The sequence below is a fragment of the Microbulbifer maximicatervae (SeqCode) genome, from assembly GCF_056232625.1.
Genome location: NZ_CP174324.1, coordinates 3864214 through 3921884 on the forward strand (window position 1 = coordinate 3864214; position 57671 = coordinate 3921884).

A 57671-nucleotide genomic window follows, 5' to 3' on the forward strand; every position below is an offset into this window, starting at 1 on the left:
GTGTTATAAATTGGATTTTGTAAGATTCACGTTATCCAATTAAGCAGCAGACGATAACACCTCAATCCTGAATAAATTGATCTGCCAACGGCCTGGTTGGCAAAACTTGTGGAGGTGGCTCTTTGAAACTGATAATAGTCGGTGGCGATGGCTTTTGTGGATGGCCAACCTCATTACATCTGAGTAATTTAGGTCATGAAGTTATTATTATTGACAATTTTTCTAGAAGAAAAATTGATAGTGAGCTCAATGTAGAATCATTAACACCGATTCGAGAACTGAAAGAGCGTATTGATACCTGGTTTGAATTAACGGGAAAGGTTATTCGCTTTGTCGAGTTGGATGTTTCCCAGAAATTTAACGATCTTGTAAATCTCCTAGAGGAGGAAAAGCCAGACAGTATAGTTCATTTTGGTGAGCAGCGCGCTGCGCCCTATTCGATGAAAAGCAGCACTACAAAAAATTATACGATCGCTAATAATATTTGTGGTACTCATAATATTCTCAATGCGATTGTAGAGACGCAGCTTGATATTCACTTGGTTCACCTCGGTACCATGGGAGTGTATGGTTACGGCCATGAGGAGCCCATACCAATACCTGAAGGTTACTTGGATGTAAAAATAGAGACAGTTGATAATCGTCAAATTTCAGACTCTATCGTTTATCCGCCTAATCCCGGCTCCATTTACCATATGACTAAGACGATGGATTCGCAGATGTTTCAGTATTATGCGAAAAATGACAGGCTTCGTATTACTGACCTTCACCAGGGAATTGTTTGGGGAACGCAGACTGAACTCTCTAGTTTAGATGAGCGTCTGATAAATCGTTTTGATTATGACGGGGACTACGGCACAGTCCTAAATAGATTTCTAATGCAAGCGACTGTCGGTTTCCCACTGACTGTTCATGGCACAGGTGGTCAAACTCGCGCATTTATCCATATCTCTGATACTTGCAAATGTATTGAGCAGGCACTTTTACATCCACCGGAGCTCGGTGAACGGCCACTGATTCTCAATCAGATGGCGGAAACGCAAACACTTTCCGATCTTGCACAATTAGTTCAATCACTGACAGACTGTGAAATAAGTTATCTGCCAAACCCTAGGAAGGAGGCAGAGAGAAATGATCTCAATGTAAAAAATGATTTACTTCGTTCATTTGGATGGCAGCCGATTCTTATTAAAGATAGCCTTCTGCAAGAAATTACAGATATAACAATGCAATATCAAGATCGGGCTGATCATACAAAAATACCTTGCGTTTCTTATTGGACAAAAGGTAATAAACTTGCCGATATTTCCTATCGGGAAAAAACTAGTGAAGTTACTGAAACCATTTCCTAGTGGGTAGCTTTAGCTATGTCTACGCGAATCCTTATTACTGGTGGATGTGGATTTATAGGTTCAAATTTAGTCAAATATCTCAGTACTTTGAGTTTATATGACGAAATTTTAGTTTTAGATAATGAGGTCACTGGCACTACCGCAGCATTAGCCGGAATACCTCACCAATTTATTAGAGGAGATGTTAGAAATCAACGGGATGTAGATGAAGCTGTAAAGCAAGCTGATGCTATTATACATTTAGCTGCAGATACACGTGTTATTAATTCAATAAATAACCCTGTCTATAATTTTGAAGTAAATGTACAGGGGACTGTCAATCTTCTGGAAGCAATGCGAAGGTATGAGGTTAGACATCTCATTAATGCTTCTACAGGTGGGGCGATCATTGGAGAAGCTGATCCACCAGTACACGAATTAATGCCAGTGAATCCCGCATCGGCTTATGGTGCGTCTAAGGCTGCAGCAGAGGCCTACTGTTCTGCATATTCTCAAAGTTATGGATTATCAATAACTTCTTTACGATTCTCTAATGTTTATGGTCCGCTTTCCTTTCACAAAGGAAGTGTGATAGCAGCCTTTATTAAAAATATTCTGAAAGGACAGGTCTGTGATGTCTACGGAGATGGCTATCAGACTAGAGACTTTATTTTTGTAGGCGATCTCTGCCAGGGAATAATTAGGGCTCTGGAAAAGAGAGAAAATGGGGTATTTCAGCTGGGTAGCGGCCAGCCGACGTCAATTAACGAAGTAATTAGTTTACTAAGGGATGTCTCGGGCTGCCATGAAGATCTTGAAATAGCTAACCACCCTTTCAGGGCAGGTGAAGTGCGCCATAACTATACGGATATTACTAAAGCAAAACAGTACTTGGGCTTTAGGCCGGAGGTATCATTAAGAGACGGTATTCAAATTACATGGGATTACTTTGTCAATAAGGAGGATGTTCTGAAGCCTAGCCTCTCGCAGAGGGCCCTACAGAATGCAGATTGACAAATTTTCAGTAGAATCATTCCCTGATTTAAATACTTATGCAGGTTTTGAGTCGGACCAGAAGCTCAGAGTTTGTATAGCCACAGAAGAAATCCTAGGTCCGGTGAGAAATGGAGGGATTGCTTCAACCTACTATCACCTAGCGAAAGGACTGGCAGCACATGGGCACGAAGTACATGTGCTCTACTTAAAAGGTGAAACAGTTGAGAATGAAACACCTGAGTATTGGGTTGAGGAATATTCCAATTTTGGTGTTTCACTGCACTACTTGGTGCACACGGATGAAACAATAATCGGCCCCTCACAGAGTTGGCAGCGACGATATAGTGCGGCATACCGCTGGTTAATTGAACAGAGACGTTTTGATGTTATCCACACTTCCGAATGGCGAGGTGGATTAATTTATGCGTTAATGGTTAAGAAGTTGGGTTTGGCGTTTAAAGATACTTTATTTATTGTAAAGACATCGTCCCCGCACCTCTGGAATCGTCATTATCAAATGCAGCCATTGGTAAAAAGGGAGCTGTTACCAGCGAGTTTTGCTGAGCAGAAATGTGTTGAATTTTCCGATATGGTAATTGGTGGTAGCGCACACCTACTTTGCTTTATGCGCTATGTCGGCTATAAGCTGCCAACATCAACTTATGTTCAGCCAAATATTCTCGATTTTTCTGAAGTTCCCGTTGATGATAAACGCATTAATCGACAGCCTGGTGATGTAGTTCGCACTAACGAATTGACCTTCTTTGGTCGTTTGGAAATGCGGAAAGGATTGGAGCTCTTTTGTACCGCTCTGGATTTACTTGAGCGGACGGGGAATTGTCCTACCAGAGTTAATTTCCTAGGTAAATATGGTGAAGCCTTACCTAATCAAAACAATGAGAAGGTTGCGGACTATATTGAGCGAAAAGCATCTACTTGGAGTTTTGAAGTCAATTGCATCACAGATTATAACCAGCCGGAAGCTCTCTCTTTTTTATGTTCCAGGGATATGATAGCGGTAATGCCCTCCCTGATTGAAAACTCCACCATGGCAGTATATGAAACACTAGAGAATAATATTCCTTTTATTGCAACGCGAGTAGGGGGAACTCCAGAACTTATCGCAAAAGAAGACCATGAAAGTTGTCTTATCGCACCCTACGCATTTGAGCTTGCGAAAAGGCTAGAAGAGGTACTGAAGAATGGGCATAGGATTGCGCATTCCAGTTTTGATAACAATTATAACCTTCAAGTTTGGTATGGTTTTCATGCCTACTTAGCAGATCTTTTTAAGCAGTATAGTGGCGCTGAAGCGATCACCAAGATTACAGGCTTGCCCACCTTAACAGCTTCTAATGAGATGGAGCTACCGACCCTAGAAGTGGTTGTTCTATTGCGGGATACTGAGAGTGTTATGGAGTTTTCTGAGGCACTTTTAGTTGATAGACCCGACTCCATCAAGTTTTTATTAATTGATCCCTATCTTGAAAATATTGCTGAGAGAGCTTCTAACTTTCTATTGGAAGCCGGTCTCAATTGTAGTTTGGTGGATTTCATTGGATTTCCAGCAGGGATTGCACTGGCAAAAAGTCTTTCTGAAAGTACTCTAGATGCTTGCATTCTCTGTGATGGTACATCCTCTCGGTTAGGTGGAAAATTTTGTGGTGAGTTACGCAAAACTCTTCAAATAAATCATGAATTCATAATCACTAGCTTTTTATCTCTACCTGAAAACAAGGTGGTAATGCCGATAGGTGTAGATATCGTCTCTGAGATCAGCTTTGGAAATGCTATAGGCACAAATATTATTTGTATTCCAAAACTGGTATCAAGCAAGGTGGGGTCAATACTCCCTTATGATATTCGCTACGGTTTGGTACAAGAATATATTTTAAGGGCGAACAAAGAATTTGGGTTTGAATTGATGGTTATTCCTGAGTGCCATCTTCGGAGCGATTACTATTTAGAAGAACTGGAAGAATCTCGAAATAACGCTAACTCAGTCTATCTTCGCTCAATGTCGTTGATTGAAAATGATAATATTGCCTATCGTAAACTAGCCCTTCTTCCTTCAGCTCAGCCTATTGGAGCTAAATTAAGACCAGCACTTTATCGGGATAAGAATCGTTTGGATGAGGAACCCGTGTGGCTTTTACATGCCGACCGGCCTCGTAAAATGAAAAACCGTAATCCGAGGGTGGTTGTAGGTTTGGACGAGAGAAATTCCCATTTGCTCTGTGTAGCCAAAGGTCCGGGAAATAGGCAATTAATTGTTAATGGTGAGCACCAGCCAATTTCTTTGGAGCTACAAGATAATGAACTTACTTTACATAGATTCCCAATTCCAGATAAATGGGAAGAGGGTGAAAAATTTAATATTAAGTTTCTGTTAGAAGATCAAGAAATGACTTACACCCGTTTTATACGGGTTATAAAACTATCTAAAAATGTATTTGCAGCTATCTCTGGAAGTCCAATACTTAATGAGGTAGCTGTTGAGGAGATATTTAACCAAAAATATACCTGGAGTTTCTTCTCTAAATCAGAAAATAACACACCTGAAAACATTCAAGGGATAGATACTGAAGATACCACTTTATATGGGCAAGATAACGCAGAGGTAGGAGAGTTTGTAGACAAGGATTATACAGTAGAAGGTAAGGATGAGCCTGAACATGATATTGCAAAAATTATCCATGAGCAGGGAAAAATCAATGAAACTGAATTTAAACCCAAGTTTAGTTTTCAGGCTGTGATTCAAAAATCAGGTACTACCTTGCAACGTATATTTAAGGGATATACTGGCTCACCTATTAAGGGGTCAATTCCACCACGAGAGCTTTTTGCACTCGATCCACGGGTTCTTGAGGGATGGGCATGGGATAGAAGCAATATAGCTAAAAATTTAGTGATTGTCTTAGAGGTAAACGGAAACATTGTAGCTGAAGCCACGGCGAATCGTTATGTGGAACGTTTCGGTACTCGAAACCCGAAACTAGCTTGGTATGGATTCCGGTTCTCATTAACCCCTGAAATAAAGCAGGAAAACTCAGAGATTACCATACGTGTTAAGGAAAATGGACTTGTCTTACGAAATGGCCGATTGCGTTATCTTAAACAAATGCTAGTTGCGATCTAAGGTGGCTTGAATAATGAAAGAGCTTCACGAGGATTTACGCCTTGAAGCTGTTCAGAAACCTAAACGTATATGCATCCTAACGGAGGATATGTTTGGTCCAATAAAAAATGGTGGCATTGGAACGGCTTACTTTCATTTGGCTGTTTTTCTACAGAGATCTGGCCACAAAGTCACCATCTGTTTCGTTAATGGTTTAGCAAAAAATCCTGTGAAAATGAAAATCACAAAAAATTTTTTTGCAAAACTTAATGTTGAATTTCATGGTGTTGCACCGCAGGCACTAGCTAAAACGACAATGGCTCGCACTATGGCAATGCCCTATGCAGCCTATGAGTGGCTCAAGAGAAATGATCGCTTTGATATTGTCCATGTTTCAGAATGGCGTGGAATGGGTTATATAGCATTACTTGCCAAGAGTCTTGGTATTGCATTCCAAGATATACATTTTGCTGTTAAAGGTTCTTCCCCAACACTCTGGTCTGCCGAAGGTAATCAACAATTCCTTAAAGAGGAACGGCAATTGGGGTGGGTATTTATGGAGCGTAGAAGTGCTGAGATGGCAGATACTCTGATCTGTGGGAGTCAGCATTTAGTCTGCTGGATGAAAAATAATAAATACCGCCTGCCTGAGCGCAGTTACTATTGGCCAAATGTATTTTTGGACGATCTATTACCTGATAATGAAGCCATAAAAAATAGTAACTTAGAGACAAAAGAATGGGTGTTTTTCGGGCGTCTTGAGCCTCGTAAGGGGATTATTCTTTTTGTGAATGCATTAAACACTCTTGCTAAAAGAGGAGTTAGATTACCATCGATTACTTTTTTGGGAGGGTACTCTTATCGATTTGATGCTCGAAAATTCATAGAGGAAAACCAGAAGCATTGGAGTACAGATGTCTCCTTTATAAGTAATTGTAATGCTATACAGGCTGTAGAGTATTTGAGTGGAGAAGGACGTTTGGCTGTGATCCCAGCTTTGTTAGAGAATTCTCCGATTTCTGTCTACGAATGCCTTGCAACTAAAGTACCATTTATTGTTGCTGATACTGGTGGTACTCGAGAATTACTTGATGACGAAAATGGAAAAAAAATCCTCTTCAAGCCAAATCATATTGCTTTAGCGAGAAAGTTAGAATTACATGCAAAGAAACTGCCTGCGCCGGGTATAAAACACCAGAGGCTTAAGAAGTCGTTAGATGTGTGGAATAAATGGCATGGCCAAGAGCATTCAATTATTAAAAACGCCCGATCTTCCAATAGACATGATCCCTTGGTTTCTATATGCGTAACTCATTTTGAGCGTCCAGACTTTCTCTATCAAGCGTTAAAAAGCATTGAAGATCAGACTTATAAGAGCATAGAAGTTATTGTGGTTGATGATGGTAGCCATTCACAAGAAGCGCTACACGCGCTGGAAATTTTAGAAAGTCACTATCAGAAGAATGGCTGGCAGTTTGTATACCAGGAAAACCGATATGTAGGGGCTGCTAGAAATACTGCAGCACAAAATGCAAGCGGAGATTATCTACTTTTTTTTGACGATGACAATGTCATGATGCCGGAAATGGTAGATAAGTTGGTTAGCGCGGCAACTTTTGCAGATATTGATTGCCTGACTTGTAGCTCTATCCGATTCAGCGGCAGGGGCGCACCTAATACTCCAGAAGGTAAGCTCGGAACTCAAATTCGTTTTATGGGGCCAGCTAGAGCTTGGGCAACGAAAGTAAATATAGTCGGCGATGCGACGTGTCTGATAAAAGCTACTAAGTTTAGAGATCACGGAGGTTATACAGAGAGATATAGAACAGGTAAGGATGATATTGAATTCTATAGCAAGCTAATTTTAGCAAAGGAAAATGTATCCTATTATCCTGATCCTTTATATTACTATCGCACCGGTGACAACTCTATGAAATCCAGAAATCACCTTCAAGAAGAAGGAGATTTCAGGCAAATAAGTCCTTACCTTGAAGGGCTCGACTCGGAAGAGAAAAGCCTCTTACTACTAAGAAAACAGCAAAAAGAAGCCAAAAAAAATAAAGGGGGAAAATATAAGCCAGGGTTTTTAAAGCGAACGATTCGAAGGCTGCGTAAATTCGCTAGGGTGAAAGTTTGAAAGTAGTTAAGTACATTGAAAGTGCTAGTGAAACACGCTTCCCCCTTATTTGTATCTTCCGTGATGAATTGGATATTCTCCCGGCTTTTCTCGACCACTACCGGTCTTTAGGTGTGACATGTTTCCACCTGGTGGATACGGGAAGTAGCGATAACTCGGTAAGCTATCTACTGAAGCAGAATGATGTCCAGCTATACGAAGTTGATTGTGGCTACCCCCAGGCTAACGCAGGTGTAGATTGGGTTAACAGAGTTGCCTGGGACTACTGTCAGGGAAAATGGACTCTTGTGGTAGATGCTGATGAATTTCTCTGGTTACCTGAAATTTCAGGTAAAGCTTCACTGAAGGACACGACTCAACTTATGCAGAGTGAATTAGCTTTTGCTCTATATACTCCACTAATAGATTTCTTTAGTGACAACCTTCAAGGGAATACATATGACATAAGAAATCTTTCTGAATTAATGGAATCAACGCCTAACTATGTATCTTATAAAAACTTTAAGAAAAAAAGCATATTAGCTTTTCCTTTTTTTGAAATTCGCTCCAAAGCCAGAGCGCAAATATCTGGTATTTCTGATTACTTTGTTAAATCCTATAAAATTCCGCTGGTTTATTGGCGGACGGGTTTTCAATATTTACGTTCAACCCACTCATGTACGCCGGTTCCTCTCAGTAAAAATTTCGCTCATCTTCTCCATTTCAAATTCCGGTCCGGCTTTCAGCAAAGGCTTAGTCGGGAATTGCAGAACCCTGACCGGATGAATGCTGATGTATATCGCATTTCCAAGGCCATCATTAAAAATCAGATAACTATCCCTCAGTACACATCGGATTTGCGCAAGATAGATGGATTCGGGGAAAGCGATTGGCTAACAAAGATGGATTTTGATACTGATTGGCAGAATGAAAATAAGTCCAAAAGCCACTATTTCGAATTGCTCACACAGCAAAAGATAGCCTCGGAGAGCTTTCTCGCCGATAACTTAAACCGTATAACCAAGTCTTTTAGTTGGCGACTGAGCCGGCCTTTACGCAGATTTCTATTTCATCGGGGCATATTGCGACACGATCACTATCCAGAAAGGCTCGACCAGGATCATCCATTAGTGGATCAGACGATTGCCATCTATGAGTCATTTTGGTGGCTGGTTACGGGAATCTTTAGACTGCCTGTCGCAATCTATCGCGCCATTCTCTGGCATAAGCTGGGAGGGCGTCGCCGGACCAGGTAGGGCTTTATACAAAAAAGGCCGGGGAGGTTTGTCCCCGGCCTTTTGTTTGCATCTCAGTTTGTGCCTGAGGTTAGTGTACCCAGTGGTGGCGTTCCATCTTCTCCTGTACCGCTTCTGCCGTAGGAGCGGGCATAGCGCTGATAGGCAGGCGTTCGTGGAAGAATGCCAAGCGTTCGCCAGCCCCTACTTCGTTCATGGTTTCCGCCTCAAACACACGGCCATTAATTACCGTGTAGGTAATGTTCTCTGACAGGCGCAGGTTATCCAAGGGGTTGCCGTCAACCACGATCAGGTCAGCCAGCTTACCAGCCTCAATGCTGCCGATATCACCGTCCATACCCAAGTAGCGGGCACCATCGATGGTACCGGCGCGGAAGGCTTCCCAGGGAGTAAAGCCGCCCTGCTCCATCATCCACATTTCCCAGTGGGCTCCAAGCCCTTCGCGCTGGCCGTGGGCGCCGATATGTACGGTGACACCTTCGTCGCGGAGCTGCTTGGCCTGACGGGCCACATTAAAGTGGTTGTAGTGGGCATCCGGTGCAGTGGGGCGACGGATAGAGCGGGGGTTAACAATAAAGTCCGGAGTAAAGCGGGTCAGGCGCTCGTTTTTCCACACTTCGGTACGGTCATACCAGTACTCTTCACCCCAGAGACCGCCGTAGGCCACGACGAAGGTCGGTGTATAACCCACTTGGGTTTGGCTCCACAGCTGCTCCACATCGCCGTAGACATTGGCGATCGGCAGTGAGTGCTCGATACCGGTGTGCCCGTCCACAATCATGTTCATATTGTGCTGGTACTTACCGCCGCCCTCGGGCACTACCATAATGCCGGCTTCGCGGGCTGCCTGCAGCACTTGCTGGCGCTGGTCGCGGCGGGGCTGGTTGTAGCTCTTCACCGAGATGGCGCCCATTTCCTTGAGGCGGTTCACGTGGAACTGAGCGTCCTCCAGGGAGTTGATCTTGGCTTTGTAGCCTGGACCTTTGGCGCCATAGAGGATGGTGCCGGTGGAGAAAATACGCGGCCCAGTAATCAGGCCGGCCTTTTGCATTTCAGCGGCAGAGAAGATCTCGCTGCTGTCATTGGAGGGGTCGTGAATAGTAGTCACTCCAAATGCCAGGCTGGAGAACAGGTTCCAGTTCTGCTGCGGGATAATTTCTTCGCGACCCTGAGCACCGTGGGCATGAGCGTCAATAAGCCCCGGTAAAACGGTTTTGCCGGTGATATCGATACGCTTCGCTTCGGTGGGAATCTCCACTTCCGCTGCGGGTCCCACGGCGACAATGCGGTTGCCCCGGAACAGAACCACACCATTGTCGATAATTTCACGGGTGTTTTCCGCATCACGCATAGTGACAACCTTGCCGCCGGTGAGGGCAACGAGGCCTGCGCGATTGTCGAAGGACTGTTCAAAGCTCAGGTCGATGCCTTCAGAAACTGGCTCTGGCAGTTCCTCCGGAGCGCCGGCGACAAATTCGAAGGCGTCCTTCAGTTCACGCTCGAACAGTTTGGGGCCGTGTGCCCAGCCCAAAGTGTCGCTATCGGCAGACCAATGCAGGTTTTCACCGGCGCGCTTGGATACCTGGGTGACTTTGACTGCTTTGCTATCGGGGCCGATAACCTCGGATTTGCCAGTATGCATAAAGGGCGCGACAAAGGCTTTGAAGTCCTGGGTGAAGGCAACCCACTTGCCGTCTGGAGACAGGCGGAAGGAAGTAATCTCAGCGCCGTGCAGGTGCTCGCGCTCATCCTTGCCTTCCAGGTTGGTGCTCTTCAGCACGCGCTTTCCGCCGTCTGCGTTTTGGTACTCGGAGAAGTAGATACGATCTTCGCTGGCGCCGAAATGAGGCTCATAGCCAGACTTTACGACCCGGCGTTGCCAGTCGCCGTCGGCGTCTGCCAGGTAAATGCCCGGTTCCAGGGAGTACTCAGGGCTGAGCAGATAGCCACCGGTAAAGCGACGGTAGGCCACTGCGTCACCACTTGGAGAAAAGCTTGGTTCAACGTACAGGCCCGGCTGCTTGGTGATATTTTTACCGCGACCGTTGCGAGCGGAAACTACCCTCACATGGCCCAGGTTTTGGTCATCCCAAGAGACATAGGTGATCTCGCGACCATCGCGGGACCAGCTGGGATAGAACTCAAAGTGGTCGTCCTGGCGGGTCAGACGACGACGCTCACCACTGGCGACATCCTGAATATAAATCTTGCCCAATGCCTGGAAAGCGACCTGCTTGCCGTTGGGGGATTTCTGCGCCCAGCGAATCATCTTCACATCAAAGGTTTCCGGCGCTACGTCTACCGGGAAGCGCACCGCATCCGCTACCTGTTTCTCAACTTTCACATGGGCCGCAATCGGTGCAACGCTGTCGCCGTTGATGGAGATGCGCAGGAATTTACCGCCAGTCCAAACGACCAATGATTCACCATCGGGCATCCAGTCGTATTGAACGTAGTTGCCATGGGGGCCAAAGATTTCCTGCAGGTCGCGTTCGAGGCCGGAGTAAACCGGTGTTTCCAGTCCTGTATCCAAATCTTTCAGGAAGAGGGAGGTCTGGTTGTCCTGGCGGCGAATGAAGGCCAGTTTACTGCCATCCGGGGATGGTACAGGTGCCACTGCGCCACCGGGACCGGAGACAAAGGTCTCCTCTTCACCATCCTGGAGGTCATAGCGGTTGATGGCAAAAATTTCCTGGGTGGAGTTTTTGTTGTACTTCCACACGGTGCCGGGGGTGGTATCGATGGAGTAATAGACATAGCGTCCATCTGGAGAGAAAGCTGGATCGGCAATATTTTTCTGGGCGATATCGCCACCGATGCGCTCTTTCAGTTGGCGACCTTCACCCCCACCGTAGTGGTACATCCAGATTTCACCGGCGGGGATACTGCGGCCAGACATAAAGCCTTTACGCGCTACCAGGTACTGGCCATCGGGGCTCCAGTTAGGTGAGTGCAGCAAGTTTTCCTTCTCTGTCGTGAGCTGGCGAAGGTTGTCGCCATTGCGATCCATCAACCAGATGTTGTCGGCGCCGTCACGGTCGCTGATAAACACGATGGTCTTGCCATCCGGGCTGAAGCGCGGCTGCATATTCCAGGCGATTTCATTGGTCAGGGCTACCGCCTCGCCGCCTGCTACCGGCACTGTGTAGATATCGCCGAGCATATCGAACAGGATGGTTTTGCCATCTGGGCTGATATCCAGGTTGCTCCAGGTGGTCTCGCGGGTGTCTAACTGGATCGGTTTGAATTCGTAGGGTGGCTTGTTGATATCCCAGGATTGGGCTTCCGCCTTTTCTACTTCCTTTTCTTTGGTAGCTTCGAGAGCGCTTTCGGCTTCTGCCACAGCACCCATCGGCAGGGTCAGTGCCAGGACAGCCAGAGCCAACAAATGGTGGCGCGGCTTGTTCTGCTTGGTGGTGTTCATTGAAATATCCCTCCGCCCGATTCTGTGTTTGGCGGCTATATTTGTTTTGTTGGGTTGAGTAACCGGTTGATTTCACAGGGGGTAAATTACCGGGATCAAAGCGGCGCAGCAATCTTAATGCGTTGAATACCAGGGCCCCGGGGCGAACTGTTGTTCGCTTGAGTAAACCGGGTCTAGTGGCCACAATGCACTCAAATTTTGTAGACGATTGGAATATCGACCCGTTATGACTATCGATGTTGTGATTTTGGCCGCTGGAAAAGGCACCCGCATGCACTCTGACCTGCCTAAAGTGCTGCATCCTATTGGCGGTATTCCCATGCTTGAGCGGGTAATTGATACCGCCATGTTGTTGGGAGAGGTACAGATTACCGTGGTAATCGGGCATGGCGCAGACCTGATACGTGACCGCTTTGCTGATCGTGGTGTCAGGTTTGTGGAGCAGGAACAGCAATTGGGTACCGGGCATGCCGTGGCCCAGGCGGTGCCCTATTTCCGCGAAGGAGCCACCGTTTTGGTGCTCTATGGTGATGTGCCTCTGGTCAGGGCCGGCAGTTTGCAATCACTGCTATCGGCAGCGGATCACGGACCTGCCCTGCTGTCAGTTGAAATGGCAAATCCCGCCGGTTACGGGCGCATCGTGAGGGATAACAGCGGCTGTGTGCAGTCGATCGTTGAGGAAAAGGATGCCGATGCGGATACCCTGGCTATCCGTGAGGTCAATACCGGCATTTTGGCGACTCCTGGAGCACTGTTGGCTCGCTGGTTACCGGAGTTGTCCTGTGACAATGCTCAAGGTGAATACTACCTGACCGATATTATCGGTCGTTCGGTCAGTGAGGGGATTCCTGTAACGGGCGTAATTGCCAGTGATCCGCTGGAAGTAGCGGGAGTAAATAGCCGTGCGCAGCAGGCGCAGATGGAGCGCGCATTGCAGCATAACCATGCGACCAGTCTAATGAATGCGGGGGTGACTTTATTGGACCCCATGCGTATAGATGTTCGCGGCAGCCTGGAGTGCGATACCGATGTCTCTATCGATATTAACTGCATTTTCGAAGGGACAGTTTCACTGGGTAAGGGGGTACAAATTGGACCTAATTGTCTGCTAAAAAACTGTCGCCTGGCAGATGGCACCAAGGTAGAGGCCAATTCCATCATCGAAGGCGCTGAGATTGGTGAGGCTTGCACTATCGGTCCCTTTGCACGTTTGCGTCCGGGCACAGAGCTGGCCACCGGTGCCAAGGTGGGTAACTTTGTCGAAACCAAAAAAGCCAAAATTGGTGAGGGCAGTAAGGTTAATCATCTCTCTTATGTCGGTGATGCCCTGGTGGGCGAAGCGGTCAATATTGGTGCTGGCACCATTACCTGTAATTACGACGGTGTGAACAAGTCCCTGACCGAGATCGGCGATAAAGCTTTCATTGGCTCTAACACGGCTCTGGTAGCCCCGGTAACTGTGGGCGCCGGAGCCACAGTGGGTGCTGGCTCCACCATTACCCAGGCTGTGGGGAGCGAAGAGTTGGCGGTAGCGCGCAGCAAGCAGCGCAATATTACCGGCTGGCAACGTCCGAGTAAGAAAAGCTAAATAACCCTTACCGTAATTGGGTTGCCCCTCGGAAACTATAATTCCGGCGGGCCTTCCCTCTCCACGCCTGTTGATAGCCACCCTATCCATTAAACTTGCGCTTCGGGAACAAAAGGAATGGCCCGATGCACAAGCCCAGATTACAGCTGCTTGCCAGTTTTGATATTGCTTCGCTGCAATATTTGGATGAACAGGGACAGACGACCCAAGCCCTACCGGAATTTGCCACCCCGGATACCCTGATTGCTTACTACCGCCAGATGACGTTGGCTCGTATGGTGGATGATCGCGCGGTAAAAATGCAGCGTACCGGTCAACTTGGCACCTATCCCTCCAGCCTCGGCCAGGAAGCTATTGGTGTTGGTCTCGCAGCCGCCATGGCCAAAGAGGATATCTACTGCCCCAATTACCGGGAGACAGGCGCTCTTCTGGAGCGGGGCGTTACTATCGAGGAGATCTACGCAATCTGGGGGGGCGATGAGCGGGGGCAGAACTTTCGCCATAGCCGCGAAGATTTGCCCTTGAGTGTGCCTATAGCCACCCAGATGTTGCACGGTGCCGGTGTAGCCTTTGCCCTGAAATATAAACATGAGCATTTCGGTGAACCCATGCGCGTCGCTGTTTCGACCGGCGGCGATGGATCTACTTCGCGGGGAGACTTTTACGAGGCGATAAACCTGGCTGGGGATTGGCACCTGCCTTTGGTGATCGTTATCAACAACAATCAATGGGCTATTTCCCTACCGCGAGATGAGCAAACTGCCTGTAAGACCTTGGCACAGAAGGCTGTTGCCGCCGGAATACCTGGCTTGCAGGTAGACGGCAACGATGTGATTGCCGTTCGTGAGGCGGTGGGTGATGCCGTGGAGCGGGCGCGCAGTGGTGCTGGCCCAGCTCTGATCGAAGCGATCAGCTATCGCCTGTGTGACCACACCACCGCCGATGATGCCAGTCGCTACCAGCCCAAAAAAGATGTCAGTGAAGCCTGGTCCCGAGAGCCTCTGCGGCGCCTGCGATCCTACCTGGAAAACTGCGGTGCCTGGGATGATGCGCAGGAAGAAGAGCTGCAAAGGGAGCTGACCCAGAAGCTGGAGAGAGCGGTCCATATCTACCGGGAAACCCCCAGAGATGCCGCCACGGCAATATTCGATCACCTCTATGCAAAGTTGCCGGAGCCTTTTCTGGAGCAGTATCAACAGTTGCAGGGAGATAGCTAATGGCTGAGATAACTTTGGTCGAAGCTGTCACCCAGGCTCTGGCTTACGAGATGCAAGCAGACCCGATGGTGGTTCTATTTGGTGAAGATGTTGGTCTGAACGGTGGCGTATTTCGCTCTACCGAGGGGTTGCAGGCCAGGTTTGGCCGGGACCGGGTGATGGATACCCCCTTAGCCGAGACCATGATTGCCGGAATGGCTGTCGGTATGGCGGTGCAGGGCCTGCGACCGGTGGCCGAATTCCAGTTTATGGGTTTTATCTATCCCGGTCTCGATCAGATCCTTAGCCACGCCTCGCGCTATCGCAATCGCACTCGCGGCCGCCTCTCCTGTCCGATTGTCTACCGGGCCCCCTATGGAGGTGGAATCCATGCACCGGAGCATCACTCTGAGAGCACCGAGGCCCTGTTCGCCCATATTCCAGGTCTGCGCCTTGTGGTGCCCTCCTCTCCTGCACGGGCCTACGGTTTACTATTGGCGGCGATTAGAGACCCGGACCCGGTAATTTTCCTGGAGCCTAAACGTATTTACCGAGCAGTTCGTCAGGAAGTGCCCGACTCTGGTGAAGCTCTACCGCTGGATCGCGCCTTTGTGTTGCGGGAGGGCTGCGATATTACGCTTATTGCCTGGGGCGCTTCCCTCAAAGAGACCCTGCAAGCCGCAGAGCAGCTCGCAGAGGAAGGGGTAGAGGCTGAGGTTATCGACCCGGCCACTCTGAAACCCCTGGATATCCACACGGTAATAGACTCCCTGGAGAAAACCGGGTGCTGTGTCGTTGTGCACGAGGCGGCCAGGTTCTGTGGCCTGGGTGCCGAGTTGGTCGCACAGATTAATGAGTATGCCTTCGATCTTTTAAAGGCACCGGTACAGAGGGTGACCGGTTTCGATACGGTGATGCCCTACTATCAACTGGAGGATGAGTATCTACCCGGAGTGCCGCGTATTTTGTCGGCCGTACAGGAAGTGCTGGACTACGCCAACGGAGGGCCACAATGAAGACTTTTACCCTTCCGGATCTCGGCGAAGGTCTGCCCGATGCGGTAGTGCGGGAGTGGCATGTCAAAGAGGGAGACACCATAGCCGCCCATGAAACTCTGGTGACAGTGGAAACCGCTAAGGCCTTGGTGGAAGTGCCGGCTCCTTGGGGCGGCACTATTGAGAAGCTATTTGCGGCAGTGGATGAGACTGTGAATGTTGGCGATCCCCTGGTGGGATTTATGGCCGAGGGAGAAGTCGCAGTTGAAAGCCCGCCCACTAAAGCTGAAGAATCGGAACAAGAGATTAGTCCTCGGGCCGACAGCGGCACGGTGGTGGGAAAAATAGAGCAAGGGCAAGGTGTGTTGGGGGCTGAGCGGGGGCCGGAGGTGGGCTTGAAGCGACTGGCCACCCCGAGAGTACGGGCCCTGGCCAGGCGTTTGGGGGTAGATTTACAGTCAATATCACCTGCGGGTGCACTGGTAACGGAAGCTCAGGTACGCACTGGGGCGGGGCCGGGAGCAAAGGCCAAAACTGTGGCGAAGGGGCAGCATCCATCACCTGCCCGCGCTTCTGCCGAACAAACTACAGCCGTTGCACCCCAATTCGATTCTGAGTCTGAAGTCATGACGCCTGCACGTCGCGCAATGGGTTTGTCCATGAGCCGAGCGCGGGATGAGGTAAAGCAGATAACGCTGTGTGACGATGCGGATATTTCCAACTGGTGGGGTAGTGCTCCGGCGCTGCTGCGATTGATTCGTGCAGTACAGGAAGCTTGTGAGGCGGAACCTACCCTCAATGCCCTGTATCAGGATGATAAGCTGGCGCCGCAGGGCAGTATCAATATTGGCTTGGCAGTGGACTCTCCGCGAGGGCTCTATGTGCCGGTACTCAGGGATGTCGCCCAGCGTACTGATGAAGATCTGCTCCAGCAGGTGGCGGACTTTAAACACCAGGCCCGCGAGACTGGGATCGCCCAGCGAGACCTCCAGGGGGCAAGCATACTTCTCTCCAACTTCGGCTCCATAGCCGGTCGTTATGCCACTCCGGTAGTCATGCCGCCCACTGTTGCCATTGTCGGTGCCGGGCGGGTGTGCCAGGGAGTTGTGGTGGTCAATCGATGGCCCGCACTTCGCCCCCTACTCCCTCTCTCTATCAGTGCCGATCACCGGGCCGTTACCGGTGGAGAGTTGGCGCGCTTTCTTCAGACAATGTTGGAAACTTTGTCTCTCTAGCAGACAGTCTGAGTGGGTCCTATACCGGTATCTAATCTGTTGAGTAGTGGTTGTTGATAAAAGTTGTGGGAACTTTAGTTTCGTTTTGCTATCTTTAAGTTTCGAAATGAAACTTATCTACCTATGTCCAAACGCAACACCCAACAGCGCCGCCACGGTATTCTCCACTTGCTAAATGAAGTAGGAGAGACCACTGTCGAGCAATTGGCGCGGCAGTTCGAAACTTCGGAAGTTACGATTCGAAAGGATCTGACGGCAATGGAAAATCACGGCTTGTTGCTGCGCCGCCACGGTGGTGCTATCCCAGTGCCGAGGGAGTTGGTCCATGAAGAAGGGCCCTCAGGGAGCAAGCGGGCCATTGGCCGAGCCGCTGCTGAGCTGATACCGGATCACCACCGGATTGTGATCGATTACGGTCGTACCACGGCGGCAATGATTCCAGAGCTTGAAAGCAAACGGGGTCTGGTGGTGATGACTAACTCGCTGCATGTGGCCAATGCACTGCGCGAACTTGAAAACGAACCGACGCTGTTGATGACCGGAGGCACCTGGGACCCACACTTTGAGGCCTTCCAGGGGCAGGTTGCAGAACAGGTACTGAGAGGATACGACTTCGATCGCGCTTTTATTGGTGCCGATGGAATCGATTTGCAACGCGGTACCTGTACGTTTAATGAACAAATTGGCCTCTCCCGTGTAATGGCGGAAGTTGCGCGGGAAGTGGTTGTACTGGCGGAGTCCAGTAAAGTAGGGAAGCGGATTCCCAATCTGGAATTGTCCTGGGAGCAGGTCGATATCCTAGTAACTGATGATGGCCTGGCAGATGCCGTGGGCCAAAAACTGGAGCAGCTGGGTATCCAGCTCATTTGTGCCGCTGAAGATAGGAGCAGAGGCGCTCAGCCTGAAATTTTAATGGGCGGCGAGACTCCCGGGTTAATGAGGAAATAATTATGTGCGGAATCGTAGGTGCGCTGGCACAGCGCAATGTGACGGGGATTCTTCTGGAAGGGCTGCGCCGCTTGGAGTACCGCGGTTACGACTCAGCCGGAGTCTGCTTAAGCAGTGGAGATGGCCAGCTGCAATTGCGCAAAAGCCTGGGCAAGGTCGCAGATTTGGAGGCCAAATTAAGTGAGGAGAGCGCCGAGGGCCATATTGGCATTGCCCATACGCGTTGGGCTACCCACGGTGTTCCCTCCGATGAAAATGCCCATCCCCATCTGTCAGGCCATATCGCTCTGGTTCACAACGGCATTATCGAAAACCATCAGGAATTGCGTTCAGAGCTTCAGGGAAAAGGTTATGAGTTTGAGTCTGAAACCGATACTGAAGTTGTGGTTCACCTTATTCACTCATTAAGTTCTGAGGGCCGCAGCCTGGTCGACTCTGTGACTGAAGCCACGCATATACTGGAAGGTGCCTACGCCCTCGCGGTTGTTAGTCATGAAGAGCCGGAAGTTTTGGCCTGTGCCCGCTCTGGTAGTCCGCTGGTCCTGGGAGTGGGTATTGAAGAGAACTTTATTGCCTCTGACCCTATGGCCCTGCGGCAGGTGACTGATCGCTTTATATTCCTCGAAGAGGGCGATGTGGCGGAAGTGCGTCGCGGTAGCATCGCAGTTCGAGACAAGTTGGGAGAGGAAGTCAGTCGCCCGGTGCACAAGTTGACCGGCGGTCATGAAGCTACCGATAAAGGGCGCTACCGCCACTTTATGCAGAAAGAGATTTTCGAGCAGCCCCAGGTGGTCGCAGCCACTCTGGCGGGCCGTATCGGTGAGCGCTCGGTGTTGGCCCAGGCCCTTGGTGCCCGCGCCCAGGAGATTTTGCCCAAGGTGCAGCAGGTACAGATAGTAGCCTGTGGCACCAGTTACCATGCGGGAATGGTAGCCCGCTATTGGCTGGAGGACTGGGCCGGTATTCCCTGCTCGGTGGAGGTGGCCAGTGAACTGCGCTACCGCAAGAAAGTGGTGCGCCCGGGAACCCTGTTTGTGAGTATTTCCCAATCCGGGGAAACGGCCGATACCCTCGCCGCCCTGCGCCAGGGCAAGGACCTGGGCTATCTGGCCTCCATGACCATCTGCAATGTGCCCAATAGCTCATTGGTGCGAGAATCTGAGCTATCGCTAATGACTGAGGCGGGCCCCGAGATTGGTGTGGCCTCGACCAAGGCCTTTACGACCCAATTGGTAGCATTACAACTGTTCTGTATCGCCCTCGCCAAGGTCAACGGCCTGTCGGCGGAGCGTGAAGCTGAGCTGGTCAGCGCCTTGCACCAGTTACCTGAGCTAATGGAGAGTTTTACCGGTCTGGATAAGGTGGTTAAAAACACCAGCAAGGCCTTTGCAGAGAAGAACCACGCGCTTTTCTTGGGGCGTGGTGTCGAATTCCCCATTGCTCTGGAAGGTGCTCTAAAACTGAAGGAAATTTCCTATATCCACGCAGAGGCCTATCCTGCCGGTGAATTGAAGCACGGCCCCCTGGCACTGGTGGACGGCGATATGCCCGTGGTTGTCGTTGCCCCCAATGATGAGCTGCTGGAAAAACTCAAATCCAATTTGCAGGAAGTGCGTGCGCGGGGTGGGCAACTGTTTGTTTTCGCCAGCCCCAAGGCCGGATTTACCAGTGAAGAAGGTGTTACCGTGGTGGAAGTTCCAGATTCCCCAGAGAGTCTGGCGCCGATTCTCTACACCGTGCCGCTGCAGCTATTGAGTTACCATGTGGCGTTGCTGAAAGGTACTGATGTGGATCAACCCAGAAACCTGGCTAAATCAGTCACGGTTGAATAACCGTTTACCTGCCGCAAAAGGTTTATGCACAAGCGAGTAAAGCTGTGTGAATTTACTACCTCTGATAGCGTCACCCTGCGCTATCTAGAGGCCGGCAGCGGCCCCATATTGTTGATGCTACACGGCTGGTCCCAGGGGGCGGTGTTGTATAAACATCAGCTCGCTGGGCTCAGCGATCAGTTTCGTGTGATCGCGCTGGATATGCGTGGTCATGGTCAGTCTGACAAGCCCAATCATGGCTATCGAATTTCCCGCCTCGCCAAGGACTTGCAAGAGCTGATCTCAAGTCTGCAACAGGAACCCCTTCATTTGCTCGGCCACTCCGCCGGCTGCTCGGTGATATGGAGCTACCTGGAAATGTTTGGTGGGGATAGGGTCAGTGCACTAGTGCTAATCGATGAACCCCCCTGTCTACTGGCAGATCCCGCCTGGAGTGAAGCGGAGCGATTGGCAGCTGGAGGCATACTGACCCCGGAGAGCCTCTTCCAGTTTGTGGATAACTTGGTTGGAAAACAAGGTGTTGAGGCCACCCGCCAAATTCTTATGTCTATGGTCACGCCTTTAATGGGGAAAACCCAACGGGATGAGCTGGTTGCGGTTAATCTGCAGTGTCCCCGTCGCTTGGCTGCAAAGCTTTTTGTGGATAACGTAACAAAGGATTGGCGGGATTTTATCCCCAGGATTGATAAGCCGACGCTAGTGGCTTTCGGTCGTGCCAGTCCACACCCAATAGAGTGCCAGCAGTGGATTCACCAGCAAGTTGCGGGTTCCAGGCTTGAGATCTTTGATGTGGCGGAAGGAGGAAGCCATTTCCTGTTTCTGGAAGCAGCACAAAGATTTAATGCCCTGGTGAGTAAATTTCTTCTCAAGTTTTCCACAGATAGCCATTTCCCCTTGCCCTAGTTCAGCTTTGTGGATAACTGTGGATAGAGTTATCCATAGTTATTAGAATTTAAAAAAAATAATTGAAACAGCTTCTACGAGAAGGCAGTTTTTCCTGTGGATATTCCTTTTTAAGATACCTCCACACCTGTTACCCCATTGGAAAAGGATAAAACTGATGATGAAGGCCGTCGGTTATCAACAGTCTCTGCCAAGCAGTGATAAAGAAGCGCTACAGGATATAACCCTCCCCATACCGCAAGTCTCCGGCCGGGATCTGCTGGTAGAAGTACAGGCCGTTTCGGTTAACCCGGTAGATACTAAAGTGAGGCAGCGGGCTAGCCCGGACACCGGTCAGTGGAAGGTACTTGGCTGGGATGCTGTGGGCATAGTGAAGGCGGTAGGCCCGGAAGCGGGACTCTTTAAGGTTGGCGATCGGGTTTGGTATGCGGGCGATATCTCCCGTTCGGGCAGCAATGCCCAGTACCAGCTGGTGGATGAGAGAATCGTTGGTACTGCCCCCAAGACGGTTGGCTGTGCCGAGGCGGCGGCGCTGCCTCTCACTGCGATTACCGCTTGGGAAATGCTATTTGACCGCCTGCAAGTTGCGGTGGGTAAAGGGGCAAACAACAAGTCACTGCTGATCATTGGTGCCGCTGGTGGCGTGGGTTCGATCATGGTCCAGTTGGCCCGTCGTCTGACCAATTTGACTGTGATAGGCACTGCCTCCCGCCCCGAAACCAAAAGCTGGCTTGAAGAGCTTGGAAGCCACCATGTGATCAATCATCGGCAGTCTCTTAGCGAACAGTTAAGTCGCGAGGGTATCGATGGCGTCGACTATGTTGTTAGCCTCACTAATACCGAAGAGCACTTGGCGGAAATTATCAAAAGTATCAGACCTCAAGGCAAGTTTGGTTTGATTGACGACCCCACCTCCTTGGATGTTATGGCACTGAAGCAGAAGAGTCTGTCCCTGCACTGGGAGTTTATGTTTACTCGCCCGCTGTTTTCTACCGAGGATATGGTTGCCCAGCATGTTCTGTTGAATGAACTTGCGGAATTAATTGACCAGGGATTAATTAAAACCACTATGGGGCAGAATTTTGGGAAAATAAATGCAAATAACCTTTTAAAAGCACATCAGCTTATCGAATCCCAGGCTGCAAAAGGAAAGATAGTCCTGGAAGGTTTTTGATAGAGTAAACTCTCTCCTACTCAGAGTCATATCTATGACATCTGGGTGGGAATTTACTTTGAGTAAACAGTCCTAATTATTCAGTAAAAAAACTAAGTGCAAGATACTAAATTTTCATTATTTGGCAGTAAATTTTTGCTTATATTTCTACCGCGCGAAAATAAACTGATAGAAAAGACATCAAAGTCACTTTTATATTTTTCCGCATTAAGCAGTCACCATTTTATTAAGTTATTAATCCTCGCATAGAAAATAAAAGTCATGCTATAACCATGCATCGGCATTTTCCAAAGATGAGAGGGCCGCTAGGTGGCTACAACAGAAAAAAATAAATCAAAACCCGGTATTGATGCCGCTGTTATGAATGGCGACATCAATATGTTGCTTGGCGAGCCAACCCAGCCGCCAGAACAAGTTCGTGAAGAGCGCAAGAGGAAGCTGACGGCGGCTTTTCGGCTGTTTGGAAAATTTGGTTTTGATGAAGGCGTAGCCGGTCATATCACTGTCCGTGACCCGGAATATGACGATCATTTTTGGGTCAACCCCATGGGGGTTTCCTTTAAACAGATGACGATGTCACAACTGTTGCTGGTCAATCATCAAGGAGAGGTGGTTGAGGGGGATGGTTACCTTAATGGCGCAGCCTTTACTATTCATTCTCACATCCATAAAACCCGCCCAGATGTGGTAGCCGCTGCGCACGCTCATTCCCTTTATGGGAAAAGTTGGTCTACTCTCGGGCGTCTTCTAGATCCCATTACCCAGGATGCTTGTGCCTTTTATCAGGACCACGGTTTGTTGGATACTTTTTCCGGCGTGGTATTGGAAATGGGAGAAGGTGCGGCCCTTGCTAAAGCCTTGGGTAACCACAAAGCACTGATATTGCAGAATCACGGCTTACTGACGGTGGGTAAATCCGTCGATGAAGCTGCCTGGTGGTATATCACTATGGAAAAAAGCTGCCAGGCTCAGTTACTGGCGGAAGCAGCTGGGCAGCCTATTTTGATCGATCCAGAAGTGGCAATACGAACCCGGGCGGTTGTGGGAACTGAACTGGCGGGATTATTTAGCTTTCAGCCTCTTTACAATGTAATTGCAAAAGAACAGCCGGATATGTTTGAGTAAAGAAACTCCAAAAACTCTGTCAAATTTTCAGAGTAATTTTTTGGAGTGCTGAAAAGCGCCGGCACTTTTTCTCAGAATTTATTCCCTGTTTTCTATTCTCGCATAAACTTCCTGATATTGAGTGAACAGCAATAGTTGCTCGATAGAGATCTATTTCAATAAGGCGTCACAGGAAACTGTAGCGAGTAATGCACTATCTGGTTATTGCGCTGGTGCTGTTGTTAGTTGTGGCCATTACCCTGGTTATTGCACGCCTGTTGCCTCTACCTATTCCACTGCCTCTATTGCAAATTGCTGCGGGAGCAATACTGGGTAGCTTTTTGGGAATAGAAATACCCTTAGAGCCAGAAATTTTTTTCCTGCTGTTTGTTCCGCCCTTATTGTTTATTGCCGGTTGGCGAATACCGAAAGGCGCCTTGTTTCGAGATATCGGTGCCATTGTTACCTTGGCTATTGGATTGGTGCTTTTTACCGTTGTGGGCATGGGGTATTTTATTTCCTGGTTGGTGCCTGTCATGCCACTGGCGGTGGCTTTTGCAGTAGCGGCAATTTTGGCACCGACCGATCCCGTGGCGGTATCGGTGGTCCACGGTGGAACGTCTATGCCACCACGGCTGGAGCATATCCTTGCCGGAGAGTCCCTGTTTAATGATGCCTCGGGATTGGATATTTTCCGTTTTGCAGTGATTGCCGCCCTCACCGGGACCTTTTCATTTCCCCACGCACTGGCTGGTTTTTTCTGGGTCGCTATCGGCGGTGTGGTTATTGGCGCTGGAGCGGCATTTGCCTGTGGATATATTTTGCGCCTGCTGGTCAGAATTGGCGGTGAGGACACTACTGTACAAGTTCTAGTGAGCTTATTAGTGCCCTTTGCGGCTTATATCGCCGCCCATACTTTACAGGTATCGGGTATTTTGGCGGCTGCCAGTGCTGGAATTGCGACTCACTATACCACCTTACACGGCGCGGAAATGTCGACTACACGGATGGACCGCCGTGCAGTATGGAAAACAGTACAAGCAGTTCTTGACGGTATTATTTTTGTTCTGTTGGGAGAGCAATTGGTTCGAATTACTGGAGCGGATTTCTCCGGTGCGCGCCACACTGGTGACTTAACAATTATTTTTTATGTCCTGGCAATATTTGTTGTACTACTTCTCCTGAGATTTGTGTGGGTATGGGTCTCCCTATATCTCTCACGTTTTGGGCAGAAAGTAGAATCTTTTGGTACCCATTTTTTATTGGTTAGCGTGTTGACCATCGCCGGGGTAAGAGGGGCGATTACATTGGCGGGAGCCTTTTCCCTTCCCCTCGCTATGACAGATGGAAAGCCGTTGCCCGGCCGTGATTTAGCCCTGATTATTGCAATGGGCGTTATCTTGCTTTCCTTATTGCTGGCAAGTTTTTTATTGCCTGTTCTACTGCGCCGTTTACCCGAAGCCCCCAATTTTGCCGCTATTGGTGATGAAAAAGGTGCGCGAATATCTGCTGCCACAGCGGCAGTGAATCAGCTGATGAATATGCGTCATGATATTGATCGAGGCGAAAAAGATCGCGATCTTGCTTTTGAGGCGGTGGATCACCTTTTGGCGATTTATCGGCGGCGCATAACCCTAGGAGAAGATGAAAGCGAGGATATTATCTGGATGCGTTCCAGGGTTGAGCGTCATTACCACCTTGCCGCACTTTCTGCTGAGCGCGAACAACTGTTGGAATTGCGTGTCTCCAGGAAGATTGATGATGAACTCCACCGCAAATTGGTTTTGGAGGTCGATCTGGTAGAGGCGAGCTTAATTAACAAAGAATAAATTTTCTCTTGTAATAGACACGCTTAAATTGGTGAAAACTTGATATGGAGTTTGTAGAGCTGTGTTCAGTTAATGGGGTTTCCCGTTTTCAGAAAAGAAAAATAGACAGTCCCCAGCGCGAGCCCCTGGGTAATTACTCAATCCCCTATCCCGCCAAGCAGGTGCAGTTCCGGGAGTTTAGTGAGGGACAGCGTTTTGATTGGCACTGTGCCCCGCAGGCGCAGTTTATTCTTTATCTTGAAGGCAGGGTGAAGCTCACAACCAGCTCCGGTGAACAATATACCTTTGCTCCCGGAGATATCTTATTAGCCAATGATTTGCACGGAGAGGGACATATCAGCGAGAGTCTGAGTCCTGGCAGGGCTGCCATTGTCGTGCTTAATGACAACCCCTAGGGCCAATAACCGGCTTACTGTTTTTCCATCTCGGGCTTGGCTTCTTCCCAGTAGTGATCCAGATGCAGGTCCTTGTCGCGGCGGTCTTGTTGTAACGCCTGCAAAAGCTGCTCGCGATAGATTCGGCTTTGCGCAATATGCTGGGACTCATCGCGCCAGTAGGGGAAAAGTGCCTCCAGCATACGCTGGTCGTGCTGCTTGAATTTCAAGGCGGCGCGGCGCGCCTGTATGGGACTGAGTCCCAATAGTTCCAGCGCCTTTTCGCCGATGGTCAGGGCCGAGTCCACGGTCTCGCGGAAGATATAGCGGACCCCGGCTTCCATCAAAGCATATTGGTGCATACGGTTGCGGGCCCGGGCGAGGATGGTCACATTGGGGAAGTGTTTTTGCAGCTGGGCCACAATTTCCAAACAGGCGGCCTGGTCGCTCAGGGTCAGGATAACCAGCTTTGCATTTTGGGCTCCGGCGGCGCGCAGCAGATCCTCTCGCGAGGCATCCCCGTAGTAAGCCTTGATACCATAGCGGCGCACCAGATCCAGTTGTTCTGCATTGCGTTCGAGTAAAGTGGTATTGAAACCGCAGGCATTTAGAAGTCGCCCGGCGATCTGCCCGAAGCGCCCGTAGCCAATAATGATTACCGGTGAGCCGGAATCCACAGGCGGTGATGTATCTATGTTGGCGGGAACCTCTGGGCCGGTGACAAACCGCGGCTGGATAAACTGTTCGTAGATCAGCAGCAGCACTGGTGTCAGGGCCATGGTCAGAGCAATTTGAGCTACTAACAGATTGCCGATGTCCGCACTCAGGACCTGAAGCTGGGTAGAGAACGCTACCAATACAAAACCGAATTCACCGGCTTGCGCCAATGACAGAGCGAACAACCAATCCTCGCCCTTTGACATTCGCAAGGTGCGCGCCAGGGCAAACAGCACGGTAAATTTTACCAGCACCAACGCCAATGCTAATCCGATTAGCACCAGCGGGTTGTCCGCGATCAGGGAGAAATTCAGGCTGGCACCCACGGCGATAAAGAAGAGACCCAACAGCAGGCCCTTAAAAGGCTGTATATCCGCTTCCAGCTCATGGCGGAACTCGCTCTCGGCCAGCAGTACCCCGGCGAGGAAAGTACCCAGTGCCGGCGATAGGTCCAGCCAGGTCATTACCGCAGCTGCGGCAAATACGATCAGTAGCGCGCTCACGGTAAACAGTTCGCGAACTTGGCTGCCTGCCATTAGACGCAGTAAGGGACCGAGCAGGTAACGTCCGGCGAAAATAAAAGCCAGCATGGTGCCGATAACCGCCGATGCGTAATACCAACCACTCAAGCCACTTTCATGGGAGCTGGCAGCGGTACCTGCCAGCAGTGGCAATAGCGCGAGGATGGGAATAACAGCGATATCCTGGAACAAAAGTACCGCAAATGCAGCGCGCCCGCCCTGGCTTTTCAGCAGGCCCTTTTCACTGAGGGATTGCAATACAATCGCAGTTGAGGATAGTGCCAGGATCAGCCCAATAGCTACCGATGAGCGCCAATCCATCTCAGAAAAGGCGAGAACCAATCCAGCGATGGCCGCAGCGGAAAACAGTAGTTGGGCACTGCCGGTGCCGAGGATAGCACCGCGCATTTTCCACAATTTCTTCGGCTGCAGCTCCAGGCCGATCAGGAACAGCATGAGTGCAACACCAAACTCGGCAACGTGCATTTCATCGCTGGCATCGCCGACCAGGCCTAGGGCACTTGGGCCAATGGCCACACCGGCGAGTAAGTAACCGAGGACTGAGCCCAGGCCCAGGCGTGTGGCAATGGGTACCGCAATCACTGCGGCAGCCATGAAAATTACTGCCTCAATAAGGAAGCCGGAGTGTTCCATTTAATCGTTATCGCTATTTGGCTGTCGGTTGCTGGGGCTCGTCGCGTTCGGGCTCAGAAAACTCCCGGCTGCGACGAATCAATGGCGCTATGGTAGAGCCCTGTACGACGATAGAAAAGAGCACCACGCCATAGGTCATGACCACCCACAGGTAGCGAAGGTCCTGTCCCTGGACGAAGGCACTGCCGGCGGGAATAGACATCGCCAGCGCCAATGCCAGACCACCTTTCAGCCCTCCCCAGATCAAAATCCGGTTGGTATAGGGGTGGTACTTGCGGCGACTTTTTAAATACAGGAAGGGTATGCCGACAGCGAAAACCCGGGCGGTAAGAACAATGACAATGCCCACTGCCATCAGCAGGTAGTCGGAAGGGCGCAGGTCGATTGTAATCAGGAACAGGCCCACCAGCAGGAAGAGCAAACCGTTGAGGAAGTCCTCGGTGATGCTCCAGAAATTATCCAGCTCGTGTTGGCTCACCCGGGAAAAGCCGCGCTCTCGGGTAAAGTTGCCAATAATAATACCACTCACCACCATTGCCAGGGCGCCGGAGACCCCGAGTACATTGGCCAGGGAAAAACCGGCAGTGGGAATAACCATGGTCAGCATCAATTCCAGGCTGTGATCATTGGTACAACAAATAGCCCAGTGGAAAACGCCACCAATGATCAGTCCCAGCAATATGCCCCCCAGTGCCTCGATGGCGAATAGCTCAGCCACTGCCGGTACCGTAGGTTGGCCGCCTTCGAAAGCGAGTGCGTAAATCACCGCGAAGATCACGATACCGAAGCCATCGTTGAACAGGGACTCACCTTCCACCTGAATGGAAACCTGCTCCGGGGCCTTCAGGTTTTTCATAATTGCCAGTACGGCGATAGGGTCGGTGGGAGAGATCAATGCACCAAATAACAGGCAGTAAACAAAAGCCACCGGCATATTGATCAGCATCAGGAACCAGTAAAGAAGGGCCCCGACCACAAAGGTGGAAATGAGGGTACCGACAATGGCGAGAAGACCGATCTCCAGTTTCTGGTTGCGCAGCTCCAACAGATCGATATGCAAACTGCCGGCAAAAAGCAGAAACCCGAGCATTCCCTTGAGCAGAATATCCTCAAGGTTGAGCAGCGGCAGAAGCTGATCTGCCCAGGTGCGCAACTCCACCACCCCCAACTTGCCCAGGGCGGTGACCAATAGTGATAGGGCCAGGGCACCGGCGGTAATAGCGATCGTGGTTTGGGCGCGCAATACGTATTGGTTCAAGAAGCCCAGAAAAACTGATACGGCGGCAAGAAAACAAAAGGTGTAATAAACTTCCATGCCGTGTGTGGACTCCAGCGCTGAAATATTCTCGGATGGTTTAATGCCATTTTGGGGAGCGCCCCGGCGGCAATTTATATGATGGTGAGTGTGCCGTTATTGTAGTCGTGCAGAGGCTGCTCGATTTCCCTTGGAGTGGATCTAGGGCAACAGGATTACACCGGGGCGGGCCGCGCAGGCACAAGCGGCCAACTCCCTTTTATATGGGCGCGCAATTGTAGCGGCTCTAGGGCGCCACACAACTGCATTTTTCAGTTTTGCGCTCAAACGGATCGACTTCCCCTACCCACTAAAATTCATTAATGCCTTAGCTTTTTAAACATTACGTCATTACTTTCTAACTGCCAATTAGTAGATTCCTACTGACTATTGAAAATAAAAAGGATGATTATCACGCCAATCTAGTGGTTTTTATCCCTCCTGAGTAAAGGCAGCTACCGACTATCTCATGAATTTTCACGACAGTGTCTACACTGGTTGATAGTCCATACCCATAAATGCGCAATTGAGGAAGTAGTAGTGAAGCATTCGATGTTGTGCGACACCTCAAAGCTGATCGGTCGGGTACTGATGTCGCTGATCTTTATATTTGCCGGCTGGAATAAAATTGGCGGCTACGAAATGACAGAGGCCTTTATGGTTTCCATGGGGATACCCGGCTTCATTTTGCCCCTGGTCATCGTTATAGAGTTGGTGGGAGGACTCGCGGTGTTACTGGGGATATTCACCCGGATTTCTGCTTTTGTCCTTTTCCTGTTCTGTCTCGCTTCGGCCTTCCTGGTACACCTGTCCCCTGGTGATGCAACAGAAATGACCAGCTTTATGAAAAATATCACGATTGCCGGTGGTTTCCTGATTCTTACCTGTGCCGGTGCCGGTCGCTTTAGCCTGGACCATTGGATACGCGGTAAGTAGATTTCAGCAACAGTTGTATAGAGGAATTCAAGCCAGTTTCAATCGTGCTTCATTGGCGAGAAATAAGCCGGGCCTATACTGCCTGGATATAGGTAATGACTCTACAGGATTACCATGAAGCTTTTTTATGCACCGGGTGTTTGCTCTCTATCACCTCATATTGTCGCTTGTGAAGCAGGGATCAATCTGGGCCTGCAAAAGGTCAATCTAAAAACCCACGAGCTGGAAAACGGCGACGACTTTACAAGGATTAGTCCTAAAGGGTACGTGCCGGCACTGCAACTGGAAGGCGGAGAAGTACTGACAGAAGGTCCGGCAATCGTCCAGTTTTTGGCGGAGCAAAAGCCCGACGCGCAACTGGCGCCACCAGTGGGCACCCTGGCCCATTACCGGCTTCTCGAATGGCTCAATTTCCTCAGTGCTGAAGTCCACAAGCTATTCAAACCACTGTTCTGGCATGGTACAGAAGAAGAGCAGGAGGATTCCCGGGTTAGGCTTATCCGTTGGTTTGACTATATCGAAGGGCAGCTTGATAAGGACTACTTAATGGGAGACGGTTTCACGGTTGCCGATGCCTACCTGTATGTTCTCTCTCGCTGGCTGAAACATCAGCAGTTTGATATGCCCCGGTGGCCCAGGCTTCAAGCATTCCAAAAGAGAATGGAAGAAAGGCCCGCAGTGCAGCGGGCGCTTCAGGAGGAAAGTTTAGAGCCGGTGTAAAGAGCTGCCATTAACGCGGGGTAAAGCGCCGGGTCGCAGGGATATCGGACTCGATCGGTTGGCGAACCTTCGCGATAAATAGTGCAGAGAGTAGTGCCACAAAAGCACAGCCCGCCATAGATCCTGCAATAGGTGTCAGGGTCCCGGTGTGCAGGCTGCTCGCCAGTCCACCCAGTATCCCCCCGGTTATAAATAGAGCGGCGCCGTATAGCGCGTTGGCACTACCGCTGATTTTGGGGAAGAACTCCAAATAACAGGCGGCGGCATTGGGGCCGGTAATACCGATACAACTCATCACCAGTACCAGGGGAATCATCCACAGGGTAAGTTCTTTGACTCCTGTCATAGTTCCCAGCAGCAGCAGGCCGCAACCCAATAGCTGCAACACAATACCCGCCAGCAGGATATTGCGCGGCTCAAAAAAGTTCAGTAGGCGGATGTTCACCTGAACCATGCAAATAAGCCCGAGCACGCAGATACCGAAAAACAGTGGAAACTGATTCGCGCTAACACCGAAGTAATCCATAAACACAAAGGGCGCGGTGGTGATGTAGATAAACATCGAACCGCTGACACAGGCCTGTGCAATCAGGAACCCAATAGCGCGGGGATTGCGCAAAACCTGACCGTAGCTGCCCACGAGAGACTTCAGCGGCATCATCTGGCGGCGTGCGCGGGTAAATCGGGAGACGGTCTCCGGTAGCAGCAACTGTACTAGTACGAGCATTGCAAGAGCGTACAGTAACAAAAAGACGAAAATACTTTGCCAGCCGCCAACGGCTAGTAGTGCAGAGCCGATCACCGGGGCGATCAGCGGTGCAATCAGCATGATGGTGCTAATCAGGGAAATAATTTTTGCCGCCTCACGGCCACTGTGTAGGTCGCGCACAATTGCAGCACAGATTACTGTGGCAAAGCCGCCGCCAACTGCCTGGCAGAAGCGCAGGATAATCAGTTGGTCTACATGGTCGGTAAACAGGACTAACAGGGAGCTGGCTATATAGATACTGAGGCCGATGGTTCCTACAAGGCGCCGTCCCCAGCGATCTGATAATGGTCCGCCAAATAGTTGTCCGAGGGCAAAGCCCAGCAGAAAACTGGACACTGAGTACTGCATCCGCTCGACTTCTGTATCCAGGGCCGCCGCCATCGCCGGAATGGCCGGCAGGTAGCTGTCGATGGAAAAAGGTGTCAGGGAAACGAGTGCGGCCAGCCACACCACTAGCCAGCGCGGGGCTTTCTCGTCCGGGTTAGAAGCGATGGATGTCATTATGTTGCTCAGGTACAGCCTGGAAGGATCTTCCCGGCAAAGCCCAATTGGCGGGAAATGGCTTTGGTAGAAACGGGCGGGCACATTGTCCCTTGCCCGCTTTGGATATCTGGGAGTTTAGTGCTTGTCTTCCCGCAATGTGTACAGTCCCTGTTTCAGTTTCAACAGGTGCTCCTGTAGCTGAGGACCTTTGCGCTGGGCTACGCCGATAGCGAGGACATCGATTACCACCAGGTGGGCGATGCGCGAGGACAGCGGCGTATAGATCTCAATATCCTCTTCCACATCCACTTCCAGTGGGATGCTGGCTTGCTGTGCTACCGGCGAGCCGCTGGGTGCCAAACCAACCACCAGAGCGCCCTGCTCTTTTGCCATGCTCATGGAGCGAAGTAACGCCTTGGTGCGACCGCTCTGGGAGATAGCTACTACTACATCCCCCGCTTGCATGGACATGGCCGACATATTCTGGATGTGGTGGTCCGAGTGGGCAGCGGTGGCCAACTGTAGGCGGAAGAACTTGTGCTGGGCATCGGCGGCGACGGCACCGGAGGCGCCAAAACCGAAGAATTCCACCCGCTTGGAAGCGGCCATCGCAGTGACAGCGGCCTCGAGGGCACGGTCGTCAATTCTATCGCGGACTTTCAGCAGGGTATCCACCGTGGAGTCGAAAACCTTGCGCTTGTACTCGGCAATGGTATCCGTTTCCGTAACCGCAATCTGGCCGAAGCTGGGGCTGGAAGCCAGCTGCTGCGCCAGGTTCAGCTTGAACTCCTGGAATCCGGAGCAGCCCACGGCGCGGCAAAAGCGCACCACGGTCGGTTCACTAACCTGGGCTTCAGTGGCCAGGTCGACGATGCGCATATGAATGATTTCATCGGGGTTGGCGAGAATATACTCCGCCACCTTGCGCTCTGATTTGCGCATGGATGACAGTTGTTCACTGATTCGTTGCGTTACTTCCGCCGGTTTCACAGGACTTCCTTCTCTATGCCAGATGGCGCAGTTTAGCCGCTGTGCCCTCTGCTGGCGAGCGACATCACATTACATTGTCAGGCGGGACAAAATCCTGTTTATTTACACAGGTCTTGTGCATCAGCTCTGGTACAATCTTCGCCCATGGACGTATCTCAGATTTTAGACCCCCTCAACGACGCCCAGCGCGAAGCAGTAGCTGCCGCGCCCGGCAATCAATTGGTTCTGGCCGGTGCCGGCTCGGGCAAGACCCGGGTGCTGGTACACCGCATCGCCTGGCTGATGCAGGTGGAGGGCGCCTCGCCCTACTCCATTATGGCGGTAACCTTTACCAACAAGGCGGCCCGCGAGATGCGCGCCCGTATCGAAGAGCTGCTGGGGGTGAACACTTTTGGCATGTGGGTGGGCACCTTCCACGGCCTGGCTCACCGCCTGCTCAAGGCTCACTGGCAAGAAGCCAAGTTGCCGCAGAACTTCCAGATCCTGGATTCCGACGACCAGCTTCGCCTAATCAAGCGGGTACAGGCAGATCTGGGTCTGGATGATAAAAAGTGGTCACCGCGTGAAACCCAGTGGTGGATTGGCGCGCAGAAAGATGAAGGCCTGCGCCCGCAATATATCAATGCCGGCGCCGATCCCTGGTTGCAGACCATGGTGCGAATCTACTTCGCCTATGAAGAGGCCTGTCAGCGCGGTGGATTGGTGGATTTCGGCGAGCTGCTGTTGCGCGCCCACGAGCTCTGGCTGAATAACGACGCTATTCTGGCCCACTACCGCCGGCGCTTCCCCCATATCCTGGTGGATGAGTTCCAGGATACCAACACGATTCAATATGCCTGGTTGCGCTTACTCGCCGGTGAGCAGTGCCATATCACCGCCGTGGGTGACGATGACCAGTCTATCTACGGTTGGCGCGGTGCCAAGATCGAGAATATCCAGCACTTTTCCACAGACTTACGAGAAGTGCAGACGGTGCGACTGGAGCAGAACTACAGGTCCACCTCGACCATTCTAAATGCGGCTAATGCGGTGATCGCCAATAACAGCGGTCGCCTAGGCAAGGAGTTGTGGACCAAGGGTGAAGAGGGTGAGCCCATCGCCGTCTACGCGGCCTACAACGAACAGGATGAATCGCGCTTTATTGTCGAGCGTATCAATGACTGGGTGCGCGACGGTAATCGCCGCGATAGCATCGCCATCCTCTACCGCTCCAATGCCCAATCCCGGGTACTTGAAGAGGGGCTTTTGCGCGAGCAGGTTCCCTACCGTATCTATGGCGGCCAGCGCTTCTACGAGCGCCTGGAAATCAAGAATGCCCTGTCTTATTTACGCCTGATTACCAACCGCGATGATGACACTGCGTTTGAACGGGTGGTGAATACGCCCACCCGTGGCATCGGCGCGCGCACTGTAGAGATGGTTCGCTCTTATGCTCGGGAGCAAGGCTGCTCCCTGTGGCAGGCGGCCAAGCTGATGTTGCAGCAGCGGGTATTGGCTGCTCGCGCCGGCAATGCCCTGCAGAGCTTCCTGGACCTGATTAACCAGCTGGCAGCGAATGCAGAAGATAAAGAGTTGGATGCTATTGCTGAGGATGTGATCGAAAACAGCGGTTTGCTGGAGTTTCACGGCAAAGAGAAAGGCGAGAAAGGCCAAACACGGGTGGAGAACTTGCAGGAACTGGTCACTGCCTGTCGCGGCTTTACCGGTGCGGGCCTGCCCGAGGGAGAGGAAGATGAGGAGGAAATTCCCCTTCTTAACCAGTTCCTCGATAGCGCGGCCCTGGATGCCGGTGAAGGCCAAGCGGATGAGTTTGAGGATGCGGTCCAGCTGATGACCCTGCACTCCGCTAAAGGTCTGGAGTTTCCCCTGGTATTTATGGCGGGTGTAGAGGAAAACCTGTTCCCCCACAAGATGTCTGCGCAGGAGCCCGGCCGCATGGAGGAGGAGAGACGCCTCTGCTACGTGGGTATCACCCGCGCCATGCGCAAGCTATACATTACCTACGCGGAAAACCGGCGTCTGTTTGGCAGCGAAACCTATAACAGCCCTTCCCGCTTTATCGGCGAAATTCCACCTAATTTGGTGCAAGAAGTGCGCCTGAAGACCGAAATTTCCCGTCCCCTCTACCAGGCGGACTACGGCAAGGTAGGCCAGTTTTCCGACCCGGCGCCAGACTTCGATGATTTGCCCCCGCTGGTTCTGGGAGGGCGAGTGGACCACGCCAAGTTTGGTGAAGGAACTGTCATTGAGTTTGAGGGAACGGGTCCTCGAATGCGGGTGCTGGTTAATTTTGACGATGTTGGCGACAAGAGGCTGATACTTTCAATGGCCAAGTTGCAGCCACTTTGAGTGATGGCTTGAGCTGGCACTAAGCATTAAATACTGAGTGCTGGAGCATGTCGGTACTGAGAGGCATGCAGAATTGAAAGTTAGATAGTGGTGGATGGATTCCAGCGATAGCGGGAATCCATTCAAAATACCAGGGGCAGATCACAGAGGACTTCCCCTGAAGACCTAAGTTGGCGACCAAAGCGTCTGCCGATAATTTGTACAATACAAAAATAACGATAAATTAGTAGCAATGAAAAAACTCAATTGGTACCCGGCCATCATTCTCGGGCTCTTAGCCCTGCTCGCCATTACCTTCGCCGCCCTGGTAGCTTCCCGTGCAGCAATGGGCCCTGCCCAACACTTTTCCACAGAGGGCAATAAAGAGCTGTTCGAGTGGAAATTAGTTACTACCTGGCCCAAGAATTTCCCTGGCCTCGGCAGTGCGCCGGAGCGTTTTGCCAAGAAAGTCGAGGCGATGTCAGCCGGGCGTCTCAGGATCAAAGTGTACGGTGCCGGTGAGTTGGTACCTGCCCTGGGCGTATTTGGTGCTGTATCGGAAGGCGCCGCGCAGATGGGACACGGTGCTGCCTATTACTGGAAAGGCAAGGTGCCCGCTGCCCAGTTTTTTACTGCGGTGCCTTTTGGCTTGAATGCCCAGGAGATGAATGGTTGGTTGCACCATGGTGGTGGTCTCGAACTCTGGGAGGAGATCTACGAGCCCTTTAACCTGATCCCACTTGCGGGGGGCTCAACCGGTGTACAGATGGCGGGCTGGTTTAACAAACCGATTGAGTCGGTGAAGGATTTAGAGGGCCTAAAGATGCGTATTCCCGGCCTGGGTGGTGAGGTTTTAAACCGCGCAGGCGGCACTGCGGTGACCATTCCCGGTGGAGAACTCTACACCGCCCTCCAGACTGGAGTGATCGATGCTACCGAATGGGTGGGACCCTACAACGATCTTGCTTTTGGTTTCCACCAGGTCGCTGAGTATTACTACTACCCCGGGTGGCATGAGCCGGGCTCTATCCTGGAATTTATCGTTAATAAAAAGGCATTCGAAAAACTGCCTGCTGATTTGCAGGAGATAGTGCGAGTCGCCGCCCGTGAAGCCAACCAGGATATGCTGGACGAATACACGGCACGCAATAACCGGGCCCTCAAGGAGCTGGTAGAAGAGCACGGGGTAAAAGTGGAGCGCTTGCCGGAGGATGTTCTGTCTCATCTGAAGAAGATCAACAACGAAATTATGCAGGAGACGGCGCAGCAGGACCCGGAGTTTGCCCGTGTTTACAAAGCCTTTAAAGAATTTGAACGGGATGTGAAGCCCTACCACGAGATTAGTGAAGAGGCTTACTACCAGGCGAGAGAGTTAAAGGAAGATTAGCGCCCAACTACTGGGCCGATGATATTGCCGGCTGTGTTGCTCTACAGCCGGCGGACTCGAAACCTACAATCAGGGCAGCGGCCTGGTACGGCCGGCATCGTCGATAGCGACAAATACAAACTCACCCTCGGTAACCTTGACCTGCTCACCGGAATCCACCCGCGTCAGCCAAACCTCAACCATGGTGCGAATCGAGGAGCGCCCTTCTTCGATAGCCTCCGCATAGCAGCTGACTGTTGAGCCAACTGGAACCGGGCGCAGGAAAACCATGCTGCCCACCGCAACAGTTGTGACACGGCCGCGCGCCATGGTTTGCGCGAGAATGGCGCCAGCGAGGTCCATCTGCGACATCAGCCAACCGGCAAAAACATCCCCCTGCGGATTGGTATCGCGGGGCATAGCCAGGGTTTGCAGGGTTAGCGTGCCTGTGGGTTGCGGATCTTCATCGAGAGCTGACAGTGCGGACATCGGGTACTCACAGATTGTTAGAGTTATTGGTTTCCACTACTGGAATGGTGGCGCATTCTAGCACAATTTGGCCAGTAATTAACCAGAATAAATTTCGGCCTTTAGTCGACCGTAGACGCGTTTTTGGCCGTTGGTGCTGCCTCTCAGTCTATGGACGGCTCTCCACGTGTCGCAGATCACTATTGCTGAACCACCCCCGGCAACCAAGTGGCTAGGGCCGGCCATATCGCCAGCAGGCAGAGCAGTAAAAGTTGAATGGCAATAAAAGGCGCTACCCCGCGATAGATGGCCGATGTGGCCACAGAACTGGGGGCCACCCCGCGCAGGTAAAAGAGAGCAAACCCAAATGGAGGCGTTAGGAAAGAGGTTTGCAAATTGATGGCAATCATAATGCCGAGCCACACCGGATCGACGCCCATTGCCAGCAGTACCGGGCCCACAATTGGTACCACTACAAAGGTGATCTCAATAAAGTCGAGGATAAAGCCCAGCAGGAAGATTACCAGCATCACCAACAAGGTCGCGCCGATTACCCCTCCGGGCAAGCTGTGGAAAAATCCTGTCACCAACTCTTCGCCGTTGTAACCGCGAAATACCAGAGAAAATAATGAGGCGCCAATTAATATGGCGAAAACCATTGCCGAGACCTGAAGCGTACTGCGGCCGATCTCCCCGGCGCGTTTAAAGCTCAGTGCTCCGCGACTGGACGCCAGTAACGCCGCCCCCAGCGCGCCGACAGCAGCAGCTTCTGTGGGGGTGGCAGCGCCAACAATGATCGATCCGAGCACAATCAGCATTAAGGCAATCGGGGGCAAAAGACTGCGAAGTAGCTGGGCCTTATCCACTTCTGGAGGCTCGCTGCTCTCCGTGGGTTTGGGGCGACGGGCAATAAATAACAGATAAATGATATAGGCGGCCACCAGCAGTAAGCCGGGAATAATTGCCCCTACAAACAGATCCCCTACGCTGACTGGCTTGGGATTGAAAATGCCCGCAGACAGTTGTGCCTGTTGATAGGCATTGGAGAGGGTGTCACCCAGTAGAACCAAGGCAATAGAGGGAGGGATAATTTGCCCGAGGGTACCGGTGGCGCAGATAGTGCCGGTGGCCAGGTTGGGCGAATAACCGTTTTTTAGCATGGTGGGCAGTGACATCAGCCCCATGGTGACTACAGTTGCACCGACAATGCCAGTACTGGCGGCGAGCAGCGCGCCCACTACCACTACAGAAATGGCGAGTCCCGAAGGAGCCCCCATAAAGGCTTTGCTCAGATTAACCAACAAATCCTCGGCAATCTTGGCTCGCTCCAGTATTACCCCCATCAGCACAAATAGCGGAACGGCAACCAGAGTGCCGTTTTGCATAATGCCGTAGAGGCGATCGGGGAAAGCGCGCAGCAACTCAGCATCAAATACACCATACACAATACCCAGGCCCGCTGATAGCAGGGCGGTACCCGCGAGGGTAAAAGCTACTGGGTAGCCGAACATAAGCAGAGCGCAGACGGCTGCAAACATCAGAAAGGGGATTAGCTCAATCACACTTCGGCCCCTTCTACCTGCTTCAGTACTGCTTTTGACGACGACATTGGACTGGACTGTTGTAGGGGCAGCATCAATTGCACCAGGGCGCGAAAAAACTGGGCCAGCCCCGCCAGAGCCAGGGTGACGGCGGACAGAGGAATCAGGCTCTTCAGTAAAAATACCCCGGGCAGGCCGCCGGCGTTCGCACTGTCTTCAAAAACTGACCAGCTATTCAGTACAAAGTGCCAGCTGCTTATAAATAGAAAGACGCAAAGCGGTAAGAGGAATATCAGATAACCAATTGCATTGATCCAGGCTTTGGCCCTGGCGCTCATCCTGCGGTAGAAGACATCCACCCGCACATGGGCATCGGTCTGCAACGCATAGGCCAATCCCAGCATAAAGGCTGCACCGTGCAGGTAAATCACGGATTCCTGTAGGGCGATAGAACCGGTATTGAAGCCGTGGCGCATCACCACAACACAGCTTTGTAACAGGACCATGGCCCAGGTGAACCAGGACAGCAGTTGCCCGGTATGACTGGTCAGGCGCTCGAGTGCCTGCGCGCTGCACAGCAGAAAACGCATGGGGGCTTCTCTCTTTACATCTTATTGTTATTTATGTTGCTCGAAGGTTAACCCTTTGCCCGCTCTCATGCCAGCAGGGTAAAAATACAGCTGTAACCTTTTTGTAATCTTTTATTCATAGAATCGTCACCCGTTGTTCCTAGCATCGCCGCGTGAAATAAAAACACTCATCGGAGTTACACAATGAACAAGCAAATTCTGGCGACTTCTCTGGCAGCCCTGACCCTGGCAACTTCACAGGTTGCTATGGCAGCGCGCGACTACATTAGTGTTGTAGGTTCCTCTACTGTTTACCCGTTTACTACGACTGTGGCGGAGCGTTTTAGCCGCGCAACCCAGTTTAAAACTCCAGTCGTTGAGTCCACTGGTACTGGTGGTGGCATGAAGTTGTTCTGCCAGGGTGTTGGAGAAAGCACTGCAGATATCACCGGTGCCTCCCGTCGCATCAAGCAATCCGAACTGGAAATGTGTAACAGCAACGGTGTTGATGTTGTTGAAGTACAGATCGGTTACGACGGCATCGTTCTTGCGAATGCTAAGAAAGCAGCTCCCTTTAAGCTGACCCGCAAGGACATCTTCCTGGCCCTGGCTAAGGAAGTACCTAACCCAGATGGTTCTGAAACTCTGGTAGCCAACCCCTACAAGACCTGGAAGGACGTAAATCCAGCCCTGCCCAACACCAAAATCGAAGTTTTGGGCCCGCCCCCCACTTCCGGTACCCGCGATGCTTTCGCCGAGCTGGCAATGGAAGGTGGCTGTAAGAAGTTTGGCTGGATCAAAGCCATGAAGAAAACAGACAAGAGCGCTTATAAAGCGATCTGTCACAACGTTCGCGAAGACGGCGCTTATGTTGAGGCCGGTGAGAACGACAACCTGATCGTGAACAAGCTGGTTGCCAACCCGAACGCCCTGGGTATCTTCGGCTTTAGTTTCCTCGACCAGAATGCTGACAAGGTACAGGGCTCCCTGATCGAAGATCAGGCCCCCACTTTCGACTCCATCGCTGACCAGAGCTACCCGGTTTCCCGTCCGCTGTTTATCTACGTTAAGAAGCAGCACGCTGATGTGGTTCCCGGTGTTAAGCAATTCCTGGCTGAATTCACCAATGAGCGCGCTTGGGGTGAAGATGGCTACCTGGCTGACAAAGGCATGATTCCTCTGCCCACCGAGAAGCGTCAAAAGATTGCTACCGATGTGCGCAAGCTGAACGCACTGAGTAATCTCGCAGCCAAGTAAAAAAATTCTGGAGTTGTACTGTCAAAGGGAATTGACGGCCAAGCTCGAAAGGGCTTGGCCGTTCTTTATAAGAAGACTCACAAATTGTCGCCCCCCTGTGATGGAACGCGGGGATAAAGTCTGGATAATGCCAGCGACGATATTTTTAGTACGGTAATTCAATGCAAACCCCCACACTGTTCGCACTTTTGCTGCTCCTGATATTAGTGGCCTACGGCACTGGCTTTCGCCGTGCAGTGAACGCTGCTCGCAGTCTTGGCGGCGTTCGCAATCTGGCCGCCCTGCCCAGTTACTACGGATTACTCACCGCCCTTTGGTGTGGTTTGCCAGCACTGATATTACTCTGTGGCTGGTTGGTGTTTGACGATTCGATCATCCGTGCGATGGTCATGAATAGTATTGCCGATAAGCCGGAGAGTATCTCCGGGCAGAACCTTCTCTACGCGCAGATCCAGAATCTCGCGGCGGGCCACCTGATAGGTGAAAAGTCGCCACAATTGCAGAGTGCTGCGGACTACCTCAGTCAGTTGCGTTCCAGCTCCAATAATTTACAGGCCTTCCTGAGTTTGGTGTTGGCCAGCGGCCTTGCCGCTTTTGCATTGCTGCGCTTTTCTCCCAAGCTGCGCGCTCGCGAAAAAGTTGAAAAAGTGCTGCGCACGGTGCTGATTGCCTGTGCCAGCGCCGCGATTCTAACCACTGTCGGTATTTTGTTATCGGTATTGTTTGAATCCCTGCGTTTCTTCCAGTCAGTGCCGGTGAGTGAATTCCTGTTTGGATTGCACTGGAGCCCACAGATGGCCCTGCGCGCAGACCAGGTGGGATCGAGCGGTGCTTTTGGTGCTGTGCCCCTGTTCACCGGAACCCTGATGGTGTCCGCGATCGCCATGTTTGTGGCAGTACCTGTGGGATTGATGGCGGCTATTTATCTGGCGGAGTACGCCAGTAAGCGCGTGCGTTCCCTGGCCAAGCCAGTACTCGAAATTCTCGCCGGTGTACCCACCGTGGTATACGGCTTTTTTGCTGCCTTAACCGTTGCTCCATTTATTCGCGAGTTGGCCACCTCTATGGGCCTACAGGCCTCCAGTGAAAGCGCACTGGCCGCTGGCCTGGTGATGGGAATCATGATCATTCCCTTTGTTTCCTCTCTGTCCGATGACGTGATCAATGCGGTGCCCCAGTCCCTTCGCGATGGTGCCCTGGGCTTGGGTTCCACCCAGTCCGAGACGGTGCGCAAAGTTGTGATTCCTGCGGCACTACCCGGCATCGTTGGCGGTGTATTGTTGGCGGTTTCCCGCGCAATTGGTGAAACCATGATTGTGGTGATGGCCGCCGGACTCGCGGCGAATCTCACCGCCAACCCGCTCGAATCGGTCACGACTGTGACGGTGCAGATTGTGACTCTGTTGGTTGGCGACCAGGAATTTGACAGTCCCAAGACCCTTGCCGCTTTTGCTTTGGGCCTGATGTTGTTTATCTCCACTTTGGTGCTGAACTTTATTGCCTTGCACGTAGTGAAAAAATACCGGGAGCAGTATGACTGATCTTACTCAGGCGCAGGTTCGCGAGCGCATAGAAAAAAGCCTCGCCAGCCGTCACCGCAAAGAAAAGCTGTTTCGTGGGTTGGGTATCGGCAGTATTGCCTTTGGTGTACTCGCTGTACTGATTTTGTTCACTGACATTATCAGCAAAGGCAGTGGTGCCTTTGTGCAGACAGCTATCCAACTGGAGGTGCACTACGACGAACAGGTTCTGGGCATCGATAAGGTCGATGATGAAAGTCTGACCTGGGCAAACTTCACCGGTGTTATTCGTCAGTCCCTGCGCGAGCGCTTTCCCACTGTGACTGGTCGCAGTGACAAGCGTGAACTCTACAGCCTGGTTTCCTCCGGAGCACCTTTTACCCTGCGCGATCGCTTAGCTGCGAATCCGGAACTGTTGGGTAAATCCGAGAAAGTCTGGCTGTCAGTCGATGACGATGTGGATACTTTCGTCAAAAGCCTGAAGGATTCCAAAGAGGGTTTCCGTGGTCGTACCTCGGACCAGAAGGCCGGTTGGATTGAGCAGCTGTTGGACAGCGGTGAACTGAAGAAGCGGTTCAATACCATCTTCTTTACTAATGGCGACTCCCGTGAACCAGAGCAGGCGGGCATCCGCGCAGCCTTGATGGGGTCCCTGTTTACCCTGTTGGTAACTCTGGCACTGTCATTTCCTATCGGTGTGGCGGCGGCGATTTACCTGGAAGAGTATGCACCCAAAAACCGTTGGACCGATTTGATTGAGGTGAATATCAATAACCTCGCGGCAGTGCCTTCTATTGTTTTCGGCCTTCTGGGCCTGGCGATATTTATTAATTTCTTTGAGTTGCCGCGTTCGGCACCTCTGGTAGGGGGCTTGGTACTGACACTGATGACCTTGCCCACGATTATTATTTCCAGCCGCGCGGCTTTGAAGGCGGTGCCACCCTCAATTCGCGAGGCGGCAATGGGTATGGGGGCTTCGCGTATGCAGGTGGTTTTCCACCATGTGCTGCCCCTGGCGATGCCGGGAATGTTGACTGGCGCGATTATCGGTATGGCCCAGGCCCTCGGTGAGACGGCGCCCCTATTGATGATTGGTATGGTCGCTTTTATTGTCGACGTACCTGCTGGGGTAACCGACCCGGCCACCGTGCTGCCTGTGCAGATTTTTCTGTGGGCAGACAGCCCGGAGCGCGCCTTTGTCGAGCGCACCTCCGCAGCCATTATGGTGTTGCTGAGCGTGCTGATTGTGATGAATACCAGCGCGGTATTGCTGCGCAAGAAACTTGAGCGCCGCTGGTAACAGAGCGCGGATTATCAGAAAGCGGGATATTATATGAGTACCATGACCCTGGATGCCGCCAGCCAAACTGATGCGGCGCAATCCGATGTTGCGGGTAGGCAAATGATGAATGATCGGGTTGATGTTAGAGAAACAGTTGGCCAACCCTTCTGTGACACCGCCAAGTTGCGTATGCGCAATGTGAATGTTTTCTATGGTGAAACCCAGGCGATCCACTCGGTCGGTCTCGATATCGGAAAAAATGAAGTGGTTGCCATGATCGGTCCCTCCGGCTGTGGTAAGTCGACGTTTTTGCGTTGCCTCAACCGCATGAATGACACTATTGAAGGTTGTCGCGTCGAGGGCGAGTTAAGTCTGGATGGTGACCCCATCTACGGCCCCAAAGTGGACGTGGTACCCCTGCGCGCCCGCGTTGGCATGGTATTCCAGAAACCAAACCCTTTTCCCAAGTCCATTTACGAGAATGTGGCCTACGGCCCAAAAATCCACGGCATTGCCAGCCGCCGTGCCGATCTGGATGAGATCGTAGAAAACAGCCTGCGCCGCGCCGGTCTGTGGAATGAGGTTAAAGATCGTTTGGATAAGCCGGGTACGGGTCTGTCCGGTGGTCAGCAGCAGCGCCTGTGTATCGCCCGCGCTATTGCGGTGAGCCCGGAAGTAATCCTAATGGATGAGCCCTGCTCTGCCCTGGACCCGATTGCAACGGCGCGAATCGAAGAGCTGATCGATGAGCTGCGCCAGAACTACACTATCGCAATCGTTACTCACTCGATGCAGCAGGCTGCGCGGGTGAGTCAGCGTACGGCTTACTTCCATTTGGGGCATTTGGTGGAAGTTAATGATACTGAAACGGTGTTCACCAACCCCGAGCACGAACTCACTGAAGCCTATATCACCGGCCGCTTCGGCTAAGGTTCCTGCTCGGAGGGAAAACTATGGAAATGCATTTCGATCAACATATCTCACGCCAATTTAATGAAGACCTGGAAAGCTTAAAGACAGAGATGCTGGAAATGGGCGGTATGGTCGCCCGCCAGGTTGCCGATGCGGTTGATGCCCTGGCCAATGCGGACAGTGAGCTGGCCGAGGAAGTGCTGCGTATTGAAGAAGTCATAGATAAAAGTGAGATGGCCCTGGATGAGCACGCCACGCTAATTATTGCCAAGCGCCAACCGGCGGCATCCGACCTCCGCATGGTGCTGTCTGTCATTCGAATTGCCCGCGACCTGGAGCGAATTGGAGATGAGGCGAGCAAGATTGCCAAGATGGCCATAGCGCTGACAGATGAAGGTACGTCGCCGCGCGGGTATACCGAAATCCGTCATATTGCCAATGCTGTGCGCAAAATGCTCAATGACGCCCTGGATGCCTATACTCGTTTCGATGTGCAGTCGGCTCTGCAAACTCTTGCTGAGGACCAGCAGGTTGATATGGATTACCGTACGGCCGTACGTGAACTGGTAACTTACATGATGGAGGACCCGCGCAGTATTTCCCGGGTCATTAATGTGTTGTGGACCCTGCGCTCACTGGAGCGGATCGGTGACCATGCGAAGAATATTTGTGAACAGGTTGTTTACTTGGTGGAGGGTGCTGATATCCGGCACGGGCACCAGGAAAATCTGCGCAAGTCCTAAAGGGTTTTGCTAATTTAAAAAGGCCGCCTAGTGCGGCCTTTTTTTTTTACGGAAAACTATTTGTTAGTCGTTAGGTAATACAGAGCATGAAATTTATCTTCGAGGTTCATCTACAAAATGGGTTTAAAGCTGAGGATTATGCCGATGCCTGGATGCGCGCTTCTGAGATTATCCAGCGCTCCCCGGGAGCGATGGGCACAGAGCTCCATCAAAAAATTGATGACCCCAATGTGTTGATAGCCATTGCTAGCTGGCGATGTAAAAAAGATCGGGATGCTATGCAAGCTGAGCACAGTAAAAAAATTGATGAAATCATTGCCAGCGTGGCCCCTTTTGTAAAAATTAGTTTAATAGGGGAATTTTATGACCCGCAATGGGTCGTAAATATTAAAAGTGATTGATGTTAATCAGTTGAACCTGAACGCTACCTGAATAAATGTGTATCCGCTTATAAAATAAAATTTTTTATTTTATTATTTTTTACTGGGATATATTTATTTAGTGCATTACAGCCAATTACAGCATTTGTTTTTTCTGATTGATAAGCTTTTTATCGAAAAAAAATATTCGCTTTGCCGCAAAATTGGCCCTAATTGCTAATCGTGTAATTTGCTGTTGTTGCGCACCAAAAAACTTTTGCTACAATTCGCAGCCCAATTTGGATCGCTACGCTAACGAAGGATTTATTCAATGAGATTCAAGCTCGCTGCTCTTCCCTTAATGCTTCTTGCCGCAACTGCTGGTGCCGAGGAGTATAATTCGATCACTACTTTGGATTATTCAAACCTGGATTTCGATGGGGCTGATGGCAATCAGTTTTCTGCTGAAACCACCTATTACTTCTCCGGTAAAGAAGCATTGGGTCCTCTAAAAGAGTTTGAATATATCAATAAGGCTAGCAATATATCTGCTGCTTACACCCACTACGATATATCTAGCGAAGATTTAGATGGCATTGCCATCGCAGGTGAATACTTCACTAGCTTTGGTATGGTTTTAGGTGCGAGCCTAACTGAAACTGATGATGAAGCTGTTAATACAGCTTCTATCGGATACCTGTTTACTCCAAACTTCTTGGTAGAGCTGTCCCATACAGATTTTGATGGCACTGACGAGACTTTTGTTGAGCTTCGCTATAATCACCAATTGAGTGGTTCCGACTACATCGGTTTTGATTTTATCGCTGGCGATGATGCGGGTGTTTTTTCAACCAAGTACTTTGCTAACTTGGGTGGCGATCAATATGTGACCGCAGAATTTGCTTATGCCGATTATGACGGTGGTGATGACTACTGGCAGCTGGGTGCAGACTACTTCTTCTCCCAGAATACTTCTTTTGGCGCGAAGATTGACGAGAATGAAGATGTAAAAGTTGGATTCTCGCACTTCTTTAGCCGTAATGTTGCTGTTGAAGCTGGTTACAGCACTATGTTTGCTGATGGCCTGAATATCCGTAGCTTTGGTCTGAATACCTATGGTGTAGGCGCTAATGCCGATATTGATGTGGACAAGTTTGAGCTGGGTTTGACTGTTCAGCTGTAACTTGATAGAAAAAGGGCTATCGTTGATAGCCCTTTTTATTCCCATAGATTTCTGAAAAAATAGGCGAATGAAATTTTTAACTTAAAGTTTAACCTTTATCAGATATCGCTTTAATTCTATTTTGAGCCATGGTGCCAATTTCCCCTCCCGCACTTGCCGCCTCCTGATAATGTTTGTAAGCACTTTGCTTTTTTCCCTGCCTTTCGTAAGTTTGACCGAGATAATAGTGGGCATAAGCCGTCTCTAAATACCGCAAGGATCTGCTTAAATCGCCTTCCGCAGAATTATAGTTTTTCAATTTAAGGTTAGTAGATCCCCGCTTTAGCCAATACGAAAATAGCGCCGGATTCTTTTGAATGGCACTATCGTATGCCTTTCGGGCATTTTTATATTGTTTCTTTTGGCTGAGTAAATCGCCTTCTAGCGCAAAAAAGGCAGCTTCTTTGGGTTGCTGTTTTTGAGCTTTTCTTACCAGCTTTAGTGCAGAGTCAAATTTTTTATTATTGGCTGCGGCAACCGCATCGTCGTAATTCTTGTAAGCATCGGCATCGCGCTTTAATTGCGCTATGGCTTTTTGGTAGGCGGCCCGGTTGGTGATTCCCCCTTTGGGTAGAGATTGACTGTGCTTGATATTAGCGCTGACACGAGACTGGGAAGGGGGATGGCTGGCAAAGAGCGCTTCCAGCCCACCAGTTTGCCGCCCCTCCGACAGTTCAACAAATTTTCTTTGCAGGCGTACGGCCCCCAGGGGATCATATCCTGCAGCGGCCATATATTTCATACCGTATTGATCTGACTCTAACTCATTGCCGCGACTGTAGCGGGCAATATAGGCGGAGCCCCCCAGTTGAGTCCCGGTGGCAATCAAGTCAGAGTAGCCAGAGTCCTGGGTGGCAGCTCCCACGATTGCCAGGCCTGCGCCCAGTAATTGTTGTTGGGACATCGCAGTTGCAGAATGTCGCGCAGCAGCGTGAACTATCTCATGGCTCAGTACGGCAGCGAGCTCAGCTTCGTCATCGAGTAACACCAGCAGGCCTCGATTGATGGCAATTTTGCCGCCGGGCAGGGCCCAAGCGTTGGGAACCGAGTTGTTCAGAACCACAAACTCGTAAGGTAGCTGGGGGCGGTCTGAGACCCGCGCCAGCTTTTGGCCAATCTGATTGACGTAGTTTTGCAGGGCCGGATCAATGGTGTATTGGCCGCCCTGTTGCTGTTGGTTGGCAGCGTAGTGCTGTTGCCCCAGTTGAACTTCCTGCTGCGGAGATATCAGCGAAACCTGTTTCTCACCGGTGACTGGATTGACAACGCATCCTCCGAGAATCGTGGTTGTCCAAAACGCGACACATGCCGTAAGCGCTTGGGTACGCGAGATCATTGCCTCCCTCCCTGTATAATGTTGAGTCATTAGAATGGTTACTCATTGTACACAGTACGGGAACTGAGGTTTATGACGGCACTTCAAGTCATTGAGTTATTTGCGGGCAACAACCCCGAAGGTGAGCCCGTGGTGGAACGGCTACAGGTTCGTGTGAGCGAGGATGATAGCTGCCAACTGGTGCGATCCCCTGTCTTTATTAAGGGAATCGCCAGTGGGGATTACATTAAGGTCGATAAAGACACCCAGCAATTTGAGTTGGTAAAGCGCTCGGGCAATTTGGCAGTGCGTATTTTTTGTCGCGGCGATAGCACGGAACTGTCTGATAAGTTGACCCCACAGCTGGAGAAGCTCGGGGGCGAGTTGGATCTGGAGGCACCGCGCGTATTGGTCTACAGCATTCATGTCAGCTGTGGGTTCGATAAGATTGAGGAGATCCTCAACAGTGCCTGCGATGGGGCTAATAGCGTTTGGTATTACGGCAATGTTTATGACCCTAAAGACGGGCAGACCCCACTCAATTGGTGGCAGGACGTCCTAAAGCCGGAGTAAACATCCGCGATATATTTGGGCCAGCCACAATAGCTTGGTAGTGTGTGGTTGAGGCGATAGCGAATTGAGAAGGCACCCGATGTTAATAGTTATTTCACCGGCGAAAACCCTGGACTATGAAAGTGATATTCCCTCACTGGAAACCACCCAGCCGGACTTTTTGAAAGAGTCAGCAGCCCTGATCAAAGAGTTGCGCGAACTGAGCTCGCAGCAGGTTTCCAGCCTGATGAAGATTTCAGATAAGTTGGGAGTCTTGAATTACGATCGCTTCCACACTTGGAAGCGCCCGTTTACCGATAACAACGCCCGCCCCGCCCTGCTCGCCTTTAAAGGTGATGTTTATACTGGATTGGAGGCGGAGACTATGGGTAAGCGGGACTTTGCCTATGCGCAAAAGCACTTACGTATGCTCTCTGGCCTTTATGGTTTGCTGCGCCCTTTGGACTTGATGCAACCCTATCGCCTCGAGATGGGCACTAAATTTGAAAATGCCAAGGGTAAGAATCTCTATGAATTTTGGGGAGATAAGATTACCGAAGCATTGAATGCGCAGTTGCAGGGCGTGAAGGATCGCGAGTTGGTAAACCTGGCATCCAATGAATATTTCAAATCAGTCAAAACCAAGCAGCTTGATGCTCAGGTGATCACCCCGCATTTTAAGGACCTGAAAAATGGTCAGTATAAGATGATTAGTTTCTTCGCTAAGAAAGCCAGAGGCATGATGAGTCGCTGGGCGATTGATCAGAGGGTAAAGAAGGCGGAAGAGCTGAAAGGTTTTAATGTGGCTGGTTATGGTTATAACCCAGGTTTGTCTACTGAGTGGGATTGGGTATTTACCCGGGATGAACCGCAGTGAGCAGTACTGAATTGCCGAATGCGCCCTCCTGCGGGCGCAATCGCGAGCGGATTCTCCAACAACTGACTCGCCTGTTGGCTTCAAGTCGTAAAGTGCTTGAGGTTGGCAGTGGTACTGGTCAGCACGCAGTATATTTTGCTCCGCAATTACCGCACCTTGAGTGGCAAACTTCAGAGCGATCGCAACAGCTGGAGGCAGTAAAGTCCTGGCTGGCGGAGGTGCCCAGTAGCAACCTGCCGCAACCGCTGGCGCTCGATGTTGGTGATTCTTGGCCCGAGATTTCGGCTGATGCTATTTTCACTGCAAACACCTTGCATATTATGTCGGCTGAACTGGTGCAAAAGTTCTTTTTGCATAGTGCCGATGTTCTGGAGCCGGAAGGTTTGTTGATCGTTTATGGTCCGGTGAAAATTGCAGGAGAGTTTATTGGCCCTACTAATGCAGATTTTGACATCCAGTTGAAGGAGCGTGATCCCAAGCGGGGAATTCGCGATCTAGAATGGCTCGATCAGCTGGCGGAGAGTGCGGGGTTCAGTCGCGCAGAACTAAATTACCTGCCAGCCAATAACCAATTAATGGTCTGGCGCAAAAGTGATATTAAGGAGTAACCATGCCCGAGTGGTTGGAAATAGTGGTAATTGTGGCTTTTGCCATTGGAGCGGTATTCTTTTTTGCCAAATACCGAGAGACAGCGGCGGCACTGCATGAGAGTGAGCGCATGAAAGCCCGTTTGTCGAATGACTTGAATCGCTATCGCGATGTTCCCAAGCTGCGCGCTCTGCGAGATGCCCTCATTGGTGTTAAGGCCCTGCCTACCGATGATGAGGGCAATGAGCACCTACTGCTGCGCGATGGGGATTTGCAGTTGCACCATTTGGTTTTGCGCCGGGAAGCAAACGCTTTGGGTAAAGAGGCCACGGCCAGCTATGTCAAAGACGGTAAAGAAGTAGAACTGCAGGAACTGGAGTAATCGAAAGCCGCTTTAATTAGCGGCTTCAGAACTCAACCTGGATGCTGGCTTTTGAGCCAGCTTTGCTGGCGGAAAGTGAAGCGTGAAGAGACTGCCCTGCCCGGGCGTACTTTCTACACTCATTTCTCCATTGTGTCGCAGCAACACATGCTTAACGATCGCCAGTCCGAGACCTGTGCCGCCACTGTCCCGTGAGCGGCCTGGATCAACTCGATAGAAGCGCTCAGTCAGGCGGGGAATATGGATCGAATCGATACCGATACCATTGTCCTCTACGGAAAAGTGCCCGCCTTTGTCATCCTGCCACCAGCGCAATTGAATTCCGCCCTCTTCGGGGGTGTATTTCACTGCATTTAAAACTAAGTTGGCAAACGCACTGTGTAATTCGCCGGGGTCTCCATTGAGGTAGCAATCCCCTTTGCAATCAACTTCGATATGATGATGCCGATCGCCACTGAAGCTGCGCGCTTCCTGGGCCACCCTCTCAATCAGTTCTGGCACAGCCACAGCCATATCCCCGCTTTTGCGCTCTGAGGTCTCCAAGCGAGCCAATAGCAGCAGGTCATTGACCAGCGTACTCATGCGGCCAGTCTGCTCCTCCATTTGAGCCAGGGGTTTCCTCCAGGGAGGCGGTGCCATATCACTGCTTTGCAGTGTTTCCAGGTAGCCGGCAATTACCGTGAGGGGGGTGCGCAGCTCATGGGAAACATTGGCGACAAAATCCCGGCGCATCTGCTCGAGATTGTGTAAACGGGTAATGTCGCGAACAATGACCAAAGCCTCATCTTTACCGTAGCGGGTGACTTCCAGCTGTAACATGCGCGCCTCATTGCCAGGTGCGGGCAGAGTGAGGGGTTCTCCGCTGTTATCACCGTGCATATAGCTGACAAAGCCAGGGTCGCGGACAAAGTTGACTAATGACTGGCCGGAATCACTGGCCTGCAACCCAAGGAGTTCACCCGCTGCAGGGTTCCACCAGGCCAGGTTATCGCCGTCTTCCAGGGCTACAATGCCTTCGCGCAGGGCGCTGGTACTGTCTTGCACTCGGCGCAACATCACGTGCAATTTCTGCTTCTCGCGGCGGTGGCGCCGCTGCATACGGTAAAAGTCGTCGTAGATTTCGCCCCAAATGCCAAAGGCGGTTGGGGCTGGGCCGCGTCTGCCGTTTGCCAGCCAGCGGTTGAAACGTTGCTGTTGCCACAGCACTGAGATCAGGTAGCTGGCCAATCCCGCAATCAGGGCGAGAGGCCAGCTGCCGGAGGTGACACCGAGAATGGTGCACCCCAGGGCGATAATTACGAAACGCGAGAACTCGCCAATACTGCGATCCAACATAGAGTTGCCGTGTTGCCTGATAGATGGCGGCAGTGGCACAGCCTCTTCCGCCCGCATTCAATACCTCATGGAACCAGGCCCGCACCCGTTAAGTGCGGAGGTTTGATTCTGCAGGGATCGGTACCGATCCAGAGAGGATTGTCACACTTTTTCTGCGGTTTGCACAGAAAACCGATACCCGGTGCCGCGAACTGTCTGGATATAGCGGTCGTGGCCATCAATGGCCAGGGCTTTGCGCAGACGGCGGATATGGACATCCACGGTGCGCTCCTCTACATAGACATTCCCACCCCATACATGATCGAGGAGTTGGGTGCGTGTATAGGCGCGCTCCTGGTGGGAGAGGAAGAAGGTGAGCAGGCGAAACTCTGTTGGCCCCATATCCACCGGCTGCCCTTTGATAGTGACTCGGTGACTCAGTGGGTCCAATATCAGTGCGCCGGCACTGAGCGGTTCTTCCGGGGTTGCCGGGCCCGCGCGGCGCAGTACGGCCTTTAAGCGTGCAACCAGCTCCCGGGGGGAGAAAGGCTTGGTGATGTAATCGTCGGCCCCGGTCTCTAACCCTTTGATTTTATTGTCTTCTTCACCTTTTGCCGTGAGCATGATGATCGGCAACGAGGTGGTGAGTTCATCGCGCTTGAGGCGCCTTGCCAGCTCTACCCCGGAAACATCCGGCAGCATCCAGTCGAGCAGCACTAAGTCGGGCTTCTCGTCGATAATCAGGGCGTGAGCTTCCTGGGCGTTTTCCGCCTCAAGGCAGCGGTAATCTGCCATTTCCAGTGCGACCCGCAGCATATCGCGCACTGCGGATTCGTCATCGACAATCAGGATCGTTTTACTGTGCATTTGCCTGCCATACCCGCTCTGTTGTCAGGGTTTCCCCAGTTATGGCCGAGGATTAAACGGGATTTATATGACAAATATATGACGCTCCACTTCTGGAGCCCACTCATCTTTCAATTCAGCAGAAAATGCAGCGATATGCCGGCGAAAATGGCAAACCCTACCCAATTATTGTTGATAAAAGCCTGAAAACAGCCCTCTCGCCCTCGGTCCCGAATCAGCCACTGCTGATAAACGAATAAACTGCAAACCGGCAATAGCGCCAAGTAGTAAAAAATACCGAGTGAGAACCTTGATCCAATAAGCAGCAGGGCTATTAAAACTAAAAGTTGTAAGGTTCCGGTGATGACCTTGTCCATCTCCCCAAACAAAATGGCGGTGGACTTAACGCCGATCTGAAGATCGTCATCGCGGTCCACCATCGCATAGAAAGTGTCATAGCACAGGGTCCAAACCAGATTGGCGGTATAGAGCAACCAGGCCTCTGCTGGTACTTCTCCTGTAACCGCTGCGAAAGACATGGGGATTCCCATACTAAAGGCGGCGCCCAGGACCATCTGGGGTAGGTGTGTGTGGCGCTTTGCAAAGGGATAGCCGAATGCCAGAGCCAGAGCTAAAAACGAGAGGAGAATCGTGAGTGTGTTGGTGGTGAGTACCAGTAGGAAGGCGGCAGCGCTGAGCCCGGCGAAAAGCGCCAATGCAGACTTTGGAGTCAGTGCGCCGGTGGCCAGGGGACGCTCTGCAGTGCGTTTTACATGGGCGTCAATTTTGCGATCGGCGAAGTCATTGACTGCGCAGCCAGCCGCTCGCATCAGGATCACACCAAGTGTAAATACGATAAACAAGTGAAAGCCCGGCCACCCCTCCGCGGCCAGCCACAATGCGCACCAGGTGGGCCAGAGCAACAGTAGTGAACCTATGGGCCTGTCCATCCTCGCCAATTGCCAGTAGGGCAGCGCGGTGGGCCAGCGTTGTGCGATCTGTTGGCTGATCACAGTGAATCCTCAGTTGCGATAGTTTTGGCTGCTTCTTGCGCTATGGGGTCACCTGTCGGTGTGAAGTTGGGAAGAAAAGCTTCCGACACCAGTAAAGGCTTGTCCCGCAGCCAGAATACCGAGCGGCGACCCCAGACTTCAGAACCCTTATCCCCAAGTTCACGATCGGCGCAGCCTGGGGATTTTTGCAGCAAATTGAGGGCGATCTCCCCTCTGCGAATACCCGGTTCACTAAACAGCAGCTCCCCCAGCGGGCGGGTATCCAAGCTACGTAGATTGCGAGACTTCCCTTGCAGGCTGCGCTCGGGCAAAACGCTGCGTGCATACACCCAGGGCTGTCCGCAGCCGTAGAGCAGTACTTCCCGAATCAGGGCCCGGCTGCCATTGTGCAATCCCAATACAAAGCACTCTTCAGGGCGGGGTGTCTGCCAACCCTGGTACAGCACACGAACATAAAAGTCCCCATCACTCTGCTGCTTGAGAGCGGCGGTGAGTGATCCGGAATAGGTCAGCCAGGGCACCAGATTTTTGGGTGGTTGCTGTTGGGTTTCAAGAGGCAAACTCTGCCAATCGCCAGAGGGCACAAATGGTGATTGGTGCAACGATAACTCCGCAGTCTGGATAAAGGCCCCATTGTATCCCGGCCGGTGCAGCAGGTCTCTCCCTGTTGCATTTTTGCTCCCCAGCACGGCAATGGATATAGTGCTCACTGCAATGAAAACAACGATTCATAAAGAGAAGCTTGTTATGGGGCTTACTACCAAAATCTTAGTGGGAATGCTTGCGGGCATTGCCGTGGGGTGTTTATTTAATTACTTGAATATGAGCCAGCTGTTCGGTGCTGGTGTGAACAGTGCTATTAATCTCTATCTGACTGAAGGCCTGTTCGATGTTATCGGCCGTATCTTTATCGCTTCGCTGAAGTTGATGGTGGTGCCTCTGGTGCTGGTATCGCTGATCAGCGGAGCCTGTGCCCTGTCGGAAGGCAGCCGAATTGGGCCGCTGGCGGGTAAAACCGTCCTTCTTTATATGGTGACAACGGCCATCGCCATTACTCTGGCATTGTGTCTGGCATTGATCTTCCAGCCCGGAGTTGGTGTTAATGAGACTGCAGCTGAAGCCGCTTCAACATTTGTGCCGAAGGAGTCCCCACCGCTTTCCGAGGTGCTGGTTAATATATTCCCGACCAATCCTGTAGCCGCTATGGCTGAGGGAAATATGCTGCAGATTATCGTATTTGCCCTGTTGATGGGCTATGCGATTTCCCGCTGTGGCGAACCGGGCCAGCGTATCGCCGCTTTCTTTAATGACCTCAATTCCGTTGTATTGCGCATGGTTGGTGTATTGATGGTATTTGCCCCCTATGGCGTTTTTGCGCTATTGGCGAAAACCTTTGCCGACCTTGGGTTCGGAGGTTTGGTACAACTCGGAAAGTATTTCCTGGTCGTGCTCTGTGCCCTGCTTCTGCATGCATTGGGGACTTACTCGGTGATTCTGAAGCTGCTGAGTGGGCTCAATCCCTTAGAGCTACTGAAGAAAATGTGGTCGACCATGGTTTTCGCCTTCAGTACCGCTTCCTCTGCTGCCACTATCCCGGTGACTTTGTCGACGGTAGAGAAGCGCCTGGGTGTGGATAATAAAATTGCTGCATTCACAGTTCCCTTAGGCGCGACTATCAATATGGATGGCACTGCGATTATGCAGGGTGTGGCTACGGTCTTTATTGCCCAATTCTTTGGTATTGAGATCGGCCTGACTGGCTTTCTGACAGTGATCCTGACTGCGACCCTGGCGTCTATCGGTACTGCTGGGGTGCCCGGCGTCGGCCTGATTATGTTGGGTATGGTATTGCAGCAGGTGGGTCTGCCGCTCGAGGGGATTGCCATTGTGATCGGCGTAGATCGCCTGCTGGATATGGTGCGCACGGCGGTCAATATTACAGGTGATGCGGTAGTAAGTAGTGTGGTGGCGAAGAGTGAAGGTGCCCTGGACGAAGAGACTTACTACGATGCCAATTACAAGAGTGTCAGCATTAACGACAACAACACAGTAGGCGCCCACTAGGGCGCTTTCCTCAAGCCTCGGCAAATCGGGGCTTGTTCTGTAACCAGCGTTTAATCAACTGTTGTCGCATGCCCTCTGTCAATTGAGGGGAAATAGCAATTTTTTGCACTTGCGGCAGCAGCTCAGCATCCCTCTGCAAGTCTGCGATGCGGTGCTGGATCTCCCCTGTCTGGCGGGTGCCGAGGATTTCCCCGGGACCTCGCAGACGCAGGTCTTCCTCTGCAATAGCAAAACCATCACTGTGTTGACGCAGCGCTTGCAAGCGGGCGCGGCCATTCTGCGATAGTGGTGTGCCGTACAGCAGCACGCAGTGGCTGGCGATGGAGCCGCGACCGACCCTGCCGCGCAACTGGTGCAATTGGGCCAGGCCCAGGCGTTCGGGGTTTTCGATAATCATCAGGCTGGCATTGGGCACGTCGACGCCCACTTCAATGACCGTGGTGGCCACCAGCAAATCCACTTCCCCGGCCTTGAAGGCGCTCATAACCTGCTCTTTTTGCTCTGGCTTCAGGCGGCCGTGTACCAAGGCTACGCGAACGCCTTCGAGCATTTCGGCGAGCTCTTCGGCGGTCGATTCTGCCGCCTGGGCCTGCAGGCTTTCCGACTCCTCGATAAGGGTGCAAACCCAGTAGGCCTGGCGACCCTCGGCGATGGCGCTTTGCACCCGTTCCATAACCTGGTCGCGCCGATCATTGGCAATGGCAACGGTGTTGATGGGTTGGCGCCCCGGCGGCAGCTCATCGATGATTGAGCAATCCAGGTCGGCGAAGGCGGACATCGCCAGGGTGCGGGGAATTGGTGTAGCGGTCATAATCAGCTGGTGGGGTTGCAGCCTGCCGGTAGCTCCACTTGCCGCCCCTTTTTCACGCAGCTCCAGACGTTGCTGTACGCCAAAGCGGTGTTGCTCGTCGATAATCACTAACACCAGGTTGTGGAAAGCCACCTCTTCCTGAAAAAGTGCGTGGGTGCCCACCACTAACTGGGCATCGCCACTGGCGATCTTGCCCAGCTGTTTACGCCGCTCGGCAGCCTTTAAGCTGCCCGTTAGCTGAGCAACTTCAATACCCAAAGGTTCCAGCCAATTACAAAAATTGATCCGGTGCTGCTCTGCCAGGATTTCTGTCGGTGCCATGACTGCTACTTGAGCACCGGTCCCAATGCCCTTTAGGGCAGCCATAGCGGCGACCAGGGTTTTTCCCGCGCCCACATCTCCCTGCAATAAGCGCATCATCGGGGTTTGTTGAGCCAGATCCTCAGCGATTTCCTCGCAAACTCTCTGCTGTGCGCCGGTGAGGGAAAATGGCAGACGCGACAAAAAGTCTCGCTCCAGGGATCGGTTAACGGACAGAGGTGGTGCCGCTACCCTAGCGCTATTGCGCCTCAACTCCAGCAGACTCAGATGGTGTGCCAGTAACTCTTCCAGGGCCAGACGCTGCTGGGCGGGGTGAGTACCTGCTGCCAGTTGATCTAGCTGGGTGCCAGCCGGAGGGGCGTGCAAATACAGCAAGGCGTCCCGGAGGGGGTAGCGCAGAGATTTGGGTAACAGCTCTGCCGGCAAGAACTCGGTAACAGCACCGTTTTTCAGTAGAACCAGTGCCTGCTCCACCAATCCTCGCATACGGGCCTGGCTCACACCTTCTGTTAGCGGGTAAACCGGCGTAAGGGTATCTGCGGTCTCCGCGTTTTCGATACCGACGATTTCCGTTTCCGGGTGGTAGAGCTCCAGGCCGTTGGCTCCGCGACGGGCCTCCCCAAAGCAGCGTATTCGGGTTCCTCGGGCAAAGCGGCTTTTCTGTGCGGCAGAAAAATGAAAAAAGCGCAGGGTTAAGGTGCCGCTGCCATCCTGTAATCTGACCACCAGGCTGCGGCGGCGGCCGAATACGACATCGGCGGCACTGACCTCTCCTTCGATTACCACATCCATACCGGCGGTGAGGCCGGCAATAGGCACCACCCGGGTGCGGTCTTGATAGCGTAGGGGCAAGTGGAAAACCAAATCCTGTAGGGAGTTGATATGGAGTTTGGCCAACACCTGGGCAAATTTATCCCCCACGCCTTTGAGGGTGGTAACGGGCAGCTCGGCCAGGTTGTTATCTATCCCACGGTCAGGTGACACTGGCTGATGGCCTCTCGCAGTATGTCGATTGCGCGGTGTCGGGGGAAGCTTGCCCGCCAGGCCAGTGCTACGGTGCGGCGTGGGCCCGGTGCGGTAAAGGGGCGGGTCTCCAGCAGGCCACTGGCGTACTGTGATGCGGTGGCGGCTGAGAGTGGCAATACGGTAATTCCAAGCCCTGAGGCCACCATATGGCGGAGTGTTTCCAGAGAGCTGCCATCTGCGGCTGTGCGTATGCTGCCGCCGCCGGCTTCTTTTTCCATGGTTAGTTGCAGGTGCGGACAAGCTTCCAGTACCTGATCACGGAAGCAGTGGCCCTCACCCAGCAGAAGCACATTGTCTTCAGTGAGTTGATCCGGGGAGATAACCTCCTGCTTTGTAAGTGGATGGCCTGCGGGCATCAATACAACAAATGGCTCGTCGTACAGGGGTTGGGTGACAACGTCGGGCTCGGTAAAGGGGAGAGCAATAATGATGGCATCCAGTTCGCCCTTGCGTAGCCTCTGTCTCAGCGTGGCGGTATATCCCTCCTCAACA

At 51.6% G+C, this 57671-nt stretch carries 47 protein-coding genes (1 of these 47 running past the window's edge); 32 read left to right on the forward strand and 15 right to left on the reverse strand.

The genetic code is table 11. The annotated features are described in order from the left end of the window. Positions 1–122 precede the first annotated feature (122 nt). Genes ACJJI6_RS16835 through ACJJI6_RS16855 form a run of 5 tightly spaced genes read left to right on the forward strand, consistent with a single transcriptional unit; the run spans position 123 to position 8817 of the window. Positions 123–1352 (forward strand): NAD-dependent epimerase/dehydratase family protein, encoded by a 1230-nt coding sequence (locus tag ACJJI6_RS16835; RefSeq protein WP_475711331.1) that lies wholly within the window; start codon positions 123–125, stop codon positions 1350–1352. Positions 1353–1367: 15 nt separating this feature from the next. Next, positions 1368–2345 carry an SDR family NAD(P)-dependent oxidoreductase gene (locus ACJJI6_RS16840; protein WP_413663864.1) on the forward strand — a complete coding sequence of 326 codons (978 nt, stop codon included), beginning with the start codon at positions 1368–1370 and terminating at the stop codon, positions 2343–2345. After that, entirely contained in the window at positions 2335–5466 is a 3132-nt protein-coding gene (locus tag ACJJI6_RS16845) for a glycosyltransferase family 4 protein (protein WP_475711333.1), read from the forward strand. Before ACJJI6_RS16840 ends, ACJJI6_RS16845 begins: the two co-directional genes overlap by 11 nt. A gap of 13 nt (positions 5467–5479) precedes the next feature. Then, on the forward strand, positions 5480–7582 hold the full coding sequence (locus ACJJI6_RS16850) for a glycosyltransferase (protein WP_475711335.1): 2103 nt from the start codon (positions 5480–5482) through the stop codon (positions 7580–7582). Further along, positions 7579–8817, forward strand: a complete 1239-nt coding sequence (locus tag ACJJI6_RS16855) for a glycosyltransferase family 2 protein (protein ID WP_475711337.1) — start codon at positions 7579–7581, stop codon at positions 8815–8817. Before ACJJI6_RS16850 ends, ACJJI6_RS16855 begins: the two co-directional genes overlap by 4 nt. A gap of 70 nt (positions 8818–8887) precedes the next feature. Here ACJJI6_RS16855 and ACJJI6_RS16860 read toward each other — a convergent pair whose 3' ends face one another. After that, positions 8888–12241: an amidohydrolase family protein gene (locus ACJJI6_RS16860; RefSeq protein ID WP_413663860.1), complete on the reverse strand. Its 3354-nt coding sequence runs from the start codon at positions 12239–12241 to the stop codon at positions 8888–8890. 226 nt (positions 12242–12467) lie between these two features. Here ACJJI6_RS16860 and glmU point away from each other — a divergent pair, with 226 nt between their 5' ends. The 11 genes from glmU to ACJJI6_RS16915 all read left to right on the forward strand — a co-directional run bounded on the left by glmU (position 12468) and on the right by ACJJI6_RS16915 (position 25440). After that, on the forward strand, positions 12468–13829 hold the full coding sequence (gene glmU, locus ACJJI6_RS16865) for a bifunctional UDP-N-acetylglucosamine diphosphorylase/glucosamine-1-phosphate N-acetyltransferase GlmU (protein WP_475711339.1): 1362 nt from the start codon (positions 12468–12470) through the stop codon (positions 13827–13829). A gap of 125 nt (positions 13830–13954) precedes the next feature. Further along, positions 13955–15046 (forward strand): pyruvate dehydrogenase (acetyl-transferring) E1 component subunit alpha, encoded by a 1092-nt coding sequence (gene pdhA / locus ACJJI6_RS16870; protein WP_444918630.1) that lies wholly within the window; start codon positions 13955–13957, stop codon positions 15044–15046. Continuing rightward, the gene (locus ACJJI6_RS16875) at positions 15046–16041 is read left to right on the forward strand and encodes an alpha-ketoacid dehydrogenase subunit beta (protein WP_444918629.1); all 996 of its coding nucleotides are present in this window, start codon (positions 15046–15048) and stop codon (positions 16039–16041) included. The genes pdhA and ACJJI6_RS16875 overlap by 1 nt, the downstream gene beginning before the upstream one ends. Then, entirely contained in the window at positions 16038–17255 is a 1218-nt protein-coding gene (locus ACJJI6_RS16880; protein WP_444918628.1) for a dihydrolipoamide acetyltransferase family protein, read from the forward strand. The genes ACJJI6_RS16875 and ACJJI6_RS16880 overlap by 4 nt, the downstream gene beginning before the upstream one ends. Positions 17256–17378: 123 nt before the next feature. After that, positions 17379–18203, forward strand: coding sequence for a DeoR/GlpR family DNA-binding transcription regulator (locus ACJJI6_RS16885; protein ID WP_444918627.1), 825 nt, complete (start codon positions 17379–17381; stop codon positions 18201–18203). Between the two features lie 2 nt (positions 18204–18205). After that, on the forward strand, positions 18206–20035 hold the full coding sequence (gene glmS / locus ACJJI6_RS16890) for a glutamine--fructose-6-phosphate transaminase (isomerizing) (RefSeq protein WP_475711341.1): 1830 nt from the start codon (positions 18206–18208) through the stop codon (positions 20033–20035). A 24-nt stretch (positions 20036–20059) separates the two neighbouring features. Beyond that, complete coding sequence (locus tag ACJJI6_RS16895) at positions 20060–20938, forward strand: alpha/beta fold hydrolase (RefSeq protein WP_475711343.1); 879 nt, start codon at positions 20060–20062, stop codon at positions 20936–20938. A gap of 157 nt (positions 20939–21095) precedes the next feature. Continuing rightward, entirely contained in the window at positions 21096–22112 is a 1017-nt protein-coding gene (locus tag ACJJI6_RS16900) for a zinc-binding alcohol dehydrogenase family protein (RefSeq protein WP_475711345.1), read from the forward strand. Between the two features lie 309 nt (positions 22113–22421). Then, complete coding sequence (locus ACJJI6_RS16905) at positions 22422–23237, forward strand: class II aldolase/adducin family protein (protein ID WP_475711347.1); 816 nt, start codon at positions 22422–22424, stop codon at positions 23235–23237. Between the two features lie 188 nt (positions 23238–23425). Next, the gene (locus ACJJI6_RS16910) at positions 23426–25045 is read left to right on the forward strand and encodes a Na+/H+ antiporter (protein ID WP_413663851.1); all 1620 of its coding nucleotides are present in this window, start codon (positions 23426–23428) and stop codon (positions 25043–25045) included. Between the two features lie 44 nt (positions 25046–25089). Next, entirely contained in the window at positions 25090–25440 is a 351-nt protein-coding gene (locus ACJJI6_RS16915) for an AraC family ligand binding domain-containing protein (RefSeq protein WP_475711349.1), read from the forward strand. A 14-nt stretch (positions 25441–25454) separates the two neighbouring features. On the opposite strand, the gene ACJJI6_RS16920 is transcribed toward ACJJI6_RS16915, so the two are convergent. Both ACJJI6_RS16920 and ACJJI6_RS16925 read right to left on the reverse strand, forming a co-directional pair. Further along, positions 25455–27311, reverse strand: a complete 1857-nt coding sequence (locus ACJJI6_RS16920; RefSeq protein ID WP_475711350.1) for a monovalent cation:proton antiporter-2 (CPA2) family protein — start codon at positions 27309–27311, stop codon at positions 25455–25457. Between the two features lie 13 nt (positions 27312–27324). Further along, positions 27325–28626: a cation:proton antiporter gene (locus ACJJI6_RS16925; protein WP_282930598.1), complete on the reverse strand. Its 1302-nt coding sequence runs from the start codon at positions 28624–28626 to the stop codon at positions 27325–27327. Between the two features lie 519 nt (positions 28627–29145). Here ACJJI6_RS16925 and ACJJI6_RS16930 point away from each other — a divergent pair. Further along, positions 29146–29541 (forward strand): DoxX family protein, encoded by a 396-nt coding sequence (locus ACJJI6_RS16930; RefSeq protein WP_413663848.1) that lies wholly within the window; start codon positions 29146–29148, stop codon positions 29539–29541. 114 nt (positions 29542–29655) lie between these two features. Then, positions 29656–30261 carry a glutathione transferase GstA gene (gstA, locus tag ACJJI6_RS16935; RefSeq protein ID WP_413663847.1) on the forward strand — a complete coding sequence of 202 codons (606 nt, stop codon included), beginning with the start codon at positions 29656–29658 and terminating at the stop codon, positions 30259–30261. Between the two features lie 10 nt (positions 30262–30271). Here the strand turns inward: gstA and ACJJI6_RS16940 are convergent, their stop codons facing one another. Then, positions 30272–31531: a multidrug effflux MFS transporter gene (locus tag ACJJI6_RS16940; protein WP_444915142.1), complete on the reverse strand. Its 1260-nt coding sequence runs from the start codon at positions 31529–31531 to the stop codon at positions 30272–30274. Between the two features lie 117 nt (positions 31532–31648). Further along, complete coding sequence (hexR, locus tag ACJJI6_RS16945; RefSeq protein ID WP_282930602.1) at positions 31649–32503, reverse strand: transcriptional regulator HexR; 855 nt, start codon at positions 32501–32503, stop codon at positions 31649–31651. A gap of 144 nt (positions 32504–32647) precedes the next feature. Between hexR and uvrD the strand changes: the two genes are divergently transcribed. Both uvrD and ACJJI6_RS16955 read left to right on the forward strand, forming a co-directional pair. Continuing rightward, complete coding sequence (gene uvrD, locus ACJJI6_RS16950; RefSeq protein WP_282930603.1) at positions 32648–34852, forward strand: DNA helicase II; 2205 nt, start codon at positions 32648–32650, stop codon at positions 34850–34852. A 232-nt stretch (positions 34853–35084) separates the two neighbouring features. Continuing rightward, complete coding sequence (locus ACJJI6_RS16955; RefSeq protein WP_475711352.1) at positions 35085–36218, forward strand: TRAP transporter substrate-binding protein; 1134 nt, start codon at positions 35085–35087, stop codon at positions 36216–36218. A gap of 69 nt (positions 36219–36287) precedes the next feature. On the opposite strand, the gene ACJJI6_RS16960 is transcribed toward ACJJI6_RS16955, so the two are convergent. The 3 genes from ACJJI6_RS16960 to ACJJI6_RS16970 form a co-directional block, all read right to left on the reverse strand. Next, positions 36288–36677, reverse strand: a complete 390-nt coding sequence (locus ACJJI6_RS16960) for an acyl-CoA thioesterase (RefSeq protein WP_108735392.1) — start codon at positions 36675–36677, stop codon at positions 36288–36290. Positions 36678–36865: 188 nt separating this feature from the next. Further along, the gene (locus tag ACJJI6_RS16965) at positions 36866–38227 is read right to left on the reverse strand and encodes a TRAP transporter large permease (protein ID WP_475711353.1); all 1362 of its coding nucleotides are present in this window, start codon (positions 38225–38227) and stop codon (positions 36866–36868) included. Beyond that, complete coding sequence (locus ACJJI6_RS16970) at positions 38224–38796, reverse strand: TRAP transporter small permease subunit (RefSeq protein ID WP_475711354.1); 573 nt, start codon at positions 38794–38796, stop codon at positions 38224–38226. The genes ACJJI6_RS16965 and ACJJI6_RS16970 overlap by 4 nt, the downstream gene beginning before the upstream one ends. Before the next feature lie 183 nt (positions 38797–38979). On the opposite strand from ACJJI6_RS16970, the gene ACJJI6_RS16975 reads away from it, so the two are divergent. The 7 genes from ACJJI6_RS16975 (at position 38980) to ACJJI6_RS17005 (ending at position 46031) form a co-directional block, all read left to right on the forward strand. Continuing rightward, the gene (locus ACJJI6_RS16975) at positions 38980–40032 is read left to right on the forward strand and encodes a PstS family phosphate ABC transporter substrate-binding protein (protein WP_282930607.1); all 1053 of its coding nucleotides are present in this window, start codon (positions 38980–38982) and stop codon (positions 40030–40032) included. A gap of 161 nt (positions 40033–40193) precedes the next feature. After that, positions 40194–41573 carry a phosphate ABC transporter permease subunit PstC gene (gene pstC / locus ACJJI6_RS16980; protein WP_444892394.1) on the forward strand — a complete coding sequence of 460 codons (1380 nt, stop codon included), beginning with the start codon at positions 40194–40196 and terminating at the stop codon, positions 41571–41573. Next, entirely contained in the window at positions 41566–42852 is a 1287-nt protein-coding gene (gene pstA / locus ACJJI6_RS16985) for a phosphate ABC transporter permease PstA (protein ID WP_282930609.1), read from the forward strand. The genes pstC and pstA overlap by 8 nt, the downstream gene beginning before the upstream one ends. 105 nt (positions 42853–42957) lie before the next feature. Further along, entirely contained in the window at positions 42958–43764 is an 807-nt protein-coding gene (gene pstB / locus ACJJI6_RS16990) for a phosphate ABC transporter ATP-binding protein PstB (protein ID WP_475713467.1), read from the forward strand. 23 nt (positions 43765–43787) lie between these two features. Next, positions 43788–44489 (forward strand): phosphate signaling complex protein PhoU, encoded by a 702-nt coding sequence (gene phoU, locus ACJJI6_RS16995; RefSeq protein WP_282930610.1) that lies wholly within the window; start codon positions 43788–43790, stop codon positions 44487–44489. Positions 44490–44575: 86 nt separating this feature from the next. Continuing rightward, the gene (locus ACJJI6_RS17000) at positions 44576–44890 is read left to right on the forward strand and encodes an antibiotic biosynthesis monooxygenase family protein (protein WP_475711356.1); all 315 of its coding nucleotides are present in this window, start codon (positions 44576–44578) and stop codon (positions 44888–44890) included. 289 nt (positions 44891–45179) lie between these two features. After that, a complete protein-coding gene (locus ACJJI6_RS17005; RefSeq protein WP_475711358.1) occupies positions 45180–46031 on the forward strand; it encodes a putative porin in 852 nt (283 codons plus the stop codon). 88 nt (positions 46032–46119) lie between these two features. On the opposite strand, the gene ACJJI6_RS17010 is transcribed toward ACJJI6_RS17005, so the two are convergent. Then, positions 46120–47406 (reverse strand): M48 family metalloprotease, encoded by a 1287-nt coding sequence (locus tag ACJJI6_RS17010; protein ID WP_475711360.1) that lies wholly within the window; start codon positions 47404–47406, stop codon positions 46120–46122. Between the two features lie 72 nt (positions 47407–47478). On the opposite strand from ACJJI6_RS17010, the gene ACJJI6_RS17015 reads away from it, so the two are divergent. From ACJJI6_RS17015 to ACJJI6_RS17030, 4 genes are all read left to right on the forward strand, one after another. Next, a complete protein-coding gene (locus tag ACJJI6_RS17015) occupies positions 47479–47958 on the forward strand; it encodes a DUF4265 domain-containing protein (protein WP_108735048.1) in 480 nt (159 codons plus the stop codon). A gap of 79 nt (positions 47959–48037) precedes the next feature. Further along, complete coding sequence (gene yaaA / locus ACJJI6_RS17020) at positions 48038–48814, forward strand: peroxide stress protein YaaA (protein ID WP_475711362.1); 777 nt, start codon at positions 48038–48040, stop codon at positions 48812–48814. Beyond that, positions 48811–49422 (forward strand): DUF938 domain-containing protein, encoded by a 612-nt coding sequence (locus ACJJI6_RS17025; protein WP_475711363.1) that lies wholly within the window; start codon positions 48811–48813, stop codon positions 49420–49422. The genes yaaA and ACJJI6_RS17025 overlap by 4 nt, the downstream gene beginning before the upstream one ends. Before the next feature lie 2 nt (positions 49423–49424). Continuing rightward, complete coding sequence (locus ACJJI6_RS17030) at positions 49425–49784, forward strand: hypothetical protein (protein WP_444915156.1); 360 nt, start codon at positions 49425–49427, stop codon at positions 49782–49784. 12 nt (positions 49785–49796) lie between these two features. On the opposite strand, the gene phoR is transcribed toward ACJJI6_RS17030, so the two are convergent. The 4 genes from phoR to ACJJI6_RS17050 all read right to left on the reverse strand — a co-directional run bounded on the left by phoR (position 49797) and on the right by ACJJI6_RS17050 (position 53667). Further along, complete coding sequence (phoR, locus tag ACJJI6_RS17035) at positions 49797–51176, reverse strand: phosphate regulon sensor histidine kinase PhoR (protein WP_475711364.1); 1380 nt, start codon at positions 51174–51176, stop codon at positions 49797–49799. 84 nt (positions 51177–51260) lie between these two features. Further along, positions 51261–51965 carry a phosphate regulon transcriptional regulator PhoB gene (phoB, locus tag ACJJI6_RS17040; protein WP_108735044.1) on the reverse strand — a complete coding sequence of 235 codons (705 nt, stop codon included), beginning with the start codon at positions 51963–51965 and terminating at the stop codon, positions 51261–51263. A 110-nt stretch (positions 51966–52075) separates the two neighbouring features. Further along, the gene (gene ubiA, locus ACJJI6_RS17045) at positions 52076–52957 is read right to left on the reverse strand and encodes a 4-hydroxybenzoate octaprenyltransferase (protein WP_475711366.1); all 882 of its coding nucleotides are present in this window, start codon (positions 52955–52957) and stop codon (positions 52076–52078) included. Beyond that, a complete protein-coding gene (locus tag ACJJI6_RS17050; RefSeq protein ID WP_475711368.1) occupies positions 52954–53667 on the reverse strand; it encodes a chorismate--pyruvate lyase family protein in 714 nt (237 codons plus the stop codon). The genes ubiA and ACJJI6_RS17050 overlap by 4 nt, the downstream gene beginning before the upstream one ends. A gap of 37 nt (positions 53668–53704) precedes the next feature. Here ACJJI6_RS17050 and ACJJI6_RS17055 point away from each other — a divergent pair, with 37 nt between their 5' ends. Further along, positions 53705–55021, forward strand: a complete 1317-nt coding sequence (locus ACJJI6_RS17055; RefSeq protein ID WP_475713468.1) for a dicarboxylate/amino acid:cation symporter — start codon at positions 53705–53707, stop codon at positions 55019–55021. 10 nt (positions 55022–55031) lie between these two features. Here the strand turns inward: ACJJI6_RS17055 and recG are convergent, their stop codons facing one another. Beyond that, the gene (gene recG / locus ACJJI6_RS17060; RefSeq protein WP_475709111.1) at positions 55032–57137 is read right to left on the reverse strand and encodes an ATP-dependent DNA helicase RecG; all 2106 of its coding nucleotides are present in this window, start codon (positions 57135–57137) and stop codon (positions 55032–55034) included. Continuing rightward, positions 57116–57671 carry the 3' portion of a hydrogen peroxide-inducible genes activator gene (locus tag ACJJI6_RS17065; RefSeq protein WP_282930624.1) on the reverse strand. 368 nt of this gene lie beyond the right edge of the window, so 556 of the gene's 924 nt are visible here — the last part of the coding sequence; its start codon lies beyond the right edge, outside the window — the gene reads right to left on this strand; the stop codon is at positions 57116–57118. The genes recG and ACJJI6_RS17065 overlap by 22 nt, the downstream gene beginning before the upstream one ends.

Excerpts from the sequence above, each read along its gene's own strand:
- phoU (WP_282930610.1), top strand. The coding sequence starts at position 43,788 with ATGGAAATGCATTTCGATCAACATATCTCACGCCAATTTAATGAAGAC.
- ACJJI6_RS16860 (WP_413663860.1), bottom strand. The coding sequence starts at position 12,241 with ATGAACACCACCAAGCAGAACAAGCCGCGCCACCATTTGTTGGCTCTG.
- pstA (WP_282930609.1), top strand. The coding sequence starts at position 41,566 with ATGACTGATCTTACTCAGGCGCAGGTTCGCGAGCGCATAGAAAAAAGC.
- phoB (WP_108735044.1), bottom strand. The coding sequence starts at position 51,965 with ATGCACAGTAAAACGATCCTGATTGTCGATGACGAATCCGCAGTGCGC.
- ACJJI6_RS16975 (WP_282930607.1), top strand. The coding sequence starts at position 38,980 with ATGAACAAGCAAATTCTGGCGACTTCTCTGGCAGCCCTGACCCTGGCA.
- ACJJI6_RS16925 (WP_282930598.1), bottom strand. The coding sequence starts at position 28,626 with ATGGAAGTTTATTACACCTTTTGTTTTCTTGCCGCCGTATCAGTTTTT.
- ACJJI6_RS16895 (WP_475711343.1), top strand. The coding sequence starts at position 20,060 with ATGCACAAGCGAGTAAAGCTGTGTGAATTTACTACCTCTGATAGCGTC.
- ACJJI6_RS16875 (WP_444918629.1), top strand. The coding sequence starts at position 15,046 with ATGGCTGAGATAACTTTGGTCGAAGCTGTCACCCAGGCTCTGGCTTAC.
- ACJJI6_RS17030 (WP_444915156.1), top strand. The coding sequence starts at position 49,425 with ATGCCCGAGTGGTTGGAAATAGTGGTAATTGTGGCTTTTGCCATTGGA.
- ACJJI6_RS17000 (WP_475711356.1), top strand. The coding sequence starts at position 44,576 with ATGAAATTTATCTTCGAGGTTCATCTACAAAATGGGTTTAAAGCTGAG.
- pstB (WP_475713467.1), top strand. The coding sequence starts at position 42,958 with ATGAATGATCGGGTTGATGTTAGAGAAACAGTTGGCCAACCCTTCTGT.
- glmU (WP_475711339.1), top strand. The coding sequence starts at position 12,468 with ATGACTATCGATGTTGTGATTTTGGCCGCTGGAAAAGGCACCCGCATG.
- ACJJI6_RS16970 (WP_475711354.1), bottom strand. The coding sequence starts at position 38,796 with ATGCGTTTTCTGCTGTGCAGCGCGCAGGCACTCGAGCGCCTGACCAGT.
- ACJJI6_RS16850 (WP_475711335.1), top strand. The coding sequence starts at position 5,480 with ATGAAAGAGCTTCACGAGGATTTACGCCTTGAAGCTGTTCAGAAACCT.
- ACJJI6_RS16955 (WP_475711352.1), top strand. The coding sequence starts at position 35,085 with ATGAAAAAACTCAATTGGTACCCGGCCATCATTCTCGGGCTCTTAGCC.
- ACJJI6_RS16845 (WP_475711333.1), top strand. The coding sequence starts at position 2,335 with ATGCAGATTGACAAATTTTCAGTAGAATCATTCCCTGATTTAAATACT.
- pdhA (WP_444918630.1), top strand. The coding sequence starts at position 13,955 with ATGCACAAGCCCAGATTACAGCTGCTTGCCAGTTTTGATATTGCTTCG.
- ACJJI6_RS16880 (WP_444918628.1), top strand. The coding sequence starts at position 16,038 with ATGAAGACTTTTACCCTTCCGGATCTCGGCGAAGGTCTGCCCGATGCG.
- ACJJI6_RS16920 (WP_475711350.1), bottom strand. The coding sequence starts at position 27,311 with ATGGAACACTCCGGCTTCCTTATTGAGGCAGTAATTTTCATGGCTGCC.
- ACJJI6_RS16900 (WP_475711345.1), top strand. The coding sequence starts at position 21,096 with ATGATGAAGGCCGTCGGTTATCAACAGTCTCTGCCAAGCAGTGATAAA.
- phoR (WP_475711364.1), bottom strand. The coding sequence starts at position 51,176 with ATGCGGGCGGAAGAGGCTGTGCCACTGCCGCCATCTATCAGGCAACAC.
- ACJJI6_RS17005 (WP_475711358.1), top strand. The coding sequence starts at position 45,180 with ATGAGATTCAAGCTCGCTGCTCTTCCCTTAATGCTTCTTGCCGCAACT.
- ACJJI6_RS17055 (WP_475713468.1), top strand. The coding sequence starts at position 53,705 with ATGGGGCTTACTACCAAAATCTTAGTGGGAATGCTTGCGGGCATTGCC.
- uvrD (WP_282930603.1), top strand. The coding sequence starts at position 32,648 with ATGGACGTATCTCAGATTTTAGACCCCCTCAACGACGCCCAGCGCGAA.
- ACJJI6_RS16910 (WP_413663851.1), top strand. The coding sequence starts at position 23,426 with ATGCACTATCTGGTTATTGCGCTGGTGCTGTTGTTAGTTGTGGCCATT.
- ACJJI6_RS16915 (WP_475711349.1), top strand. The coding sequence starts at position 25,090 with ATGGAGTTTGTAGAGCTGTGTTCAGTTAATGGGGTTTCCCGTTTTCAG.
- ACJJI6_RS16940 (WP_444915142.1), bottom strand. The coding sequence starts at position 31,531 with ATGACATCCATCGCTTCTAACCCGGACGAGAAAGCCCCGCGCTGGCTA.
- gstA (WP_413663847.1), top strand. The coding sequence starts at position 29,656 with ATGAAGCTTTTTTATGCACCGGGTGTTTGCTCTCTATCACCTCATATT.
- glmS (WP_475711341.1), top strand. The coding sequence starts at position 18,206 with ATGTGCGGAATCGTAGGTGCGCTGGCACAGCGCAATGTGACGGGGATT.
- yaaA (WP_475711362.1), top strand. The coding sequence starts at position 48,038 with ATGTTAATAGTTATTTCACCGGCGAAAACCCTGGACTATGAAAGTGAT.
- ACJJI6_RS16885 (WP_444918627.1), top strand. The coding sequence starts at position 17,379 with ATGTCCAAACGCAACACCCAACAGCGCCGCCACGGTATTCTCCACTTG.
- ACJJI6_RS17015 (WP_108735048.1), top strand. The coding sequence starts at position 47,479 with ATGACGGCACTTCAAGTCATTGAGTTATTTGCGGGCAACAACCCCGAA.
- pstC (WP_444892394.1), top strand. The coding sequence starts at position 40,194 with ATGCAAACCCCCACACTGTTCGCACTTTTGCTGCTCCTGATATTAGTG.
- ACJJI6_RS17010 (WP_475711360.1), bottom strand. The coding sequence starts at position 47,406 with ATGATCTCGCGTACCCAAGCGCTTACGGCATGTGTCGCGTTTTGGACA.
- ACJJI6_RS16840 (WP_413663864.1), top strand. The coding sequence starts at position 1,368 with ATGTCTACGCGAATCCTTATTACTGGTGGATGTGGATTTATAGGTTCA.